The sequence below is a fragment of the Phytomonospora sp. NPDC050363 genome, assembly GCF_040655735.1.
Classification (GTDB): Bacteria; Actinomycetota; Actinomycetes; order Mycobacteriales; family Micromonosporaceae; genus Phytomonospora.
On record NZ_JBFAKK010000006.1, the window covers coordinates 226,942 to 283,782 of the forward strand.

General features: G+C 69.7%; 52 protein-coding genes (2 of these 52 cut by a window edge). 20 read left to right on the plus strand and 32 right to left on the minus strand.

Annotated elements, in window-relative coordinates; genetic code table 11:
* Positions 1-45, minus strand: the beginning of a protein-coding gene (locus AB0I28_RS18360; RefSeq protein WP_357494665.1) for a WYL domain-containing protein. The gene continues 951 nt to the left of window position 1, outside the view; 45 of the gene's 996 nt are visible here — the first part of the coding sequence; the start codon lies at positions 43-45; its stop codon lies off the left edge, out of view.
* 79 nt (positions 46-124) lie between these two features.
* On the opposite strand from AB0I28_RS18360, the gene AB0I28_RS18365 reads away from it, so the two are divergent.
* The gene (locus AB0I28_RS18365) at positions 125-1,201 is read left to right on the plus strand and encodes a DUF3866 family protein (protein WP_357494667.1); all 1,077 of its coding nucleotides are present in this window, start codon (positions 125-127) and stop codon (positions 1,199-1,201) included.
* A gap of 49 nt (positions 1,202-1,250) precedes the next feature.
* On the opposite strand, the gene AB0I28_RS18370 is transcribed toward AB0I28_RS18365, so the two are convergent.
* The 9 genes from AB0I28_RS18370 to AB0I28_RS18410 all read right to left on the minus strand — a co-directional run bounded on the left by AB0I28_RS18370 (position 1,251) and on the right by AB0I28_RS18410 (position 11,190).
* Positions 1,251-1,667 (minus strand): hypothetical protein, encoded by a 417-nt coding sequence (locus AB0I28_RS18370; protein WP_357495151.1) that lies wholly within the window; start codon positions 1,665-1,667, stop codon positions 1,251-1,253.
* Between the two features lie 96 nt (positions 1,668-1,763).
* Entirely contained in the window at positions 1,764-3,125 is a 1,362-nt protein-coding gene (gene pafA / locus AB0I28_RS18375; RefSeq protein WP_357494668.1) for a Pup--protein ligase, read from the minus strand.
* A gap of 158 nt (positions 3,126-3,283) precedes the next feature.
* On the minus strand, positions 3,284-4,132 hold the full coding sequence (prcA, locus tag AB0I28_RS18380) for a proteasome subunit alpha (RefSeq protein WP_357494670.1): 849 nt from the start codon (positions 4,130-4,132) through the stop codon (positions 3,284-3,286).
* Positions 4,133-4,176: 44 nt separating this feature from the next.
* Complete coding sequence (prcB, locus tag AB0I28_RS18385; RefSeq protein WP_357495132.1) at positions 4,177-4,986, minus strand: proteasome subunit beta; 810 nt, start codon at positions 4,984-4,986, stop codon at positions 4,177-4,179.
* A gap of 26 nt (positions 4,987-5,012) precedes the next feature.
* The gene (locus AB0I28_RS18390; RefSeq protein ID WP_357494672.1) at positions 5,013-5,681 is read right to left on the minus strand and encodes an endonuclease VII domain-containing protein; all 669 of its coding nucleotides are present in this window, start codon (positions 5,679-5,681) and stop codon (positions 5,013-5,015) included.
* Between the two features lie 568 nt (positions 5,682-6,249).
* Complete coding sequence (locus AB0I28_RS18395) at positions 6,250-6,468, minus strand: ubiquitin-like protein Pup (protein WP_357494674.1); 219 nt, start codon at positions 6,466-6,468, stop codon at positions 6,250-6,252.
* A gap of 99 nt (positions 6,469-6,567) precedes the next feature.
* Positions 6,568-8,088 (minus strand): depupylase/deamidase Dop, encoded by a 1,521-nt coding sequence (gene dop / locus AB0I28_RS18400; protein ID WP_357494676.1) that lies wholly within the window; start codon positions 8,086-8,088, stop codon positions 6,568-6,570.
* Between the two features lie 34 nt (positions 8,089-8,122).
* Positions 8,123-10,174, minus strand: a complete 2,052-nt coding sequence (locus tag AB0I28_RS18405) for a hypothetical protein (RefSeq protein ID WP_357494678.1) — start codon at positions 10,172-10,174, stop codon at positions 8,123-8,125.
* Positions 10,175-10,176: 2 nt separating this feature from the next.
* Positions 10,177-11,190 (minus strand): lysylphosphatidylglycerol synthase domain-containing protein, encoded by a 1,014-nt coding sequence (locus AB0I28_RS18410; protein WP_357494680.1) that lies wholly within the window; start codon positions 11,188-11,190, stop codon positions 10,177-10,179.
* 245 nt (positions 11,191-11,435) lie between these two features.
* Between AB0I28_RS18410 and AB0I28_RS18415 the strand changes: the two genes are divergently transcribed.
* The gene (locus AB0I28_RS18415) at positions 11,436-12,518 is read left to right on the plus strand and encodes a DegT/DnrJ/EryC1/StrS family aminotransferase (RefSeq protein ID WP_357494682.1); all 1,083 of its coding nucleotides are present in this window, start codon (positions 11,436-11,438) and stop codon (positions 12,516-12,518) included.
* A gap of 4 nt (positions 12,519-12,522) precedes the next feature.
* Complete coding sequence (locus AB0I28_RS18420) at positions 12,523-13,488, plus strand: Gfo/Idh/MocA family oxidoreductase (RefSeq protein ID WP_357494684.1); 966 nt, start codon at positions 12,523-12,525, stop codon at positions 13,486-13,488.
* A 90-nt stretch (positions 13,489-13,578) separates the two neighbouring features.
* Here the strand turns inward: AB0I28_RS18420 and AB0I28_RS18425 are convergent, their stop codons facing one another.
* The 4 genes from AB0I28_RS18425 to AB0I28_RS18440 are packed head-to-tail and all read right to left on the minus strand — an operon-like array spanning position 13,579 to position 17,359.
* On the minus strand, positions 13,579-14,769 hold the full coding sequence (locus AB0I28_RS18425; RefSeq protein WP_357494686.1) for a glycosyltransferase family 4 protein: 1,191 nt from the start codon (positions 14,767-14,769) through the stop codon (positions 13,579-13,581).
* A gap of 26 nt (positions 14,770-14,795) precedes the next feature.
* Entirely contained in the window at positions 14,796-15,251 is a 456-nt protein-coding gene (locus AB0I28_RS18430) for an acyltransferase (RefSeq protein ID WP_357494688.1), read from the minus strand.
* The gene (locus AB0I28_RS18435) at positions 15,248-16,204 is read right to left on the minus strand and encodes an NAD-dependent epimerase/dehydratase family protein (RefSeq protein WP_357494690.1); all 957 of its coding nucleotides are present in this window, start codon (positions 16,202-16,204) and stop codon (positions 15,248-15,250) included. Before AB0I28_RS18435 ends, AB0I28_RS18430 begins: the two co-directional genes overlap by 4 nt.
* Before the next feature lie 15 nt (positions 16,205-16,219).
* Positions 16,220-17,359 carry a DegT/DnrJ/EryC1/StrS family aminotransferase gene (locus tag AB0I28_RS18440; RefSeq protein ID WP_357494692.1) on the minus strand — a complete coding sequence of 380 codons (1,140 nt, stop codon included), beginning with the start codon at positions 17,357-17,359 and terminating at the stop codon, positions 16,220-16,222.
* A 147-nt stretch (positions 17,360-17,506) separates the two neighbouring features.
* Here AB0I28_RS18440 and lhgO point away from each other — a divergent pair, with 147 nt between their 5' ends.
* On the plus strand, positions 17,507-18,697 hold the full coding sequence (gene lhgO, locus AB0I28_RS18445) for an L-2-hydroxyglutarate oxidase (protein ID WP_357494694.1): 1,191 nt from the start codon (positions 17,507-17,509) through the stop codon (positions 18,695-18,697).
* Between the two features lie 25 nt (positions 18,698-18,722).
* Positions 18,723-19,370, plus strand: coding sequence for a class I SAM-dependent methyltransferase (locus AB0I28_RS18450; protein ID WP_357494696.1), 648 nt, complete (start codon positions 18,723-18,725; stop codon positions 19,368-19,370).
* 1 nt (position 19,371) lies between these two features.
* Here AB0I28_RS18450 and AB0I28_RS18455 read toward each other — a convergent pair whose 3' ends face one another.
* Together AB0I28_RS18455 and arc are read right to left on the minus strand one after the other, a co-directional pair.
* Positions 19,372-20,286, minus strand: coding sequence for an alpha/beta hydrolase (locus tag AB0I28_RS18455; RefSeq protein WP_357494698.1), 915 nt, complete (start codon positions 20,284-20,286; stop codon positions 19,372-19,374).
* A gap of 116 nt (positions 20,287-20,402) precedes the next feature.
* Positions 20,403-22,181: a proteasome ATPase gene (gene arc / locus AB0I28_RS18460; protein WP_357494699.1), complete on the minus strand. Its 1,779-nt coding sequence runs from the start codon at positions 22,179-22,181 to the stop codon at positions 20,403-20,405.
* A 161-nt stretch (positions 22,182-22,342) separates the two neighbouring features.
* On the opposite strand from arc, the gene AB0I28_RS18465 reads away from it, so the two are divergent.
* Entirely contained in the window at positions 22,343-22,630 is a 288-nt protein-coding gene (locus AB0I28_RS18465) for a ferredoxin (RefSeq protein WP_357494701.1), read from the plus strand.
* A gap of 149 nt (positions 22,631-22,779) precedes the next feature.
* Here the strand turns inward: AB0I28_RS18465 and AB0I28_RS18470 are convergent, their stop codons facing one another.
* Positions 22,780-23,673 carry a tRNA (adenine-N1)-methyltransferase gene (locus AB0I28_RS18470; RefSeq protein WP_357494702.1) on the minus strand — a complete coding sequence of 298 codons (894 nt, stop codon included), beginning with the start codon at positions 23,671-23,673 and terminating at the stop codon, positions 22,780-22,782.
* On the minus strand, positions 23,673-24,800 hold the full coding sequence (locus AB0I28_RS18475; protein WP_357495134.1) for a site-2 protease family protein: 1,128 nt from the start codon (positions 24,798-24,800) through the stop codon (positions 23,673-23,675). The genes AB0I28_RS18470 and AB0I28_RS18475 overlap by 1 nt, the downstream gene beginning before the upstream one ends.
* A 143-nt stretch (positions 24,801-24,943) precedes the next feature.
* On the opposite strand from AB0I28_RS18475, the gene AB0I28_RS18480 reads away from it, so the two are divergent.
* The 5 genes from AB0I28_RS18480 (at position 24,944) to AB0I28_RS18500 (ending at position 31,433) form a co-directional block, all read left to right on the plus strand.
* Entirely contained in the window at positions 24,944-25,813 is an 870-nt protein-coding gene (locus AB0I28_RS18480; RefSeq protein ID WP_357494704.1) for a PD-(D/E)XK nuclease family protein, read from the plus strand.
* Positions 25,814-25,879: 66 nt separating this feature from the next.
* Positions 25,880-27,136: a sensor histidine kinase gene (locus AB0I28_RS18485; RefSeq protein WP_357494706.1), complete on the plus strand. Its 1,257-nt coding sequence runs from the start codon at positions 25,880-25,882 to the stop codon at positions 27,134-27,136.
* A complete protein-coding gene (locus AB0I28_RS18490; RefSeq protein WP_357494708.1) occupies positions 27,133-27,828 on the plus strand; it encodes a response regulator transcription factor in 696 nt (231 codons plus the stop codon). The genes AB0I28_RS18485 and AB0I28_RS18490 overlap by 4 nt, the downstream gene beginning before the upstream one ends.
* 263 nt (positions 27,829-28,091) lie before the next feature.
* Positions 28,092-28,877, plus strand: coding sequence for an ABC transporter ATP-binding protein (locus tag AB0I28_RS18495; protein ID WP_357494710.1), 786 nt, complete (start codon positions 28,092-28,094; stop codon positions 28,875-28,877).
* Positions 28,878-28,880: 3 nt separating this feature from the next.
* Positions 28,881-31,433 (plus strand): FtsX-like permease family protein, encoded by a 2,553-nt coding sequence (locus AB0I28_RS18500; protein WP_357494711.1) that lies wholly within the window; start codon positions 28,881-28,883, stop codon positions 31,431-31,433.
* Between the two features lie 166 nt (positions 31,434-31,599).
* Here the strand turns inward: AB0I28_RS18500 and AB0I28_RS18505 are convergent, their stop codons facing one another.
* A complete protein-coding gene (locus AB0I28_RS18505; RefSeq protein WP_357494713.1) occupies positions 31,600-32,256 on the minus strand; it encodes an HAD family phosphatase in 657 nt (218 codons plus the stop codon).
* 137 nt (positions 32,257-32,393) lie between these two features.
* Between AB0I28_RS18505 and AB0I28_RS18510 the strand changes: the two genes are divergently transcribed.
* Positions 32,394-32,930 carry a GNAT family N-acetyltransferase gene (locus AB0I28_RS18510; RefSeq protein WP_357494715.1) on the plus strand — a complete coding sequence of 179 codons (537 nt, stop codon included), beginning with the start codon at positions 32,394-32,396 and terminating at the stop codon, positions 32,928-32,930.
* A gap of 59 nt (positions 32,931-32,989) precedes the next feature.
* Here AB0I28_RS18510 and metH read toward each other — a convergent pair whose 3' ends face one another.
* Positions 32,990-36,514, minus strand: a complete 3,525-nt coding sequence (metH, locus tag AB0I28_RS18515) for a methionine synthase (RefSeq protein WP_357495136.1) — start codon at positions 36,512-36,514, stop codon at positions 32,990-32,992.
* A gap of 57 nt (positions 36,515-36,571) precedes the next feature.
* Between metH and AB0I28_RS18520 the strand changes: the two genes are divergently transcribed.
* A complete protein-coding gene (locus AB0I28_RS18520; RefSeq protein ID WP_357494717.1) occupies positions 36,572-37,438 on the plus strand; it encodes a PAC2 family protein in 867 nt (288 codons plus the stop codon).
* Between the two features lie 152 nt (positions 37,439-37,590).
* Positions 37,591-39,252, plus strand: coding sequence for an enoyl-CoA hydratase-related protein (locus AB0I28_RS18525; protein WP_357494719.1), 1,662 nt, complete (start codon positions 37,591-37,593; stop codon positions 39,250-39,252).
* A gap of 52 nt (positions 39,253-39,304) precedes the next feature.
* Here AB0I28_RS18525 and AB0I28_RS18530 read toward each other — a convergent pair whose 3' ends face one another.
* Positions 39,305-40,213 (minus strand): MerR family transcriptional regulator, encoded by a 909-nt coding sequence (locus AB0I28_RS18530; protein WP_357494721.1) that lies wholly within the window; start codon positions 40,211-40,213, stop codon positions 39,305-39,307.
* Positions 40,214-40,357: 144 nt separating this feature from the next.
* Here AB0I28_RS18530 and AB0I28_RS18535 point away from each other — a divergent pair, with 144 nt between their 5' ends.
* Positions 40,358-40,987, plus strand: a complete 630-nt coding sequence (locus tag AB0I28_RS18535) for a maleylpyruvate isomerase family mycothiol-dependent enzyme (RefSeq protein ID WP_357494724.1) — start codon at positions 40,358-40,360, stop codon at positions 40,985-40,987.
* Positions 40,988-41,054: 67 nt separating this feature from the next.
* On the opposite strand, the gene mshC is transcribed toward AB0I28_RS18535, so the two are convergent.
* The 6 genes from mshC to AB0I28_RS18565 all read right to left on the minus strand — a co-directional run bounded on the left by mshC (position 41,055) and on the right by AB0I28_RS18565 (position 46,442).
* Entirely contained in the window at positions 41,055-42,284 is a 1,230-nt protein-coding gene (gene mshC / locus AB0I28_RS18540) for a cysteine--1-D-myo-inosityl 2-amino-2-deoxy-alpha-D-glucopyranoside ligase (protein ID WP_357494725.1), read from the minus strand.
* Between the two features lie 143 nt (positions 42,285-42,427).
* A complete protein-coding gene (locus tag AB0I28_RS18545; RefSeq protein ID WP_357494727.1) occupies positions 42,428-43,213 on the minus strand; it encodes an SCO1664 family protein in 786 nt (261 codons plus the stop codon).
* Positions 43,197-43,754 (minus strand): DUF3090 domain-containing protein, encoded by a 558-nt coding sequence (locus tag AB0I28_RS18550; protein ID WP_357494729.1) that lies wholly within the window; start codon positions 43,752-43,754, stop codon positions 43,197-43,199. The genes AB0I28_RS18545 and AB0I28_RS18550 overlap by 17 nt, the downstream gene beginning before the upstream one ends.
* A gap of 80 nt (positions 43,755-43,834) precedes the next feature.
* Positions 43,835-44,551 carry an MSMEG_4193 family putative phosphomutase gene (locus AB0I28_RS18555; RefSeq protein ID WP_357495137.1) on the minus strand — a complete coding sequence of 239 codons (717 nt, stop codon included), beginning with the start codon at positions 44,549-44,551 and terminating at the stop codon, positions 43,835-43,837.
* A 1-nt stretch (position 44,552) separates the two neighbouring features.
* A complete protein-coding gene (locus tag AB0I28_RS18560; RefSeq protein ID WP_357494731.1) occupies positions 44,553-45,386 on the minus strand; it encodes an undecaprenyl-diphosphate phosphatase in 834 nt (277 codons plus the stop codon).
* A 3-nt stretch (positions 45,387-45,389) separates the two neighbouring features.
* Positions 45,390-46,442 (minus strand): LLM class F420-dependent oxidoreductase, encoded by a 1,053-nt coding sequence (locus AB0I28_RS18565; protein WP_357494733.1) that lies wholly within the window; start codon positions 46,440-46,442, stop codon positions 45,390-45,392.
* A gap of 132 nt (positions 46,443-46,574) precedes the next feature.
* On the opposite strand from AB0I28_RS18565, the gene AB0I28_RS18570 reads away from it, so the two are divergent.
* Together AB0I28_RS18570 and AB0I28_RS18575 are read left to right on the plus strand one after the other, a co-directional pair.
* Positions 46,575-47,546, plus strand: coding sequence for an aldo/keto reductase (locus AB0I28_RS18570; protein ID WP_357494735.1), 972 nt, complete (start codon positions 46,575-46,577; stop codon positions 47,544-47,546).
* A gap of 38 nt (positions 47,547-47,584) precedes the next feature.
* Entirely contained in the window at positions 47,585-47,824 is a 240-nt protein-coding gene (locus tag AB0I28_RS18575) for a DUF5703 family protein (protein ID WP_357494737.1), read from the plus strand.
* 8 nt (positions 47,825-47,832) lie between these two features.
* On the opposite strand, the gene AB0I28_RS18580 is transcribed toward AB0I28_RS18575, so the two are convergent.
* The 4 genes from AB0I28_RS18580 to AB0I28_RS18595 all read right to left on the minus strand — a co-directional run bounded on the left by AB0I28_RS18580 (position 47,833) and on the right by AB0I28_RS18595 (position 52,111).
* Positions 47,833-48,507: a hypothetical protein gene (locus tag AB0I28_RS18580; protein ID WP_357494739.1), complete on the minus strand. Its 675-nt coding sequence runs from the start codon at positions 48,505-48,507 to the stop codon at positions 47,833-47,835.
* A gap of 85 nt (positions 48,508-48,592) precedes the next feature.
* A complete protein-coding gene (locus tag AB0I28_RS18585; protein WP_357494741.1) occupies positions 48,593-49,924 on the minus strand; it encodes a M20/M25/M40 family metallo-hydrolase in 1,332 nt (443 codons plus the stop codon).
* Between the two features lie 92 nt (positions 49,925-50,016).
* Entirely contained in the window at positions 50,017-50,847 is an 831-nt protein-coding gene (locus AB0I28_RS18590; protein ID WP_357494743.1) for a GDSL-type esterase/lipase family protein, read from the minus strand.
* Positions 50,848-51,013: 166 nt separating this feature from the next.
* A complete protein-coding gene (locus AB0I28_RS18595; RefSeq protein ID WP_357494745.1) occupies positions 51,014-52,111 on the minus strand; it encodes a Gfo/Idh/MocA family oxidoreductase in 1,098 nt (365 codons plus the stop codon).
* Positions 52,112-52,207: 96 nt separating this feature from the next.
* On the opposite strand from AB0I28_RS18595, the gene AB0I28_RS18600 reads away from it, so the two are divergent.
* The 3 genes from AB0I28_RS18600 to AB0I28_RS18610 are packed head-to-tail and all read left to right on the plus strand — an operon-like array spanning position 52,208 to position 56,286.
* Positions 52,208-53,731, plus strand: coding sequence for a molybdopterin-dependent oxidoreductase (locus tag AB0I28_RS18600; RefSeq protein WP_357494747.1), 1,524 nt, complete (start codon positions 52,208-52,210; stop codon positions 53,729-53,731).
* 33 nt (positions 53,732-53,764) lie between these two features.
* Positions 53,765-54,733, plus strand: a complete 969-nt coding sequence (locus AB0I28_RS18605; RefSeq protein WP_357494749.1) for an MBL fold metallo-hydrolase — start codon at positions 53,765-53,767, stop codon at positions 54,731-54,733.
* A 2-nt stretch (positions 54,734-54,735) separates the two neighbouring features.
* A complete protein-coding gene (locus tag AB0I28_RS18610) occupies positions 54,736-56,286 on the plus strand; it encodes an FAD-dependent monooxygenase (RefSeq protein WP_357494751.1) in 1,551 nt (516 codons plus the stop codon).
* Between the two features lie 16 nt (positions 56,287-56,302).
* On the opposite strand, the gene AB0I28_RS18615 is transcribed toward AB0I28_RS18610, so the two are convergent.
* A protein-coding gene (locus tag AB0I28_RS18615) for a lactonase family protein (RefSeq protein ID WP_357494753.1) crosses the window boundary here: on the minus strand, positions 56,303-56,841 show its 3' portion. It continues 430 nt past the right edge of the window; only the last 539 of its 969 coding nucleotides appear in the window; its start codon lies beyond the right edge, outside the window; its stop codon occupies positions 56,303-56,305.

The following is a 56,841-nucleotide window of genomic DNA, read 5'->3' on the forward strand; positions in this document are numbered from 1 at the left end:
ACAGATCACCAAATTCACCAGGCGCTCAGTTCGGGTACGCGACACCCACCGAAACTAGCAGCACGACACGCGCGGCCACCTCCGCCAGCCAGCCAACTCACCCGCCCCTGCTAACCTCCACGCCGTGGTGCGATGGCGAACCGGAACAGTTACCCGACACCGGAACACATGGAAAGGCGCCGTCGAACTCGACATCGAACTCGACCCGCGCGCCCCCGACGACCCCCCACACGTGAAGGCACTCGCCTACACCGACCTCGTCGGCACCCCCCGCCCGGGAGACCGGGTCATCCTCAACACCAACGCCCTCAAAGCAGGCCTCGGCACCGGCGGCTACGCCCACGTCATCGCCATCCCCGACAACCTCCCCGCCGACAGCGACTCCCCCGGCCACATCGTCAAAGCCCGCTACAGCCCACTCCAGACGATGCTCCTCGCCGCCGACGAAGAAGCCTCACCACACCGCGAGACCCTCGCCACCGCCGACGACATCGACGGCATGCCCGTCGTCACCGCCGACCTGCACAGCGCCCTGCCCGCCATCCTCGCCGGCATCCACCAAACCCGGCCCGGCACCCGCGTCGCCTACGTCATGAGCGACGGCGGAGCACTCCCGGCCGCGTTCTCCCGCACCCTCGACGCCCTCGCCCCCCACCTCACCGGCACCGTCACCATCGGCCAAGCCTTCGGCGGCGACCTCGAAAGCACCAACATCCACACCGGCCTACTCGCCGCCCGCCACGCCCTCCGCGCCGAGATCACCATCACCACCCAAGGCCCCGGCAACCTCGGCACCGGCACCACCTGGGGATTCTCCGGCACCAGCACCGGCGAAGCGATCAACGCCACCCACACCCTCGGCGGCCGACCCATCGGAGCGCTACGCGTCAGCGACGCCGACAAACGCTCCCGCCACGTCGGCATCTCCCACCACAGCATCACCGCCTACGGCAGGGTCGCCCTCGCCCAGGCCGACCTCGTCCTCCCCGAAGGACTGGACCCCGAACTCAAAGCGCTCATCGACACCCAACTCCCCGCCCTGACCCGCCACCGCGTCATCACCGTCGGCACCACCGGCCTCGACCAGGCGCTGCGCGACCTCCCCGTCAAACTCTCCACCATGGGCCGCGGACTCGACGCCGACCACGCCTACTTCCTCACCAACGCCGCCACCGGCCGCCACGCCGCCCACCTCCTCTAGACACACCGAAAGCGGCCGGCCCAACGGCCGACCGCCTCCAGCGAACAACTCAAGCGAACACGATCAACGCCGCCCAACCCGCCACGAAGACCACCAACGCCACCGCCAAGACCCACGTCGGAACCTTGTAATCCCCACGCCGATTCCGCTCGATCTCAGCACGGATCTTCGCCCGGCGCCTCTCCAGACGCGACAGCTTCGGCTCCTCACCGAGCACCGCCCCCGACCGGGCACCGGCCTCCGACTCAGCAGCACTCCCGACCTCGGCACCGCCCTGAGCCTGAGCCTGCGCACTCGCCTTCGCCTCAGCCCTCTTCGCCGCCGCAGCCGCCGCAGCCTCCTCAGCACGCAGATCGGCATTCAGCGCCTGAGCCTGAGCCTGTGCCTTCGCCTCAGCCCTCCTCGCCGCCGCAGCCGCCGCAGCCTCCTCAGCACGCAGATCGGCATTCAGCGCCGCCACCTCCACGTCGACCGCCCTCGTGTCAGAACCCTCGGCACCCACCGACGCCCCCGAACGCACCGGATCAGACGAACCCATCACTCACCACCGCCATCGACGCCGTCACATTCCAGCAATCAGCTTATCCACCCGCTCATCACGCGACCGGAACGGATCCTTGCACAACACCGTGCGCTGCGCCTGGTCATTCAGCTTCAAGTGCACCCAGTCGACCGTGAAATCACGACGACGCTCCTGCGCCTTCCGAATGAACTCACCCCGCAACCGCGCACGAGTCGTCTGAGGCGGACGCTCCTTCGCCTCGAAGATCTCCACATCATTCGCGATCCGATCCACCATCCCCCGACGCTCCAGCAGATAGTAGAGCCCACGACCCCGCCGGACATCGTGATAAGCCAGATCCAACTGCGCCACCCGCGGCGAGGACATCGGCATGTCACCGTTCTTCGCCCGATAACGCTCGATCAGCTTCAACTTCGCGACCCAGTCGATCTCACGCTCGACCGCCGACAGATTCTCCGCCTCCACCGCCGCCAGCACACGACCCCACAACTCCACCACACGCTTGGCCGTCTCATCACCACCACGACGCTCCACGAAGTCCGCCGCCTTCATCAGGTACTCCTGCTGAATCTGCAGCGCGCTCGCCTCACGCCCGTTGGCCAGACGGACCTTCCGGCGGCCGGTGATGTCGTGGGAGACCTCGCGGATCGCCCGGATCGGGTTCTCCAAGGTCAGGTCGCGCATCGCCACACCCGACTCGATCATCCGCAGCACCAGGTCCGCGCTGCCCACCTTCAGCAGCGTCGTCACCTCGTTCATGTTCGAGTCGCCGACGATCACGTGCAGGCGCCGGTAGCGCTCGGCGTCGGCGTGCGGCTCATCGCGGGTGTTGATGATCGGCCGAGAGCGGGTCGTCGCCGAGGACACGCCCTCCCAGATGTGCTCGGCACGCTGGGAAAGGCAGTACACCGCGCCACGCGGAGTCTGCAGCACCTTTCCGGCTCCGCAGATCAGCTGACGGGTCACCAGGAATGGGATGAGGATATCGGCCAGCCGACCGAATTCGCCGTGCCGCGACACCAGGAAATTCTCGTGACACCCATATGAATTGCCGGCCGAATCGGTATTGTTCTTGAACAGATAAATGTCCCCGGCGATGCCCTCGTCGTGCAGCCGGCGCTCGGCGTCGATGAGCAGGCCCTCCAGGATCCGCTCGCCCGCCCGGTCGTGCTTGACCAGCTCGACGACCGAATCGCACTCCGGCGTGGCGTACTCCGGGTGCGAACCCACATCAAGGTACAAACGCGCACCATTGCGCAGGAAGACGTTGCTAGACCGGCCCCAGCTCACCACCCGCCGGAACAGGTACCGCGCCACCTCATCCGGAGAGAGACGACGCTGCCCACGGAACGTACAGGTCACACCAAACTCGGTCTCCAGACCGAAAATCCGCCTGTCCATGCGACGACACTACCGGTCGAAGCCGACAAGTCCACAGTGTCGAGCCAGACTGTTTTCGGCGAGGCGACCCAGAGTGACCACGACACCGCCCGCTAACGCAGCGCGCCCGGCGCCGAGACCGGCACCGGGCAGCGTGTGAACCACGTTCTCGCAGGCCCTCAGGCCTTCTTACCGTCGCCGTCCTCATCGGACGGCAGCTCGACGTCCACAATGTCCTTGGCCACCGCGGGCGGCTGAGGGTCCGCCGGACTGTCCGACTCAGGCGTCTGCGGATCCACCGGCTCGACCACCTCGGCCCCCACCTCCGCCGAAGGCAGCAGCAGCGCCTCCAGCGCCGCACCGCGAATCCGCCGGAACGAACGCCCCGGACGGCCCCGATCCAGCACCGCGACCTCAAGCTGGTCGGCCTTCAGCTCACGCTGCGCACCACCGTCGCCGCCGATGCTCCCCAGAGCACGCACCGCGAGCCGCAGCGCCTCCTCCAGGTCGGCCTCCACCCGATGCGACTCGCGCACCTTCGTACCGATCTGCTCCGACTGGCCGCCCATCGCCACAAAGCCCGGCTCATCGTTGATGGAACCGTCATAGGTCAGGCGGTAAAGCTCATCGTCCTCCGGCGTCGCACCGACACCGGCGACGCACACCTCGACCTCGAAAGGCTTCGTGGACTCGGTGAAGATCGCACCAAGGTTCTGCGCGAACACATTCGCCAAGGGCCACGCCGTCACATCACGGCGGTCATAGGCATAACCCCGCAGATCCGCCATCCGCACACCGGCGGCCCGCAGATTCTCGAACTCGTTATAGCGGCCCACGGCCGCGAAACCGATCCGGTCATAGATCTCACTGATCTTGTGCAGCGCGGTCGACAGATTCTCCGCGACGAACAGAACACCACCGGCGAAACTCAGCACCACGACACTGCGACCGCGGGCGATCCCCTTACGGGCATACTCCGAACGGTCCCGCATGATCTGCTCGGGCGAGGTGTAGAACTGCATGGCCATGACGACGAACTCCCTTCAGGACAACGGCAAACCGACAACCCGACCTAACGCCCGGGGTACTCCGACCTCTCCCCGATCACATCGCGCGCGAGACGCTCGACCTCGGCGTCCGGGATCCGCACGGTCCCCTCGGCCGAAGCCGTCATGATGACCGGGAACAACCCCCGCGTCAGGTCCGGACCACCCGTGGCACTGTCCTCATCGGCGGCGTCGTAGAGCGACTCCACCGCCCACTTCACCGCGGTGTCGACGTCGGCGCCCGGCCGGAACCGCTTCTTCAGCGCCGAACGCGCGAAGAGCGAACCCGAACCGATCCCGTCGTAGTCGCGCTCCTCGTAGAGACCGCCGATCACGTCGTAGGAGAAGATCCGGCCCGCCTTGCCCGGCTCACGCGAGTCGAGGTCGTAACCGGCGAACAACGGCACGGCCGCCAGGCCCTGCATGGCCGCCGACAAGTTGCCGCGAACCATCGTCGCCAGCCGGTTCGCCTTCCCGTGCAAGGAGAGCGGAGTCCCCTCGATCTTCTCGAAGTGCTCCAGCTCCACCTGGAACAGGCGCACCAGCTCCAGACCGAGACCCGCCGTACCCGCGAAACCCACCAGCGAGTACACGTCGGAGGCGAAGACCTTCTCGATGTCGCGACTCGCGATCAGATTCCCCTGCGTGGCCCGCCGGTCGCCGGCCATCACCACGCCACCCTCATAGGTCATCGCCACGATCGTCGTCGCGTGCGGCGAAGCATGCGACAAATCCCCCGGCGGCAGCGGCCGCCGGCCCGGCAGAAACTCAGGCGCCGCCGCCTGAAGGAACTCGGTGAACGACGACGAACCGGTCGCGCTGAACGCCGCCGGCATCCGTCCCGGGAAGTCTGCTCCTGTGGTCACGGGCTCCCTCTTCCTGTCACTCGTCGATCCTCATTCACCTCGCGCTGAGCGGGCACGCCAAAGATACTGTGCAGCCGCCGGACGTGATGCTCACGGTGCGCCTCCATGTCCACACGCGCACGATCCCACGTCCCCTTAGGATCACGATGCGCCTCCGGCACCCGGTGCCCGGCCTCGCCGGACGACAAGTGCTCGCCGATGTACTCGATCGCGGCCTTCATGCGGAAGTAGTCCTCCTCGAACAGGCCCAGCGCGTTGTTGCACTTGAAGCACAGGATCCCGCGCACCTTGCCGGTCACATGATCGTGGTCGACGTGGTAGCGCTCGTGTTCGAGCTTGCATATCGCGCACACCCAGAATTGAGCGGCCAGCATCTCCTCGACCTGAGCCTCGGTCAGGCCGTAGCGGCGCTTGAGGTGGTAGTTGCGCATACTTCCGTGATACCGGGCACGGCTCTCCTTCGCGGCGGCGTTGAGGCAGGGCTTGCAGTAGGAGTGCAGGCCCGAGACCGCCGCCGTGGCCTTCACGAACTCGTCGTGATCCTTGACCTCATCGCACCTCCGGCAGCGCTTCCGTCCTTCGGGAAGTACCTCGGGCTTGCGGACGCCGCGTCCCTGTGACTCGAAGACCCTCTTCGCATAGCTCGCCTGACTGCGCAGGTTCATGCACGACCGGCAGTAGCTCCCGTAGCCGGACTCGCGCCTCGACGACGGCGCGAACTCCGCCAGGCGCAGCCACCGTTCGCAGTCCCGGCACATCCGCTGACCGTCTCGGTCCTCGGGCCCTCTGGCGCGGATCTCCCGGAGCACTCGTCCCTCGGCCTCCGCCTGAGCGACGGCCTTGGCGCGCGATCGGCGATTCGAGCAAGGCCTGCAATAGCTCGCCCTCCCCGACCGCTGGTACTTCGTCGGGGAGAAGTCCTCGACCGGCAACCACTCCTCGCACGCACGGCACATCCGCTGACCGACACGGTCGGCCGGCGACACCTTCCGGGGAGTCTTGCCCGCCTCCGCCCGCTTCGCCCGATAGCGCTCACGAGCCAGACTGTTCACGCATTTCCGACAAGAATTGTACCGATAACCCTTTTGATTCTTTTTGAAATTGTCGAGCGGATACCATTCCCCGCAGGTTGCACATGGCCTTCTGTCGTCCTCACCCAAGTCCATTCCCGCCCCTTTTAGTGCGCCCGGTATGTCCGACTTCATCCCTATTTAAATCGGACATACCGGGACATTACTCCCCGCCCTTTTGTACGAATGAGCGAACGAACTCTGCGCTGTTAACCTCCAGGACTTCATCAATCTCGTCCAGCAGGTCGTCGACGTCCTCGGTCAGTTCCTCGTGCCGTTCGGCGATCTCGGGGTTGACCTCCGGCGCGGCGGTCTCGTCGGTTTCGGAATCGCGGCGCGACCGCGACGACTGCGACTGACCGCCCGTGTCCTTCGTTGCCATGTCCGGCTCCTTCTGTACTGGTGTGCTAACCGTGTGGTCTCGACCGTACCGCGAAGATCCGACCTTCGGGTGCGCCGACATCGGGTCCCCGGTGTCCGGTCAACGACCGCCGGTGATGATGTCGAGCAGGTCCTTGGCCGACGCGCAGCGGTCGAACAGCGCTCCGACGTGGGCCTCGGTCCCGCGCTCGGGCTCCATCATCGGCACGCGGACGAGCGATTCGCTGCCGACGTCGAAGATGACCGAGTCCCAACTGGCCGCGACGACCTCGGTGCCGTACTTGGCCAGACAGCGGCCCCGGAAGTAGGCGCGCGTGTCGGTCGGGGGCAGCCCCATGGCGTCGACGATCTCGTCCTCGGTGAACAGGGTCTTCATGGCCCCGCGGGCGACGAGCCGGTTGTAGAGCCCCTTGCCCGCGCGCACGTCGGAGTACTGCAGGTCGACGAGCTGAAGCTTGGGGTTCTCCCAGGACAGCTGCTCACGGTCGCGGTAGCCGTTGAGCAGCCTCAGTTTGGCCACCCAGTCGAGCTCGTTGGCGCACAGCATCGGATCGCGCTCCAGCCGGTCCAAGACGCTCTCCCAGCGCGCTAGGACGTCGAGGGTGTCCTCGTCGGCGTCGGCACCGAAACGGCTCTCCACATAGGCCTTGGCGCGTTCGTAGAACTCCCACTGGACCTGCACGGCGGTCATCCGGCGGCCGTCGCGCAGCCGGACCTTGTGCTGGAGCGTCGGGTCGTGGCTGATGGCCTTGAGCTCGCTCACCGGGTCGACGATGGACAGTTCGCCGGTGAGGGCCTTGTCCTCGATCATCGCCAGGATCAGCGCGGTGGTGCCCATCTTGAGGTAGGTGGAGATCTCCGACAGGTTCGCGTCACCGATGATCACGTGCAGGCGGCGGTACTTGTCGGCGTCGGCGTGCGGCTCGTCGCGGGTGTTGATGATCGGCCGCTTGAGCGTGGTCTCCAGGCCGACCTCGACTTCGAAGAAGTCCGCCCGCTGCGAGATCTGGAACCCCGCCCGGCTGCCGTCGGCGCCGATGCCGACGCGGCCGGCTCCGGTGACGACGTTGCGCGTGACGAAGAAGGGCGTCAGGTAGGAGACGATGTCGGCGAACGGCGTCGCGCGGCTCATCGAGTAGTTCTCGTGCGCGCCGTAGCTGGCGCCCTTGTTGTCGGTGTTGTTCTTGTAGAGGTTGATCGGGGCGTTGCCCGGCACGGTCGCGGCACGCCGTGCGGCCTCGGCCATGACACGCTCGCCGGCCTTGTCCCACAAGACCAGGTCGCGAGGGTTGGTCACCTCGGGTGTGGAGTACTCGGGATGAGCGTGGTCGACGTAGAGACGGGCCCCGTTGGTCAAGATGACGTTCGCCAGACCAAGGTCCTCGTCGGCGAGCGTTTCGGCGGGGTCGTACATGGCCCCGGTGTAGGTGAAGCCCCTGGCGTCGCGGAGCGGGGATTCCTCCTCGTAGTCCCATCGGGCACGGCCGCCCTTGGCCAGCTCGGGCCGGGCTCCGTAGGCGTTGACGATTTGGGACGAGGTCACCATCGGGTTGGCCCCTGGCTGTCCCGGTACCGAGATGCCGTATTCGACCTCGGTGCCCATGATGCGGCGTACGGTCATGCTCCGAGACTAGACGCCTTGAGGCCTTCAGGTGTCAGGCGTGCGCGGGTGGTCCTTCTCCGGGCATGTCGGGAAGGTATACGACCGTCAGTCCCCCGCCGGGGTTCGTGGCCGCGAATTCGTTCAGCAGGGCCGCGGTGTTGGGGTCGTTGGTGAGCACGCGCAGGGGGACGGTGCTCTCGGTGACGACCAGTTTGTAGAGGTCGAGGCTGGCCTGTGCCTCGCCGTTGAGCGGGGTGGCGGGGTCGTGGCCGTTGAGGTTGTCGAGTTCGACGCCGTAGACCTGGCGGTAGAGGCCGCCCAGGTTGCGGTTGAGCATGGCCAGGATCAGGGTGAGGTGCTGGTTGCTGCCGCCGTTGGGCGAGAAGACGACCTGCGTGGGGATTCCGTCGGCGGTGAGTCCTCTGTCGTCGAGGTATTCGAGGGTGTTGCTGACGGAGGAGTGGATCTGGCCGCTGCCCCACACGCTGATCCAGTTGGTGTCGGTGCCCGGCTGGTGGAGCGCGCCGTTGTAGGACGGCGGGGTCCCGGTCGGGAGGGCGCCGGTGACGAAGACGGCGAAGGCGACCGCGGCGGTCGAGGCGAGCGCGCCGCGTAGGCGGGGTGTTGTGCCGCGGTGCCACCAGGTGGGGGGGCGTAGGAGGGATACGGCGGCGCCGGCGGTGATGATGAGGATGATGACGAGGGCTTGGATGACTTTTTCGTAGTAGTAGGAGCCGGTGCCGATGTAGGCGACGTTGTAGGCGCGTAGGCCGATGGCGAAGAGGAGGCCGCCGAGGCTGGTGGCGGCGAGGATTTGGAGGCGTGGGCTGCGGCGGAGGTTGGGGGTGAGGACGGCGACGGCTGCGAGTGCGAGGGAGGCGTAGAGGACGACTTTGGGCATCGCGACGATGAAGCCGGTGGCGTTGACGTGGTGGGCGCCGTCGAAGCCTCGGATGTAGGGGATGAGGACTTGCATGGAGGCGGCGAGTCCGAAGAAGGCGCCGAGGGTGATGGTGAGGATGGGGCGGGCTTTGAGGCGTGGCCAGTGGGTGGCGGCGGTGGCGAGGATGGCGATGCCGGCGAAGGCTGCGTAGAGGGTGTAGGTGTAGGTGACGGCGATGGTGAGGGCGCCGGCGAGGGCGATGTGTTCGGCGAGGTGCTTGGCGGGGCGGGCGAGCACGGCGATGAGGATGGCGAGGTAGGCGAGCCCGACGATTTGGGCGTCGAAGCCTTCCCAGACCATGGTGGTGAAGATGCCGGTGGTGATGAAGAGGGTGATGGTGCTGACGATGAGGGCGCGTTTCCAGCCGGCGGCTTGTGGTCCGGCGATCCAGCGGGCGGCCCAGGCGGTGGTGAGTGCCATGAGGCCGAAGCCGATGGTGACGTACCAGTGGTAGCGCTGGAGGGCGTCGAGGGCGGGGCCGGGGTTGTTGCCGCCGGTGATGTAGGCGTCGATGGTGGCGAGGACGTAGTGCATTCCGGGTGGGTAGGCGGGGAACATGCTGGATTCGAGGATGGGGGCGGCTGCTTCGGGGTTGAGGGCCGGGTAGCCGCCGATGTGGCGGATGGTGTCGAAGAGGTTGAACTGGCGTAGGCGGTCGCCGCTGATGCCGGCGTAGGCGGTCCAGCCGAGGCGGGTGGTGGCGAGGGTGGGGGTGGCGGCGAGGTAGGTGGTGAGGGTGGCGCCGGCGGCGAGGAGGAGGTCGGTGCCGTGCGCGCGGAGTGGCAGGTGGGGGCGGCGGCCGGTGAGGGCGCTGATGGCGATGAGGGTGGTGAGGTAGGTGCCTGTCATGGGGATGGGGTGGAGGCCCCATGGCCAGTAGGTGGTGAGGAATCCGAGGAGCATGACCGCGGCGCTGGTGAGGCCGAGTGCGGGGATGAGGCGGTCGAGGAGTCCGGTGCCGGTGCGTAGGAGGGTGGCGGTGGCGACCCAGATGACCGGGAGCATGAGTATGTCGATGCCGAGCAGGTGTGCCAGGGCGGGGAGGGTCCAGGCGGCGGCGAGGTGGGCCGCGAGGTGTGCGGCGGGGCGCCGGTGTGGTGGTGTTCGGGTGTCTTCCGGCTCCGCGGTGGTCGTTTCCGGCGACCGGGCGTCGGTCAGCATCCTCAGAGGTCCTTTGCGGCTGGCCGGTTCCGGCGCATTTCGGTGAAGGCGGAGGCGCCGGCGGCTCCGGCGGCCATGAGGTCGGCGAGGGTGAAGACGAGGCGGGAGACCACGGCGATGCCGGCGGCCGTCCCGAAGCCGACGTAGGGGGTCAGCGCGGTGGCGATGACGGCGTCGCGCACTCCGATGCCGGAGGGGACGATGATGACGAGCATGCCGCAGGTCATGGCGAGCGCGAAGGCGCCGATGCTGCGGAAGAGGCCTTCGACGCCTGGTGTGGCGGCGGCGTTGGCGAGGAGCCAGAGGTGTATGCCGAAGCAGACGTAGGCCAGTGCGCTCCAGGCGGTGGCGGTGTTGACGGTGCGCCAGGTGATGGCGTGGCCGAGGGGGGGTTTGCGCACGATTTTGAGGAAGGTCTCGACGAGTTTGGTGAGGACCTTGGGGTGTGCGCAGACCAGGGCGATGGGGATGAGCGCCAGGATGATGGGTACGAAGGGTTCGCCTTCGTCGGAGGCAGCCAGGGCGGGGATGGCGAGTGCGCCGAGGATGAGGCTGGCGGTGGTGGAGAGTCCGACGGCGATGAGGCTGGCGATGAAGGCGCGGGCGCGGGGGATGCCGGCGCGTTTGCCGAGTTCCATTTGGGCGACGTAGGACCAGACGCTGCCGGGGAGGTATTTGGCGAGGTTGCCGAGGAGGGTGATGCGGGCGGCGGTGTTGATGGTCACGGGGCTGTCGAGCTGGGTGACGATGGAGCGCCAGGCCATGATGTTGGCGGCCATGCCGGCGAAGGCGGCGGCGAAGGCGAGGAGTACCGACTGCCAGGCCAGGTCGAAGAGGTAGTCGCGGATGTCCTTCCAGCTGCGGATCACGGTGTAGGTGACCGCGGCGAGGACTGCTGCGATGAACAGGGCCCGGAGGGTGTTGATGATCCAGGGTCTGGCGATGACGGCGCGGGCCCGGGCCAGGATGGACTTGGGGGCGGCGGGTTCGCTTTCGCGCGGGTCCGTCGTTGCCATGTCTGGGGGGGTCACGGCGGTGGTGTCGGACACCGACGCTCTCTCCTTTCAGGCCTATCGTGGCACGTCTTTTTTCGTGTCGGGCCGGGAGGTCGACCTGCGTCCGAGGGGACAGGAGACCCTAGCATGCGTGCACAAGCTGGTCACGGGTTGTGCGGGGTTGGGGGTTTGGTACCGTCGGCTCCGCTTCGTGTCGGCTGGTTGGTTTTTTCTGGGGAGTGTGGCCTGTGATTCCGGTGTCTGCGGTGCGTTTGCCCGAGGGTGTCGAGGCGGGTGTCCTGGAGGTTCTTCGTTCGGGGATGCTGGCGCAGGGGCCGAAGGTCGCGGCTTTGGAGGAGGCTTTCGCGGGGTTGGCGGGGGTGGATCACGCGGTCGCGGTGAACAACGGTACGACCGCTCTGGTCGCGGCGGTGGAGGTGTTGGATCTGCGGCCGGGTGATGAGGTGGTGACGTCGCCGTTCACGTTCGTGGCGACGCTCAACGCGATTCTCGAGGCGGGTGCGACGGTGCGGTTCGCCGACATCGACGTGGTGGACTTCTGTGTCTCCCCCGGTGCTGTCGATGCGGCGGTCACTGATCGGACGCGGGTGGTGATGCCGGTGCATCTTTACGGGCAGGTCGCCGACATGGCGGCGTTGGCCGCGTTGGCCGAGCGTCATGGGCTCGCTGTGATCGAGGACGCGGCGCAGGCCGTCGGTGCGACTTTTGAGGGGCGGGGTGCGGGTTCGTTCGGGCTGGGCTGTTTCTCTCTGTACGGGACGAAGAACATCACCACGGGTGAGGGTGGGATCATCACCACCGGCGACGAGGTGCTCGCCGACCGGTTGCGGGTGCTGCGCAACCAGGGGATGCGGGCGCGCTATCAGTATGAGATGGCGGGCCACAACTATCGGTTGACCGATCTGCAGGCGGCGCTGGCGCTGCCGCAGTTGGCGGTGTACGACGAGCAGGTGAAGCGCCGCAAGGCCAACGCCGCGCGCTTGTCGGAGGGGCTGGCGGGGGTCGGGGGTCTGACGCTTCCGGTGGAGCTGCCGGGCCGGTCACACGTCTGGCACCAGTACACGGTGCTGGTGGGTGCTGAGGCTAGGGTGTCGCGTGATGAGCTGTCGGCGGCGCTCGCTGAGCGCGGGGTCGGCAGCGGGGTGTATTACCCGCGGGTGGTCTTCGACTATGACTGCTACCGGGGTCACCCGCGCGTGATCGCCGGGGACTTCCCGGTGGCGCGGCGGGCGGCGGCGGAGTGCCTGTCCCTGCCGGTGCACCCGTACCTGTCCGATGCCGATCTCGATGTGGTCATCGAGTCGGTCCGCACCGTCCTTGGAGCGTGAAGCCGTGCCTGCAGTTCGCATCGCCCTGGTCGGCGCCGGTTCGATGGGGTCCCTGCACGCGCGGGTGATCTCCCAGTCGGATCGCGCCGAGCTGGCCGTGGTCGTGGACCCGGTCAAGCAGACCGGTGAGAAGATCACCGAGCGCTTCGGCGGGACGTGGGCTCCGGGCCTCGACGCGATCGACGGTGTCGACGCCGTCGTGATCGCCGCCCCGACGCACCTGCATCACCAGCTGGCCCTGCCGGTCTTGGAGGCGGGGAAGCCGTTGCTGGTGGAGAAGCCGGTGACCTCGACGTTCGAGGAGTCGGCGGAGTTGGTGGCGCTGGCCGAGAAGGGCCGCATCCCGCTGATGTGCGGTTTCGTGGAGCGTTTCAATCCGGCGATCGTGACCGTCGCGTCGATGCTGGAGGAGCCGGTGCACCTGGCCGCGGTGCGGCACGGACCGTACGCGCCTCGTATCCGCACCGGCGTGGCGTGGGACCTGCTGATCCACGACCTCGACGCGTGCCTGCGCATGGCGGGGGCGACGCCGTCGAGCGTGTCCGGCGGCGTCGGCCGTTTCCATCCCTCCTCGGTGCCGGGCGCCGAGGACGTCGCCGACGCCGTGGTGACCTTCGACAACGGCGCAGTCGCGACCTGCTCGGCGAGCCGGCTCGGGCACCGCAAGGTGCGCACGCTGTCGGTGACCGAGCGGCAGCGGGTGATCGAGATCGACCTGCTGCGCCGCGACGTGACGATCTACCGGCACGTGTCGAACGAGCAGCCCGCCGAGATCGGGCTCGGCTACCGCCAGCAGACGATCATCGAGATCCCCGAGCTGGTGACCAACGTCGAGCCGCTGGTGGCGCAGCTCAACCGTTTCCTGGACATGCTCGACGGGAAGGTCGACATCGACGAGGAGCGGGACTCGATCCTGTCCCCGCACCGTCTGGTGGCCTCGATGCTGTCGGGTGAGCCGCTCAACGGCTGACGGATGTGCGAGTCGAGGACGCGGCGGGCCTTCACGGGCCGCCGCGTTCTTCGTGTCCGGGTCCGGCGGTGGTGGTCGACCGCGTCCGCCTCAGGCGCGTTCGGCTCCCGCGACCTGCGCTTCGAGCACGGCGAGGTGCTTGTCGAGGACGCGGTCCATGGTGAAGTGCTCCCGGACGAGGTCGCGGCCGGCCTCGGCGACCCGCCTGGCCCGCTCGGGTGAGGCGAGGACCTCGATGAGCTTGCCGGCGAGGCCCTCGGCGTCGCCGGGGGTGGTGAGGTGGATGTTGCCGCCGTCGACGAGTTCGATGCCGGGGAAGTTGTCGGCGCGGACCGGCGCCACGACGGGCACGGCCGCGGCCATGGCCTCCAGGCTGGCGGTGCCCAGGCCGATGCCCTGTTCGTGGGACTCGACGGACGCCGCGGCGAGGTAGTGCGGGATGTCGGCCTTGGGGACCACGCCCACGGGGATGATCGCGTGTCCGACGCCGAGTTCCTCCGCGCGCCGCTGGTAGGCGTCGAAGTAGGTGCGGCCGACCACGAGGAGCTTCGCCTCGGGGAACTCGCTGAGGACCTTCGGCAGCGCCTCGGTGAGGGTGACCCGGTCGCGCAGCGGGATGACGTGCCCGATCGACAGGATGACCGGCGCGTCGCCGAGCTGGTGGCGGTCGCGCACGACCCGCGCGTCGGCGTGCGCGGTGAAGTCGGGCTCGACGCCGACGGGAATATAGTCGAGGCCGGAGTGGGCGCCGGCGTAGCGGGCCTTGATGTACTCGTCCATGAGGACGTCCATGACGACCAGGCGAGGCTTGTGGAGCCTCATCGGCGGCCGCACCATCGTGGCGTCGAGGAAGCGGAATATCCCGTGGTAGGACGCCTGCGGGTTCTCCAGGCGCGTGTGAACCGACAGGAGCGTCGGGATCTTGCGGCGGCGCGCGTAGAGGCCGCTGGCCCAGGTCAGGTCGAAGAACTGGCCGTGCTGGTGGATCGCGTCGGGCCGGAAGTCGTCGAGGACGCCCTTCAGTCGGCGCCACAGGCTCGGGCGGGTCGCGAAGAGGATGTCGAAACTGACCGCCAGGCGCGTCTGCGGCAGCTGCCAGGACGGCAGGCGGACGATGCGGACGCCGTCGCGTTCTTCCTCCGCCGGGGCCCCGCCGTAGGCCGCCGCGATGACGAGGACCTCGTGGCCGCGAGCCGCGTAGCCTTTCGCCAGCGCCTCCGACAGGTGGGCGCTGCCGCCGGTGCGGGGCGGGAAGAAGTTGTTGACGACGGCGATGCGCACGTTGTGTCCTCGTTAGGGTCTTCGGCTCAGGCGGCGTCGCCGGGGGCCGCCCCGGGTACGACGGCGGGGAATCGAACGTCGGCGCCGTCGATCTCGACGGTGGCGGCCGGGCGTGCCGGTACACCGGTTACCACGGTACGGGGCGGCACGTCACGGGTCACCACGGCTCCGGCGCCGACGACGGCCTCGTCGCCGATCGTCACGCCCATCATGATGACGGCGTTGGCGCCGACGAAGACGCGGTCACCGATGGTCACCGGCGCCCGGTCGACGTCGGCGTGGGCACGGCCCGACACGCAACGCCGCGTCGTGGAGTGCGTGTAGATGTGCACACCGCAGGAGATGTCGCAGCCGGCTCCGATGGTCAGACCACCGGAGCCGTCGATGACCGTGAACGCCCCGATCCACGTCCCCTCGCCGATGGCGGGGTCGCCGATGATCCAGGCGTGCTCGTTGAAGGGGTTGGCGGGCAACCCACTCACGATTCGATGGCCGCCTTGACGAGTTCGGACATGCCTTCCTCGACGGTGATGGTCGGCTCCCAGCCCAGGAGCTCCCTGGCGCGCGTGATGTCGGCCGCGCGGCGCGAGACCAGCACGTCGCGAGGCCGGAAGATCGGCTCGACGTCGGACCCGAGGGCCTGGATGAGGATCTTCGCCAGCTGCGCCACGGAGGTGTCGACGCCGGTGCCGATGTTGACGGCGAAGTTCTCCGCCTCGCACTCCAGCGAGGCCACGACGCCCTTGGCGAGATCGTGGACGTGGACGAAGTCCATCGACTGCTCGCCCTTGCCGTCGATCGTCGGCGCCTGACCCGAGCGGATCCGCTGGATGAAGGTGTTGATCACCGAGGTGTAGTAGGCGTCGAGCTTCTGGCCGGGCCCGTAGACGTTGAAGAAGCGGTCGGCGACCCACGACAGGCCCTTGGTCCGCTGGTAGAAACCGAGCAGGTCCTCACCGGCGCGCTTGGTGATGCAGTACGGCGTCAGCGGGCGAAGCGTGTCGTCCTCGTGCATCGGCAGCCGCTCGGGGTCACCGTAGACCGACGCGGTCGAGGCGAACACCAGACGCTCCACGCCCTGGTCGGCGGCGGCGGCGAAGACGTTGTTGTTGCCGGTCATGTTGATGTCGATCGACTCGTACGGGTCGGCGACCGACTTGTTGATCGACACCGTCGCGAAGTGGATCACGTGGCTGCAACCGCGCATCGCCGAGGCCACCGCACCGCCGTAGCGCACGTCGCCCTCGACGAGCTCGACCCGGCCGTCGGCGGCGAACTCGTTGACGCGGGCGCGGTCCCCGCGGCTCATGTTGTCGAAGATCTTCACCGAGTAACCACGCTCAAGGAGCAGCGGCACCACATGCATACCGATGAATCCGGCCCCACCGGTGAAGAAGACCTTCTTGGACTGGTCGGTGACTGGAGTGCTGGTCATGGGGAGCTTCTCGTCCTAGGGGTTGGTGGCGACGGCGGACAGGACCTCACGCAGCGTAGCAGCGACGGTCTCCACCTGCGATTCTGTCAGGTTGGCGTGCATGGGGATCGCCAGGTGCCGGGCGAACAGGTCCGCCGAGACCGGGCACGGTGAGGTGGCGCCGTAGACGGGCTGGAGGTGGGAGGCATAGGTCCCGAAGGTGCACTGCACGCCCTTCTCCCGCAGGCGCATCGCCACGTCGCCGCGGTCGATGCCGGCGGCCAGCGTCACGACGTACGACTGCCACGGGTGCGTGCGGTCGTCCGGCGTCGACGGGAGGGTCAGCAGCTCACTGCCGCCGAGGAGCTCGGCGTAGGCCTCGGCGACCTTCGTGCGGGCCGCCAGGATCGCCGGGAGCCGGTCGAGCTGGACGATCATCATGGCCGCCGCCACGTCCGACATGCGGTAGTTGTAGCCGGCCTCGTCGAACTCCGGCAGCGGCAGCTTCGACAGCGCCGCGCGCGTCACCGCGCCCTCGATGCCGTAGGAGTGCAGCTTGCGGGCGTGGGTGTCGAGCTCGGGACGATCGGTGACGAACGCGCCGCCCTCGCCGGCGGTGATGCCCTTGCGACCGTGGAAGCTGAACACCGCGACGTCGCCCTGACCGCCGGCGGGCACGCCCTGGTAGGTCGCGCCGGCCGCGCAGGCGGCGTCCTGGACGAGGAAGAGCCCGTGGCGGCCGGTGATCTCGCGCAGCGGCGCGTAGTCGGCGGGCAGACCGAAGGCGTCGACGGCGATGACGCCGACGGTCTTGTCGGTCACCGCGGCCGCGACGGCCTCGGGGTCGATGGTTCCGGTGTCGGCGCGCACGTCGGCGAAGACCGGCTTCGCGCCGGCCCACATGACGGAGTGCCCGGTGGCCGGGAAGGTGTAGTCGGCGACGATGACCTCGTCGCCGGGCTTCACGCCCAGGGTCTCCATCGCCAGGTGCAGGCCACCGCCGCAGCTGTTGAGAGCCAGCGCGTGAGCGGTACCGACGACGGCGGCGAAGCGCTCCTCGAACTTGCGGCACGTGGGTCCGTTCCCGGCGAGCCAGCCCGAGGCGAACACCTCCCGGACGGCGGCCAGTTCCTCTTCCCCTACCGTCGGCTGCCCGAGCGCGATGACCTCTGTCATGAACTCCCCTGCCCGCGTGATTATGACCGCCGGGAAGTCTAGACCCCTTGGCTGTCGCCGAGGTTGATGGGTTCAGGCCGCCACGCGGACCCGGGGTTTCCTGCCGTACGGTCGTGCACGGTGTCGGCACGAGCGAAGGAGCCAGAGGTGGCGCGGTACGTCGTGGTCGGTGGAGGGATCGTTGGCCTGGCCACGGCGTGGCGGTTGCTGATCGACCGGCCGGGCAGCGACGTGACGGTCGTGGAGAAGGAGGAGCGGGTCGGCGCCCACCAGACCGGCCACAACTCCGGCGTCATCCACGCGGGCGTCTACTACAAACCGGGCAGCCTCAAGGCGCGTCTGTGCGCGGCCGGCAGCGCGTCGATGGTGGAGTTCTGCCGCGAGCACGGCATCCCCGTCGACATCTGCGGCAAGCTGATCGTGGCCACCTCCGGCGAGGAGCTGGGACGGCTGGGAGCGCTGCACGAGCGTGCGCTGGCCAACGGGCTGCCGGTGTCGCTGCTGGAGCCCGAGGAGGCCGCCGAGTACGAGCCGCACGTCGAGTGCGTGCGCGCGCTGCGAGTCGCCTCGACCGGAATCACCGACTTCGGGCGCGTCTGCGAGGTGCTGGCCGAGCTGATCGGCGAGCTCGGTGGCCATGTTCGGCTCGGTACGAAGGTCGTGTCGGTCTCGACGACGGTGGGCGGGGTCGTGGTGGGCACCGACCGTGGCGAGTTCGCCGCCGATGTGCTGGTCAACTGCGCCGGTCTGCACTCCGACCGGGTCGCGAAGCTGGCGGGTCTGCGGCCGCCGGCGCGGATCGTCCCGTTCCGGGGTGAGTATTACGAGCTGCGTGAGGACCGTCGTGACCTGGTTCGGGGCTTGATCTATCCGGTGCCCGATCCGCAGTTCCCGTTCCTCGGGGTGCATCTGACGAAGATGATCGACGGGAGTGTGCACGCGGGGCCGAACGCGGTGCTGGCGCTGGCGCGTGAGGGGTATTCGTGGGGGCGGATTCGGCCGGTGGACGTGGCCTCCGCGGCGGGGTATGGGGGTTTGTGGCGGTTGGCGCGCAAGCACTGGAGGTACGGGGCCGGGGAGGTGCGTCGGTCGTTGTCGAAGCGGCTGTTCGCGGCGAGTCTGGCGCGACTGGTGCCGGAGGTCGGCGCGGAGGACATCGTGCGGGCGGGTGCGGGTGTGCGGGCGCAGGCGATCTCGCCCGACGGGACGCTGGTCGATGATTTCTTGATCGTGGAGGCGGAGCGGCAGGTCCATGTGCTCAACGCGCCTTCGCCGGCGGCGACGAGTTCGCTGGAGATCGCGCGGGAGATCGTGGCGCGGATCCCCGCCGCGGGTTAGCAGTACGCGTGTGATGCTTGCGGGCATGAGTGATGACGAGTCGCGCGCGTCGGCGCGTGAGATGGCCGCCCGGTCGTTGGCCTCGGGTGACGACACCGGCTGGTTCGAGGCGCTGTACTCGGCGGCCGCCGAGGGCCGCGCGATCGTGCCGTGGGCGGATCTGGCGGCCAATCCCGACCTGGTGGAGCGGGTGCGCCCGGGGTCTGGTTCGGCGGTCGTGGTCGGGTGCGGGCTGGGCGACGACGCGGAGTACCTTGCCTCCCTCGGCTGGAAGGTGACCGCCTTCGACGTGTCGCCGAGCGCCGTGGAGCAGGCGAGGGCGCGGTTCGGCGGATCGTCGGTCGATTATGTGGTCGCCGACCTGCTGGCTCCGCCTGCCGGGTGGGCCTTCGACCTCGTGGTGGAGATCTACACGGTGCAGGTTCTCACCGCTGGGGCGCGGCGTGCCGCGATCGCCAACACCGCCGCGCTGGTGGCGCCGGGTGGGACGTTGCTCGTCATCGCCAGGGCCCGTGCCGATGACGAGTCTGAGGGCCTCATGCCGTGGCCGCTGACGCGCGGTGAGATGGAGTCCTTCGCCGATGGTGGTCTGAGGCCGGTGACCATCGCCGACTTCCTTGACGGCGAGGACCCGCCGGTGCGCCGCTGGCACGGCGAGTTCCGGCGGGATTGAGTCAGGCGTGGGGGTCGGTGCCTTTGGCGACGGCGCTCGCGAAGCGTGAGACTACTTCGGCGTAGGCCTCGGGTTCCTCGATGTAGGGGAAGTGTCCGGAGTTCTCGAAGGTGTGCACGCCGCCGTTGGGCGCTCCGGCGCGGTAGGCCTCGATCACGGCGGGCGCGGCGACCAGGTCGGCGCGGCCGTGGACGAGCAGTGATGGCTGCGGGGTCGGCAGCAGGCCGAACAGCGGCTTGTACATGTCGGGCAGGAGCGCCAGGTGGGTCGCGCCGCGTCCCCAGTCCTCGCCGCTGAAGCCGGAGGCGTCGTGGGCCTTGTCGTAGGCGTCGATGTGGGCCTGGGAGGCGAAGAAGAGTTCGTTGTAGCGGGCGCCGAGGGGCAGCATGGCCTCGTAGGTCTTGTCCTCGGCGGTCAGCCGCCCGGGTCGCGCCGCGAAGGCCCGGCATTTCTCGGCGGCCTCGTGCTCGCCGATCTCGTCGAGGAGGGTGGCGGCGACGGGGAGGCGGTGGCGGTCGGTGAGGTCGGAGTCGAGGGCGGGGCAGTCGAGGATGACGCCGCTGACGGCCTCGGGATGCTCGCAGGCGTAGCGGACGGCGGTGTGGCCGCCGGCGGAGTGGCCGACGATGGTCCACCGTTCGACGCCGAGGGCGCGGCGGATCTCCTCGAAGTCGGCGATCAGCGCGTCGACGCTGATCTCGGTGCCCTCGGGCAGCGGGTCGGAGCGCAGGAGGCCGCGCTGGTCGACGGCGAAGACGCGCAGGGTGGCCGCGAGGTAGCCGATCTGGAAGTGCGTGAAGGTGAAGGCCGACTGGCCGGGCCCGCCGTGGATGAACAGCAGCGGCGGCGCGGAGGCGTCGCCGCGCTCGTCGACGAACAGGCGGGTGCCGTTGACGGCTAGGAGATGCGTTGGCATGGCGAGAGAGTACGACGCGCAACGATCATCACCGTCTCGGAGTTCGCGCGCTTGCGCACAAAGCGAAAACGCCACCCCCGGAAGAGTTCTCCGGGGGTGGCGCCTCGTGCGAGCCTTTACAGGTACTGGCCGGTGTTGCTGGCCGTCTCGATCGACCGGCCCGCCTCGCTGCCCTTGCCCGACACGAGCGTGCGGATGTAGACGATCCGCTCGCCCTTCTTGCCCGAGATGCGGGCCCAGTCGTCGGGGTTGGTCGTGTTCGGCAGGTCCTCGTTCTCGCGGAACTCGTCGACGCAGGCGTCCAGCAGGTGGTGCAGGCGCAGGCCCTTGCGTTCGGTGGTGAGGAACTCCTTGATGGCCATCTTCTTGGCCCGGTCGACGATGTTCTGGATCATCGCGCCGGAGTTGAAGTCCTTGAAGTACAAGACCTCCTTGTCACCGTCGGCGTAGGTGACCTCGAGGAACCTGTTCTCCTCGGTCTCGGTGTACATCCGCTCGACCGCGGCCTGGATCATCGCGTCGACGCACGCCTCACGGGAGTTCCCGTGCTCGGCGAGGTCGTCGGGGTGCAGGGGCAGGTCGGTCAGGATGTACTTGGAGAAGATGTCGCGGGCCGACTCGGCGTCGGGCCGCTCGATCTTGATCTTCACGTCGAGACGGCCGGGTCGCAGGATGGCCGGGTCGATCATGTCCTCGCGGTTGGAGGCGCCGATGACGATGACGTTCTCGAGACCCTCGACACCGTCGATCTCCGACAGCAGCTGGGGCACGATCGTGTTCTCCACATCGGACGACACGCCCGAACCGCGGGTCCGGAAGACCGAGTCCATCTCGTCGAAGAACACGATCACCGGCTGACCCTCGCTGGCCTTCTCACGCGCACGCTGGAAGATCAGGCGGATGTGCCGCTCGGTCTCACCGACGTACTTGTTGAGCAGCTCGGGACCCTTGATGTTGAGGAAGTAGCTCTTGGCGCGCTCGCCGCCCTTCTGCTCGCCGGCGACCTGCTTGGCCAGCGAGTTGGCGACGGCCTTGGCGATCAGCGTCTTCCCGCATCCGGGCGGTCCGTAGAGCAGCACGCCCTTGGGCGGGCGCAACTGGTGCTCCAAGAACAGCTCGGCGTGCAGGAAGGGCATCTCTACGGCGTCCCTGATCTGCTCGATCTGCCGGGCGAGGCCGCCGATGTCCTCGTAGTTGACGTCGGGGACCTCTTCGAGGACGAGTTCCTCGACCTCGCTCTTGGGGATCCGCTCGTAGGCGTAGGCCGAACGGGCCTCCACCATGAGCGAGTCACCGGCGCGGATAGGCGCTCCGATGAGCGTGTCGGCCAAGTGCACGATGCGTTCCTCGTCGGCGTGCGAGACGACCAGGGCGCGGCGCGGGTTGCCGTCCTCGTCGTTGAGCACCTCCTTGAGGGTCACCACGTCGCCGGCCTCTTCGAACCCGAGAGCCGCGACCACGTTGAACGCGTCGTTGAGGAGCACTTCCTGCCCGAGACGCATCTCCTCGGGGTCGACCGACGGGGACACCGCGACGCGCATCTTGCGGCCACCGGTGAACACGTCGACCGTGCCGTCCTCCTGAGCACCCAGGAACACCCCGTAACCACTCGGGGGCTGGGCGAGGCGATCGATCTCCTCTTTGAGCGTGACGATCTGCTCGCGTGCCTCCTTGAGAGTCGACACGAGCCGTTCGTTCTGCTCGGACATCCGTTGAATCTGAGCCTGTGCCGCGGCAAGACGGTCCTCGAGCAACCGCACGTGTCGCGGCGTTTCGGTCATCTTGCGCCGGGCGAGAGCGAGCTCCTCCTGCAGGTATGCCACCTGACTGGAGAGATCTCTCGTCTCTCGTTCCCATCGCGCGGCGCGGGCCTCTGCGTCATCGCTACGTGCCACGTCCCCACCTCCCGGGGGCTGAAGGTCGACCGTTCAACCCTAACCGTTACAAGGCTCCGAGCATAGATCGCCACGCTCGGCCACGGTTACGGTTCCGTTGCCGAATCGGGCATGGCGTACGGTGCGGGACCGACTCGGCGGCTCGGAGTTAGTCTTGGGCCGTGGCTACCGAGACCGAAGCTCTGAACGTTTTCATCGACCAGGACCTGTGCACCGGTGACGGTCTGTGCGCGCAGTACGCGCCGGACGTTTTCGAGTTCGACATCGACGGTCTTGCCTACGTGAAGGGCCCCGACGGTGAGTTGCGGACCGATCCGGGCTCCCGCGTCGACGTCCCCGAGAAGTACCGGCTCGACGTCATCGACGCCGCCAAGGAGTGCCCGGGAGACTGCATTCACGTTCGGCGTGTCGCCGACGACGGTGTCGTCGCCGGCCCCGGAGCGGAGTGAGACGACTCCGAAACGGAGTGACCCGGAGGCGACGGAGAGTCGCCAATATGACAGCCCGGGCCGCGTCGGATCCACGACGAAAGGGCTTTCGCGTCCACTGAGGACGCGTTCCGGGCCGGTGCTCCACCGGCCCGGCGCCGTGATCGCGCCTACTCCGCGGCCGCGGCGGGACGGGCGCCCGGCGCTTCCCCGCGACGCTGCTGGTAGGCCTCCTGGCCCTTGCTGGGCTTGCGCTTGCGGATCGGGGCGACCGCACCGGGTGCGAGCCGGCGCGCGGTCACCAGGAACGCGGTGTGGGCGATCATGCGATGGTCGGGGCGGACGGCGAGCCCTTCGAGGTGCCAGTCGCGCACGAGCGTCTCGAACGCGCGGGGCTCGGTGAAGCAGCCCCGGGCGCGCAGTCCTTCGACGAGGTCCGACATCTGGGTCGTGGTGGCGACGTAGCCGATGAACACGCCGCCGGGGATCAGTGCCCGTTCGATCAGATCGAAGTGCTCCCAGGGGGCGAGCATGTCGAGGATGATCCGGTCGATGTCGGTGACGTCGGCCCCGGCGACGTCGCCGGTGGTGAGCGTCCAGTTCTTCGGCGGGCCGCCGAGGAAGGCCTCGACGTTGGCGCGGGCGATGTCGGCGAAATCGGGGCGCAGTTCGAAGGAGTGGAGGTGTCCTTCGTCTCCCACGGCCCGCAGGAGCGAGCAGCTGAGGGCGCCGGAGCCGGCGCCGGCCTCGAGTACCCGGGCGCCGGGGAAGATGTCGCCGATGCCGATGATCTGGGCGGCGTCCTTGGGGTAGATCACCTGGGCGCCGCGGGGCATGGAGAGCACGAAGTCCGACAGCAGCGGGCGCAGCGCGAGGTACTGGGTCATGCCCGCGGAGGTGACGACGCTGCCTTCGGGGAGGCCGATGAGGTCGTCGTGGGCGATGCCGCCGCGGTGGGTGTGGAAGGACTTCCCGCTCTCCAGGACCACCGTGTGCATGCGGCCCTTGCTGTCGGTGAGCTGGACGCGGTCTCCCTCGCGGAACGGTCCACGGCGCTGTTCCATCAGGTGTTGACTCCGTTGCGGGTATTCGTTGTTTTCGGACGGCTGCGTATCGTACGTGGATCGAGAACCTCGGCGATATCCGCCGCCGTCACGACGCCGAGGACGACGCCTTCTGCCATCACCAGGTACTCGGTGGAGGGATTGGCGCGCACGGCGGTGATGACCTCCTCCCCGTGCATCTCGGGGCTGAGGGCGGCGCGGGGGTTGAGGTCGCGGGACACGCTGTCGACCGAGATCCAGGGCCTGCGGTGTTCGGGGACGCTCCTGGCGGCGTGCGCGTGGAGCAGCGAGAGGGGCCGGTCGGCGCCGTCGACGACGAGGACTCCCTGCGCGGCGTGGTCCTCGGCGCGACGCAGCGCCTCCGACAGGGGTGTGCCGGTGGGGACCGAGGTCAGCGGGCGGATGAGCTTGCGCACGGCGAGCAGGTGGACGCGGCCGCCGAGCCGGCCGATGCGGATGGCCTGGGACGCTCCGGCCCACAGGACCATGCCGACCATGCCGGTGAACAGCAGGCTGACGATGTTGGTGCCGCGGGAGGCGAGGAACAGCGCCAGGCCCCCTGCGAGGGTGAGGACGGCGACGACGCGGCCGGTCCAGCCGGCGACGCGCGTGGCGAGGTGGCGGTCCTTCGCGGCGGCCCACACCGCGGCGCGCAGCGCGCGGCCGCCGTCGAGCGGCAGGCCGGGCAGGACGTTGAAGATCGCGACGATGATGTTGCTCACGGCGAACTGGAAGGCGAGCTCGTAGGCGATGCTCGGGCTGTCGAGGGCGATGAGCAGGCCGACGCCGACGGCGCCCAGTACGGCCGAGACGGCGGGGCCGGCGAGCGCGACGAGGGCCTCGATGCCGGGGCGGGGCGCCTCCTCTTCCATCTCGGTGTATCCGCCGAGCATTTCGAGTGTGATGCCTTTGACGCGGATGCCGAACTTGAGGCTGGTGAGGGCGTGGCCGAGTTCGTGGAGGAACACCGAGAGGCAGAGGCTGATGACGAAGGTGAAGGAGACCGCGTAGACGAGGGGTCCGGTGAGTTCGGGCAGTGCCTCGCGGACGATGTCGGAGTAGATGACCGTGACCAGGACGGCGAGGATGATCCAGGAGGGGCTGAGGTAGACCGGGATGCCGAACACCCGGCCGAGGCGAAGGCCTCGTCTGCGGAGCCCGCGGGGACCGTTGCTGGGTGCGCTGTCGTCCATCACGACGATGCTACGGGCCGTGGTGGGGTGGTGAGGCGTGCGGTGCTTTGTCGGTGGTGAAACCTACGATGGGGCTCATGCCTTCCCCGCTGCCGCTGCTGCCCGTGTCGCTGTCGCCTTCGCGGGCGGCGGACTTCAAGACCTGTCCGCTGCTCTATCGCTTCCGCAGCGTCGACCGGTTGCCGGAGGATCCGTCGCCGGAGATGGCGCGGGGGACGCTGGTGCACGCGGTGCTGGAGCGTTTGTACGACCTGTCGGCGGTGGACCGGACGGCCGCGGCGGCGGTGTCGATGGTGGGTCCGGAGTGGGAGCGGCTGCGGGGGGAGGACGAGCGGATCGCGGGTCTGTTCGTCGAGGGCGAGGCGGGGCTGGACGTGTGGCTGGATTCGGTGCGCGACCTGGTGGAGGGCTATTTCTCCGTTGAGGATCCGACGCGTCTCGAACCGGCTGAGCGGGAGTGTCTGGTGGAGACGACCCTGGATGACGGTCTGGTGCTGCGGGGTTACGTGGATCGTCTGGACGTGTCGCCGGCCGGGGACATCCGGATCGTCGACTACAAGACGGGCCGGGCGCCGGCGGAGAGTTTCGAGGCGAAGGCGCTGTTCCAGTTGCGGTTCTACGCGCTGGTGCTGTGGCGTACGCGCGGGGTGGTGCCCCGGATGCTGCGGTTGGTGTATTTGAAGGACCGTCTGGTGCTCGACCACTCCCCCGACGAGGCGGAGCTGGTGCGTTTCGAGGGCTCGGTGAAGGCGTTGTGGGCGGCCATCGGTGAGGCGGTGGCGAGCGGTGAGTTCGCGCCGAAGCCGAGTCGTCTGTGCGGGTGGTGCGCGTATCAGGACAAGTGCCCGGCCTTCGGTGGGACGCCGCCGCCGATGCCGGTGGCGGAGGTCGCGGCCATTCCCGCTCAGGGCGGACACCCGGAGCGAGGGGACGGCCACTCATCCTGACGGAGGACCCTAAGATCGGTCTGGGTCAGGACTCGGGTCGCCTGTTGAGCGGTTAGCGTCTGGTCTGTGACTGAACAGCGACGCCCGGATGGACGGTGGTGGGGCCGGGAGGGCCGTGTCCACCTGTGGTTCCGTGCGCGTCCGCTGGTCTTCGACGCGCTGGCGGCGTTGTTCTGGCTGGCGCTGTCGATGGTGAGCTTCGTCATCGCCTCGCAGACCCAGCCGGAGTACGGCGGTCTGGGGTGGCGTGCGCTGCCGTGGCTGGTGCCGGGAACGGTGGCGATGGCCATCAGGCGGCGTTGGTTCAAGGCCGCGGTGGGCATCCAGTTGGTGATCCTGCTGCTTCCTTTCGCCGTCGACGAGGCGTGGTGGGGCATTTCGGGGTGGAGCATGTTCGTGCTCACCTATACCGCCGCGGCCGACCATCGCTGGCGCTTGGCGCTGGCCTCCATCGGTCTGATGTGGGGCGTCGACTCGGTGGCGACCTACTTCTATCCCGGTCATCTGATCGGGGACTCCCGTACGACGTTGTACGTGTCCAGCTATCTCCTGGGGATCACGGCGTTGTTCATCGGGCGTCTGGTGCACAGCAGGCGGACGCTGGTGGAGGCGTTGCGCACTCGTGCGCGCATCGCCGAGGAGAACCAGCAGGCCCATGCCGCGCAGGCCGTGTCCGATGAGCGGCAGCGCATCGCGCGGGAGCTTCACGATGTCGTCGCCCATCACGTGTCGGTGATGGGTGTCATGGCCACTGGCGCGCGGCGGGTTCTCGCCAATGATCCGCGCCGGGCGGAGGAGGCGCTGGCGACGATCGAGGACACCGGCCGCACCGCTCTGCGGGAGATGCGGCGGCTTCTGGACGTGTTGCGCACCAGTGACCACGACGACGCGGAACTGACTCCTCAGCCCGGCCTCGCGGCCGTGCAGACGCTCGTCGACCAGGTCCGCGACGCCGGCCTGCCGGTGCGTCTGCTCGTCGAGGGCGGGCCCGAGGTGCCGCTCGACCCGGGCGTGGCGCTGTCGGTGTACCGGATCGTGCAGGAGGCGTTGACCAACACGCTCAAGCACGGTGGGCGGGCCCGCGCGGAGGTGCGCATCAAGTACACCGGTGAGCAGTTGCTGGTGGAGATCTTCGACGACGGGCGGGGGCCGAAGCTGACGCCGAGGGCGCCCGGCGAGCGCGTCGGGCATGGGCTGGTGGGGATGCGCGAGCGGATCACGCTGTACGGAGGGACGCTGCGGACCGGGCCCCGGCCGGGCGGGGGTTTCCGCGTGTACGCGAAAATCCCGATCGACACCCCAGCAGACGGGAGCAGCACGTGACAGACACCGCAGGTTCGGTGGCCGCCGAGCGGCCGATCCGGGTTCTACTCGCCGACGACCAGCCTTTGCTTCGCACGGGTTTTCGGATGGTGCTCGGCGCCGAGGCCGACATCGACATCGTGGGTGAGGCCGGGGACGGGTCGGAGGCGGTCGAGCTGTCGCGGCGGTTGCTGCCCGACGTGGTGCTGATGGACATCCGGATGCCTCGCATGGACGGGGTGGCGGCGACGAAGCTGATCGTGGACGCGCAGCTTCCGGTGCACATCCTCATCCTGACGACCTTCGACCTCGACGAGTACGTCGTGGGCGCGCTGCGGGCGGGTGCGGGGGGCTTCCTGTCGAAGGATGTGCCGGCCGACGAGCTGATCACCGCGATCCGGACCGTGGCGCGTGGTGAGGCGGTCGTGGCGCCGCGGATCCTGCGTCGCCTCCTTGAGCGTTTCGCCGATCGGCTGCCCGATCCGAGTGAGCGGCCGCCGGTGGCGCTGGACTCGCTGACCGAACGCGAGCGGGAGGTGCTCGTCAACGTCGCGCGTGGGCTGTCGAACTCCGAAATCGCGAAAGAGCTGACGGTCAGTGAGACCACTGTTAAAACTCATGTGGGGCACGTGCTGACCAAACTGGGTCTCCGTGACCGTGTTCAGGCCGTCGTTTTGGCCTACGAGTCGGGGTTGGTCAAACCTCGCCAGTAGGGCCCGCGGCCTGCGAGAACTCAACAGCGGGCCGAGGGCGTCTCCTCCCCGGGGATGATCCGGGGCTCGTCCCGGGGGCTGGTTCTCAGGGTGACCCTGGGTCGGGGGTAGGGGTTTCGTACGCCGCCGGGCGGAGCGAAAGACCGTTCCAGGGCACGACGGATCGGGCCGATCGAGGCCATAGCGTCGTTGACGACACACCACTACATCAAGAAGCGCCCGCCGAGGGCGCACAGTCAAACCTCTCGGGGAGGGATGGGAACGTGGCATCTACGACCGTGGCCGACGCGGGCATCGCGGCGCGCGCCTCAGGCGTTTGGAAGGTTTACGGAACCGGCGAGGCGCAGGTCATCGCGCTGCGGGACGTGAGCGTCGACCTGGCTCGCGGCCGCTTCACCGCCATCATGGGTCCGTCCGGTTCGGGCAAGTCGACCCTCATGCACTGCCTGGCCGGTCTCGACACCGTCAACCGCGGCGAGACCTTCATCGGGGACCTGCGCGTGACGGGCATGTCCGACCGCCAGCTCACCCAGATGCGCCGCGACAATGTCGGCTTCATCTTCCAGCAGTTCAACCTCCTGCCGACCTTGACGGCCGAGGAGAACATCACGCTCCCGCTGTCGATCGCCGGGAAGAAGCCCGACAAGGCCTGGTTCGATCAGGTCATCGACACCGTGGGCCTGCGCGACCGGCTGACGCACAAGCCGACCGAGCTGTCGGGCGGGCAGCAGCAGCGGGTGGCGTGCGCGCGTGCGCTGGTGTCGCGTCCCGAGGTGATCTTCGCCGACGAGCCCACCGGTAACCTCGACTCCAAGTCGGGTGCCGAGGTGCTGAACTTCCTGCGCGACTCCGTCGACCGTTTCGGTCAGACGATCGTCATGGTCACCCACGACGCCAACGCCGCCTCCTACGCCGACCGGGTGCTGTTCCTCGCCGACGGCCAGGTCGTCGACGAGCTGATCGACCCCACGGCCGAGCAGGTCCTCGACGAGCTCAAGCGGCTCGAGGAGATCGTGAACTCGCGGCAGACGCAGGCGGAGGGGCACTGAGCCATGCTGCGGGCCACCTTCAAGAGCCTCCTGTCGCGTAAGGCGCGGCTACTGCTGTCGGGGATCGCGATCATCCTGGGCGTGGCGTTCATCACCGGTTCGCTGGTGATGCGCGCTTCCTTCGGTTCCTCGATCGAGTCCATGTTCACGACCGCCTTCGAGAGCGTCGACGTCCAGGTCACCTCCGAGAACTCCAACCCGGTGACCGGCCAGCCCGACCCGATCCCGGAGTCGGTGGTCTCGCAGGTGCAGTCCGTCGAGGGTGTGTCCGGCGCGACCGGGCTCGTCAGCGACGCGGCCAACACGGTCGTGGTGATCGACAAGAACGGCAAGGCGATCCCCGCTTTCGGGGCGCCGACGATCGCGTCGAACTGGACGGGCGTCGAAGACCCCTTGGAGATCCGTGAGGGCGCCGGCCCGACGGCCGACGGGGAGATCGCGATCAGCGCCAGTCTCGCCGACTCCACCGGTTACGCCGTCGGCGACCAGTTCCCGGTGATCTCGACGGTCACCTCGGAGCAGACGGCGTACAAGGTCGTCGGCGTCGTCGGCTACACCGGCGGCCGCGACACCCTGGGCGGCGAGAAGACCATGTGGTTCACCACCACCGACGCCCAGAACCTGGTGATGGGCAAGACCGGCGCCTTCACCAACATCGACGTGAAGGCCGCCTCGGGCGTCTCCGACAACGATCTGCGCGACCGGATCGGCGCGGAACTGGGTTCGTCCTACAAGGTCCAGACGGGCGACGACCTCGCCAAGGAGATCTCCGGTCAGTTCGACGAGCTCCTGGGGGCGTTCAACAACATCCTCCTCGTCTTCGGCGGCGTCGCGGTTCTCGTCTCGATCTTCCTGATCATCAACACCTTCTCCATCATCGTCGCCCAGCGCACGCGTGAACTCGCGCTGTTCCGGGCGATGGGCGCCGGTCGCGGCCAGGTCATCAACTCGGTGCTCCTGGAGGCGGCGATCATCGGTGTCCTCGCGGGCATCGTCGGCCTCGCCCTCGGTGTACTGGTCGGCTGGGGCGGCACGGCCGCGCTGGGCGGCTTGTTCGGGGGAATGGACGCCACCCTGGCGATCCCACCGTCGGCCATCATCTCGGCGCTGGTCATCGGCGTGGTCGTGACCATGCTGGCGGCGGTGTTCCCGGCGATCCGCGCCTCGCGGATCCCGCCGATCGCGGCACTGCGCGACGCGGCCAACGCCGAGCGCTCGGTGCTGCCCTTCGGCATCGCCGGCGGCATCTTCCTGGTCCTCGGCGGCGGCATGCTCACCTTGGCGCTCACCGGCAACGCCGGCGACAACCGGCTCGCGATGATGGGCGGCGCGCTCTTCGCGCTGTTCATCGGAGCGGTGGTCTTCACGCCGGTCATCGCACGCCCGCTGGTGTCGGTCATCGGCCGTCTGATGTCCTGGTCGATGCCGGGCAAGCTCGGGCGCCGCAACTCCGGCCGCAACCCCAGGCGCACCGCGATCACCGCGGCCGCGCTGATGATCGGTGTCACCCTGGTGACCGCGATCGGCGTGCTGAGCGCCTCGGCGCAGGCGAGCATCGACAAGTACTTCGAGAACTCCGTCAAGGCCGACCTGATGATCGGCGCGGCGGCGCCCGCCGGTCCCCCGCCGACGTTCAAGCCCGAACTGCTGGGCGAGATGAAGTCGGTCCCGGGCGTCAACATCGTGGTCGGCGCGTGGGTCGACTTCGGCGCCAAGCGCGGCACCGAAGACGTCCTGGTGCAGGCCACCGATGACCTGGCCGGGATGAACTACATGTTCGCCGCCAAGCCAGTCGAGGGCAACACGACGACCCTCGGGCCGAACGACCTGGTCATCAACAAGATGGCGGCCGAGCAGTTCGGCCTGAAACTGGGCGACACCGTCCCCCTGAAGTTCTCCGCGGCCGAGTCGGCCAAGGACTTCACGGTCACCGGGATCACCGAGGTCAGCACCGACGGCAGCGCCACCTGGACGGTCGCGTCCAGCAACGCCGAGCAGTTCACCACCTCGAACCCGATGCAGGCCTACGTCGAACTCGACGAGGGCGCCGACACCCAGCAGGTCACCGACCAGATCAACACGCTCCTGGCCGACAACCCGCTGGTCACCGTCAACGACGTCTCGGCGCTGTCGGACCAGATCAAGGCGATCTTCGACATCATCTCGACGGTCTTCCAGGTCCTGCTGATCGTGGCCATGGGCATCGCGGTCATCGGCGTGGTCAACACGCTGACGCTGTCGGTGCTGGAACGGACCCGTGAGCTGGGGCTGCTCCGCGCGGTGGGCATGAAGAAGGGCCAGGTCACCGGCATGGTGGCGGTCGAGTCGGTGGTCATCTCCGTGTTCGGCGCGATCCTCGGTCTCGCCGTCGGCGCCGGCCTGGGCATCGCCGCCCAGCAGGCGCTGAAGGACCAGTTCATCGACGTCCTGGCGCTGCCGTGGACCACGATGGCGTTCTACCTGGTCGCGGCAGTCGTGATCGGTGTCCTCGCGGCGCTGATCCCGGCCTACCGGGCCAACAAGCTCAACGTGCTTCGGGCCATCTCCTACGAGTAGACCCGGGCGGGAGGAAACGGCACGCACCCACTCTGCGTAGCGGGTGCGTGCCGTTTGCGCTCAGCGGACGCGGAGCGTAATATCTAATCCACAAAGGACGGTGCTCGACAACCGTCCTTTGTCCATGTCCGGGGCTCGTCCGCGCGAAAGACGCGCAGAGGGCGGCTCAGCCGCCCAGGCCGCGCAGGAGTTCGACGTCGGCGTCCATGAGCGAGCCGATGACCACCACGCCGGCCGGCGCGTCGAGCGCGACCTCGCTCGGCACCGCCAGGACACGGCAGCCGGCCGCGTAGGCCGAGGCCATGCCCGTCGGGGAGTCCTCGATCGCCACGCAGTCGCGCGGGTCGACCCCGAGCAGTTCGGCGGCCCTGGCGTACGGCTCGGCATCGGGCTTGGAGTTGACGACCTCGTCGCCGCACACGCTGACGTCGAAGTTCTCCCGCCCGAGCGTGTTGTCGAGCAGGACGTCGGTCAGCTCGCGTGCGGTGGCGGTCACCAGGGCCGTGCGGAAACCGGCGGCGCGCACCGCGTGCAGAAGCTCCTGGGCTCCCGGCTGCCACGGCGCGCCGGCCTTCAAAAGCTCGGCCATGCGGGTCTCCAGCCACACGACGTTGGCGCGCACGCCGTCAAGGGGAAGGCCGAGGTCGGAGTGGAACATGGCCATCGACACCGACATGTTCGTCCCGACCATCGCCTCCCGCGTGGGCGTGGAAAGGGTCTTGCCGTGATGGGCGGCGAGCTGGTCGAGCGCGATCGACCAGACCTTCTCGCTGTCGGTGAGGGTGCCGTCCATGTCGAACAGGACTGCGGCGGGGAAGGTCACGCTGTGGCTCCTGGGAGATCGGGGTGGGCCTTGCGCGTTCAACCGTATGTGATCGCCGCCGGGGCGGGCCGGTGGACCTGCGTGGGCTTGGGCACAGGTTCGTGGCGTCCCATGCCCGGAGCTGACATTCTGTCCGGATGTCACGTGATGGATCGACCCCCGGCCTCACCGTCGAGCAGATCCCCGAGCTCGGGCGCGAGCGCTTCGACGAGATCACCGGCGGCGCGCAGGACCCCTTCGAGACCGACTTCCTGGGCCTCGTGTGGGCCGACAAGGACCTGCACTTCGTGGTGCGCTCCGAGGGGCGCCTGGCGGCGCACGCGGGACTGGTCGTGCTGCCCATGACCGTCGGCCGCGAGCGGTTCGACGTCGCCGGTCTCGGCACGGTCATCGTCTCCGAGAAGATGCGCGGCCACGGTCTGGCGCGCATGGCCGTCGCCGCGGCCGTCGACCACGCCCGCGACGTGCTCGGCGTGCCCTTCGGCCTGCTCTTCTGCCTCGACTCACGCGTCGGGCTCTACCGACGCCTCGGCTGGCGCCTCGTCGAGGGCGACGTCACCGTCGGCCAGCCCGGTGGCGAGGTCGTGATGGGGATCCGGACCATGTGGATCCCGCTGCGCGACGGCATCGAGTGGCCCGAGGGCCCGGTGCGGTTGCGCGCCCTGCCCATGTAGACGCCCGGCGGACGTGGAAACGCCCTCGAGGGCCCGTGGCCTTCGAGGGCGTTGTCGTCCTACTTGGCGTTGAAGTAGCTGGCGTCCGGGTGGTGCACGACCAGCGCGTCGGTGGCCTGCTCGGGGACGAGCTGGTACTCCTCGCTGATCTCCACGCCGATCCGCTCGGCCCCCAGCATCGCCACCGTCACCGCGCGGTCCTCCAGCTCCGGGCAGGCCGGGTAGCCGAAGGAGTAGCGGCAGCCGCGGTAGTCGGTGCGGAAAAGGCCGTCGACCTCCACCGGGTCGGAGTCGGCGAGCGTGCGGCCGCCGGGGAGGACCAGTTCGGACCTCATGCGCTTGTGCCAGTACTCGGCGAGCGCCTCGGTGAGCTGCACGGAGACGCCGTGGACCTCCAGGTAGTCGCGGTAGGCGTTCTCGGCGAAGAGTTTGGCGGTGTAGTCGCTGGCGGGTTGGCCGATGGTGACCAGTTGCATGCCGAGGACGTCGTACTCCCCTCCCCTGTCGCGGGCCTCTTCGCCGGTGCGGAAGAAGTCGGCGATGCAGAGGCGCTTGCCGTGGCGCTGGCGGGGGAAGGTGAAGCGTGCGCGTTCGGCGTTGGCGTTCTCGTCGAGGACGACGAGGGTGTTGCCCTCGCTGTAGCAGGGGAAGTAGCCGTAGGTGACGGCCGCTTCGAGGACTTTGTCGCTGGCGAGGCGGTCGAGCCAGTAGCGCAGGCGGGGGCGGCCCTCGGTCTCGACGAGTTCCTCGTAGCTGGGGCCCTCTTTGCCGCGGGCGGGTTTGAGGCCCCACTGGCCGAGGAAGGTGGCGCGTTCGTCGAGGAGCGCCGAGTAGTCGGCCAGGGGGATGCCCTTGACGACCCGGGTGCCGTAGAAGGGCGGGGTCGGGATGTCGACGCCGTAGGTGATGTCGGCGCGCACGGAGGTGTCGTCGAGGTCGGGGGCCTCGGCGACGGCGACGCTCTTGTGGCGGGCGCGGCGGGCTCGGCGCTGGTCGAGGACGGCTTGGCGTTCGGCGTCGACGACGGGTGCTCCGCCGCGGCGGGCCGTCATGACCCTGTCCATGAGGGATAGGCCCTCGAAGGCGTCGCGGGCGTAGTGGACCTCGCCCTCTTCGAAGAGGTCGCGGAGGTCGTCTTCGACGTAGGCGCGGGTGAGGGCGGCGCCGCCGAGGAGGACGGGCCAGCGGGTGGCCATGCCTCGCTGGAGGAGTTCGGCGAGGTTGTCCTTCATGATGACCGTCGACTTGACGAGGAGCCCGGACATGCCGATCGCGTCGGCCGAGTGCTGCTCGGCGGCGTCGATGATGGCGTTTATGGGCTGCTTGATGCCGAGGTTGACGACGGTGTAGCCGTTGTTCGACAGGATGATGTCGACGAGGTTCTTGCCGATGTCGTGGACGTCGCCCTTGACGGTGGCCAGGACGATCGTGCCCTTGCCTGCGCCGTCGGCCTTCTCCATGTGCGGTTCGAGGTGGGCGACGGCGGCTTTCATGACCTCGGCGGACTGGAGGACGAAGGGCAGCTGCATCTGGCCGGAGCCGAAGAGGTCGCCGACGGTCTTCATGCCCGACAGGAGGGTGTCGTTGATGATGGCGATGGCGTCGCGGGTCTGGAGGGCCTCGTCGAGGTCGTCTTCGAGGCCGATGCGCTCGCCGTCGATGATGCGGCGTTCGAGGCGCTCGTCGAGGGGCAGGCCGGCGAGTTCCTGCGCGCGGGTGGCGCGGGCGGCGGCGACCGAGGCGCCTTCGAACAGTTCGATGAAGCGCTGGACGGGGTCGTAGCCCTCGCGGCGGCGGTCGTAGACGAGGTCGAGGGCGACCTCGCGTTGTTCTTCGGGGATGCGCGCCATCGGGAGGATCTTCGAGGAGTGCACGATGGCGCTGGTCAGGCCGGCCTGGACGCATTCGTGCAGGAAGACCGAGTTGAGGACCTGGCGGGCGGCGGGGTTGAGGCCGAAGGAGATGTTGGAGATGCCGAGGGTGAAGTTGACGCCGGGGTAGCGGGCGGCGATCTCCTTGATGGCGTCGATGGTCTCGATGCCGTCGCGGCGGGTCTCCTCCTGTCCGGTGGCGATGGGGAAGGTGAGGGCGTCGATGAAGATGTCGGCGACGCCGAGGCCCCAGCGGCCGGTGAGGTCGTCGATGAGGCGGGTGGCGACGCGGACCTTCCAGTCCTTGTCGCGGGCCTGGCCCTCCTCGTCGATGAGGAGCGCGACGACGGAGGCGCCGTGCTCGGCGATGATCGGCATGACCCGGGCGTAGCGGGAGTCGGGGCCGTCGCCGTCTTCGAAGTTGACGGAGTTGACGACGCAGCGGCCGCCGAGGGACTCGAGGCCGGCTTCGATGACCGGGACCTCGGTGGAGTCGAGCATGATCGGCAGGGTGCTGGCGGTGGCGAAGCGGGAGGCGAGTTGTCGCATGTCGGCGCTGCCGTCGCGGCCGACGTAGTCGACGCACAGGTCGAGGAGGTGGGCGCCGGAGCGGGCCTGCTCGCGGGCGATGCCGACGCACTTCTGCCAGTCGGCGTCGAGCATCGCGTCGCGGAAGGCCTTGGAGCCGTTGGCGTTGGTGCGCTCGCCGACCATGAGGATGGAGGCGTCCTGTTTGAACGGGACGTGGTGGTAGGAGGAGGAGGTGCCCGGTTCGATGATGGGAGTGCGGGCGGGCGCGACGGTTCCGGCGAGGCGTTCGACGACGGCGCTGATGTGCGCGGGCGTCGAGCCGCAGCAGCCGCCGATGAGGCCGACCCCGTAGTTGCCGACGAAGTCCTCCAAGGCGTCGGCGAGCTGGAGCGGGGTGAGGGGGAAGTGCGCGCCTTGCGGGGTCAGTTCGGGCAGGCCGGCGTTGGGCATGACCGACAGCGGGATGCGGGCGTGCTGGGAGAGGTAGCGGAGGTGCTCGCTCATCTCGGCGGGGCCGGTGGCGCAGTTGAGGCCGATGAGGTCGATGCCCAGCGGCTGGAGCGCGGTGAGGGCGGCGCCGATCTCGCTGCCGACGAGCATGGTGCCGGTCGTCTCGACGGTGACGTGGCAGATGATCGGGACGCGGCGGCCGGCCTTGGCCATGGCGCGCTTGGCGCCGATGATCGCCGACTTGGCCTGGAGGAGGTCGTAGCAGGTCTCGACGAGGATGGCGTCGGCTCCGCCGGCGATGAGGCCTTCGGCGGTCTGCTGGTAGGTGTCGCGCAGGAGCGCGTACGGGATGTGTCCGAGGGTCGGCAGTTTGGAGCCGGGGCCGAGGGAGCCGAGGACGTAGCGCGGCTTGTCGGGCGTTGAGTACCCGTGGGCGACCTCTTTGGCCAGGCGGGCGCCGGCCTCGCCGAACTCGAAGGCGCGGTGGGCGAGGTCGTAGTCGGACAGGCCGCTGTGGTTGGAGTTGAAGGTGTTCGTCTCGACGCAGTCGGAGCCGGCGGCGAAGTACGCGTCGTGGACTCCGCGGACGACGTCGGGGCGGGAGAAGTTGAGGATGTCGGAGAGGCCCTCGTGGCCCTGGTAGTCCTCGTCGACGCTCAGCTCGACCGCGTGAAGCATCGTGCCCATGGCGCCGTCGGCGATCAGGACACGTTCTTTAATGGCGGTGAGCAGCGAAATGTTCGACACCCGACAAGGTTAGCCACCGAAACGGACGCGTACCCTGGCCGGGTGACAGAGTTCGACGGTCTTCCCACATTGCGGTCCCCTGTGCTCATCGCCGCCTTCGAGGGGTGGAACGACGCGACGGGTGCCTCCGTGGAGACGATCGAGCACCTCGCCGAGCAGTGGGGAGCGCAGCGGATCGGGCATCTCGACCCCGATCCGTACTACGACTTCCAGGTCAATCGCCCTACGCTGACCCGCGACGGCGACGGCAAGCGGCAGATCGAGTGGCCCACGAGCCACTTCACCTCCTGTTCGCCGGACGGCACCGAGCGTGACGTCGTCTTGCTGCATGGGATCGAACCGAACATGCGCTGGGGCTCGTTCTGCGAGGACATTCTTGAGCTATGTCACAGTCTCGAGGTGGATCAGGTGATCCTCTTGGGGGCTCTGCTGTCCGACGTGGCCTACACGCGGCCGCTGCCGGTGTCCGGAACAGCCGCCGACTCGGCGATGGCCGAGCGGCTGAAGCTGACGCCTTCGGCTTATGAGGGGCCGACGGGGATCGTGGGGGTCCTGCAGGAGGCGATCGCGCACGCGGGCCTGCCCGTGGTGTCGTTCTGGGTGCACATCCCGCACTATGCGGCGGCCTCGCCGTGCCCGAAGGCGACTCTGGCGCTGGCCAGCCGGCTTGAGGAGATCCTCGACATCCCGGTGCCCACCGGTGGTCTCGTCGAGGACACCGCCGACTGGGAGAACTCGATCGCCGAGCTGGCCGGGTCCGATGCCGAGATCGCCGAGTACATCGAGTCGCTGGAGCAGCAGGACGACCAGCCGTCGCCGCAGCCCAACGGTGACGAGATCGCCCGCGACTTCGAGCGCTACCTGCGCCGCCGCGGTGGTCAAAGCGGGAGCGAGCCCAGCGGCGAGTAGGGCCGGAAGAACGGCCCGCGCGGCCTTCAGTCGCACAACGAGTCCGTCTCATGACGCCCGGTCGACCCGACAATTCCTGACCACACCCGGTCTCGGTCGTTTCATGGTCACTCGCTAGGCTCGCCCGGGTCTACCCCCTCCCGGAGGCGATCTTGCACATCCTGCTGCTTGTTTCCGCGTTCAACGGTTTGAGTCAGAGAGCCTGGACCGCGCTGTGCGCGGAGGGCCACCAGGTCGACATCGCGCTCGCCGACATCGGAGCGGAGGCGATCGCCGAGACGGTCGCCGACCTCGGGCCCGACCTGATCATCTGCCCCTTCCTGAAGCACCGTGTGCCGGAGAAGGTGTGGAGCTCGTGGCCGACGGTGATCATTCACCCCGGGCCCGTCGGCGACCGCGGGCCGTCCTCGCTGGACTACGCGATCACCGACCACGAGCGGTTGTGGGGGGTCACCGCGCTCCAGGCGGTCGAGGAGATGGACGCCGGACCGATCTGGGCGACGCGGACCTTCGCGATGCCCGAGCGCCCGGGCTCGAAGTCGGCGCTGTACAACGGGCCCGTCGCCGACGCGGCCATGGAGTGCATCGCCGAGGTCGTGGAGAAGGCCCTCGACCCCGGGTTCCTGCCCACCCCGCAGGAAGAGGCCGAGCGGGCCGTCCCGCACGCGACGACCCGGCCGCTGCTGCGCCGCGACGAGCGCCTGTTCGACTGGTCGCAGCCCGCCGCCGAGATCGTCAACCGGATCGCCGCCTCCGACTCGACACCGGGCGTGCGCACCGAGCTGGGCGGCATGACCGTGCACGTCTACGACGCCCACCTCGGCGGTGCCGTCGACGCCGGCGCGCAGCCGGGCTCGATCGTCGGCAAGTACGAGGACGCCGTCGCCGTGGCCGCCGGCGACCGCCGCGCGGTGTGGATCGGCCGCGCCAAGCACCCCCGCAAAGAAGGCGGCAGCGGCGTGAAACTGTCGGCCGCGGCGATCCTCGGGCACGTCGGCGCGCCGCACGTCGAGGCCCCGCCGTCGCTGCGCGAGGTCGACTACGAGCGCATCGGGCCCGTCGGGGTCCTGACCGTCCGCAGCCACAACGGCGCCATGGGCACCGTCCAGTGCCGCCGGATCCTCGACGCCCTCGACTACGCCCTCGACCAGGACACCTCGGTCCTGGTGTTCAAAGGGACCCCGGAGTTCTTCTCCAACGGCATCGACCTCAACGCCATCGAGGCCGCCGAAGACCCCGCCCGCGAGGCCTGGGACAACATCAACGCCATCAACGACGTCTGCACGGCTTTGGTCACCGACACCGGGCAGCTCACGATCGCCGCGTACACCGCCAGCGCGGGAGCGGGCGGCGCGATGCTCGGCCTCGCCGCCGACGTCGCCCTGGCCCGCGACGGGATCGTGCTGAACCCGTACTACGACATCGGGCTGTTCGGGTCGGAGCTGCACACCTACACGCTCCCCCGCCGCGTCGGCGTCGAAGTCGCCGGTCAGCTCCTCGACGACAAGCAGCCCGTCGACGCCGCCGGAGCCCTGCACCTCGGCCTCGTCGACGGTGTCGGCCCGCGCGATCCCGCCGCCTTCGACGAGTGGCTCATCGAGCAGGCCGAGCTGTACGCCTCGCCGGAGAACTGGCGCCAGACCTACGAGGCCAAGCTGCGCTTCCTGACCAACTCCCGGCCCCCGGCCTACTACGCCGCGCGCGAGCTTGCCGAGATGGCGCAGGACATCTTCGACGACCGCTCCGGCTTCACCGCCGCCCGGCGGGCCTTCGTCGGCAAGCAGCCCCTCCAGGCCGCGCACGCCGCGCGCTGAACGACCGCGAGGGCCGGTCCCCACGGGCGGGAACCGGCCCTTTTCCATGTGCCTAAGCGCGCAGGGCCTCGATGACCCACTCGAACGCGGGAACCGCCGGTTTGAACGGCGGCCACTCGTTCAGCACGCCCAGCAGCTCCCAGTAGCGCTCGACCTTGCGGCTGGTGAAGGTCGCCAGCGAGTCGGCCAGCCGCTCCCGCGCTTCGGCGTCGTAGTCGCCGTCGAGCAGTTCGGCCAGGAGCGCCGCGCCTTCCGGCGAGTCGGGCGCGATGCCCGCCTCGACGGCCGCGCCGACCTTCTCGACGACCGTCGCCGGCTCGAAGGGCACCGGCTCGGCCGGGCCGCCCATCGCGCCGGTGACGGCCATCTGCCGCGTGCGCATGCGGAAGTCCTCGTCGGTGATCAGCTCGGCCAGCTCGACCCACGCGTCGACCTGGGCCGGGGTCGGCTCGTCGGGCAGGGTGGTCGGAAGCGAGCGCATGGACGCGGCGATCCCCGCGCCCGGTGCGCCGTCCTCGATGCCGGCGAAGGTCTCGCTGACGAAGTCGTCGATCAGCCGCTGCCGTTCGGCGGCCGACAGTCGGGCGAGTTGGTGCATGAGTCTCATCTCCTCGGTCGTGGTGTCACGGTGAGCGACCGTCGACAGGACCGCGCGCCGCGTCCGCAGGACGCGGATCTCGGCGTCGAGTGCCCGCACGTGCGACGCGGCCACCTCGGACAGCGTCGAGCGGCCGGCCAGGACCTCGCGCACCATGGGCAGGTCGAGGCCGAGTTCGCGCAGCGTGCGGACCAGTTCGAGCCGCGCCACGGCGGCGCTGTCGTAGAGGCGGTATCCGCCGGCCGACCGGGTGGTCGGCGGCAGGACGCCCTCGTCGGACCAGAACCGCACGGTCCGCACCGGGACGCCCGACGTGCGGGCGAGTTCGCCGATGGTGAACAGGCGGTTCGGGTCGTCGCTCATGGGAGGAGCCTCCGGCTTCCAGTGGGTGGAGGGTCAAAGCGATTATCCGGTGATGGTGACGCGGAGCACGCTCGCTGGGCGATCATTCCCGTGATGGGCGGGAGTCTTACTCGGCGGACGCCCTTCGAGGACTGGAGATTCGACATGGCAGGTACGACACCGTGGCCGCTGGTGCACGCCGAGCGGGCGGCTCTCGCGGCCGATCTGGCCGGTTTGAGCGGCGAGGGGTGGGCGACGCCGTCGCTGTGCGCGGGTTTGAGCGTGCGGGAGGTGCTGGCGCACCTGACGGCAGGGGCGAGCCTGAGCCCGCTGAGATGGTTCGCCGGGGTCGTCCGGTGCCGCTTCGACTTCGATCGGCAGGTGGCGATGCGTCTCGCCGAGCAGCTCGGCGCCTCGCCGGGCGAGACGCTGGAGCGGTTCCGGAATGTCGTGGGCAGCCGCACGAAGCCGCCGCTGCCGGTGATGGCCATGCTCGGTGAGGTGGTCGTGCACGGGGAGGACATCCGGCGTCCGCTGGGGATCGGGCGGGAGCATCCGTCCGAGACCGTCACGGCGGTCGCGGAGTACTACGCGGGCACCGACCAGGTGGTCTTGGCGAAAGGCCGCATCGGGGGGCTGAGGCTGGAGGCCGTCGATGGACCGTTCAGAGCCGGGGACGAGGGCGGCGCGGTGGTGTCCGGGCGGACGATCGCGCTGGTGATGGCGATGACCGGGCGGATGGCGTACTGCGAGGAGCTGGGCGGCGACGGCGTTGGGGTGTTGCGGGACAGGTGACGCGGCTTCGGGCACCGGTTCGGGTCGTTGATCTCCACGACGCCGAACCGGTTCGCGAAACGGCGCGTCAGTCGCGCAGCGGAACGCCCAGCAGACCGTCCACAGCCGTGGCGACCAGGTCGGGCGCCCCGGTGTCGTCGCCTTCGGAGGCGGCCCAGCGGTCGATGGCGGCCAGCGCGCCGGGGGTGTCGAGATCGTCGGCGAGACGCTCGCGCAGCTCGCGGACGAGGGCGGCGCCGTCGGGTGCGCTCTCGCGGTGGACTCCCGCGCGCCAGGCGTGCACGCGGCGCTCGGCCTCGGTCAGCACGGCGCCGGTCCACTCCCGGTCGGTGCGGTAGTGGCCCGACAGGAGCCCGAGGCGCACCGCGGAGGGATCGACGCCGTCGGCGCGCAGGCGGGAGACGAAGACCAGGTTGCCCTTGCTCTTCGACATCTTCTCGCCGTTCCAGCCGATCATCGCGCCGTGGACGTAGTGCGAGGCGAAGGGCCGCACGCCGGTGGCGACCTCGGCGTGGGCGGCGGAGAACTCGTGGTGCGGGAAGATCAGGTCGGTGCCGCCGCCCTGGACGTCGATCTGCTCGCCGAGGTAGTTGAGGGCGATCGCGGTGCACTCGATGTGCCAGCCGGGCCGGCCCTCGCCCAGCGGCGAGGCCCACGACGGCTCGCCGTCGCGTTTCCCGCGCCACAGGAGCGCGTCGAGCGGGTCGTGCTTTCCTTCGCGCTTGGGGTCTCCGCCGCGCTCGGCGAAGTAGGCGAGCATGGTCTCGCGGTCGTAGTTCGACTCGTAGCCGAAGTCGGGCGAGGCGGTGACCGGGAAGTAGTGGTCGCCGGTGCCGTCGCCGATGTTGTACCCGGCGCCCGACTCGACGAGCCCGGCGATCAGCTTGGTGATCTCGGGCATCGACTCGACCGCGCCGACGTAGTGGTCGGGCGGGAGGATGCGCAGTGCCTCCATGTCCTCGCGGAACAGCGCGGTCTCGCGCATGGCGAGCACGACCCAGTCCTCGCCGTCGCGTTCGGCGCGCTCAAGGAGCGGTTCGTCGACGTCGGTGACGTTCTGGGCGTAGCGGACGGTGCGCCCGTTGTCGCGCCAGAGCCGGTTGATGAGGTCGAAGACCAGCATCGTCGCGGCGTGCCCGAGGTGGGTGGCGTCGTACGGGGTGATGCCGCAGACGTACATGCGCGCGGTCTCGCCCGGGTCGCTGGGCCGGATCGCGGCCGAAGCGGTGTCGTACAGCGCCGGCGGGACCGGTTCGCCGGGCACCTGCGGGAGTTGCGGAGCCTGCCAGGATTCCATCCCCAGAGACTAACCGCGATCGACGTGAAGGATCTTGCCGTGTGAGCCGATCGTGACGTCCGGAACGGGTCCGCCGATGCAGGGCTCGTCTGGTGGGTGCGAGGCGGAGTTCGCCGGGTTTCCGGTCGGCCCTGGGACACGGCCTAGATCGGCGGCCAGGGCAGGGCGGCCCGGTCGGCGGGCAGCTCGGGGAAACGTCCGTCGGCGAGGAGCTTGGCCGCGCGCGCGAATGTGGCGGCCGTCTCCTCGTCGGTGAGGTACCGGGCGAAGCCCTCGGGGTCGGCTGTGGTGAAGCGCTCGACGGCCTCGGTCACCTCGGGGGTCAGGGGCTCGCCCGCCCAGCCCCACAGCACGGTGCGCAGTTTCGGCTCGGTGTGGAAGGACAGGCCGTGGTCGACGCCGAACACGCCGCCGCCGCCGTCGTGGAGGACGTGGGCGCCTTTGCGGTCGGCGTTGTTGAGGACCACGTCGAGCGCGGCGAGCATCGCGACGGCGGGATCGCCGGAGTGGGCGAGGTGGTAGGCCTCCCCGTCGGGACCGCGGGCGGCGGCGACGGCGTGCCAGCCCTCGGGTACCTCGGCGGCGGGCACGAAACCGACGAGGGGCTCCCCGTCCTCCTCGATCCACAACTGACAGGCCCCCTGGCCCATCGGGCCGTCACGGAGGATCGTGGGCGGCACGAGAGGCACCCCGAACGCGCGGGCGACCTCGAAGGCGGCGACCTCGCGGCCGGCGAGGGTCCCGGTGGGGAAGTCCCACAGCGGCTTCTCGCCCTTGACCGGCTTGTAGACGCAGCGGGCGGTGCGCCCGTCGTGCTCGATCACCGCGCGGAGGGTCGCGTTGGACGCCTCCACGAGCAGTCCCTCGATCTCCAGCACCCCGTGGGTGAGCAGTTCGAGGTCGGCGGTGTCCTCAGACGATGTCTTCATCCTCGTCCTGCCGACGCCGGTATCCGTTGCTGCGCGGGCACAGGTGCCCTTCCACGTCGATCGGTCCGCCGCACCAGGGGCACGGCGGACGGCCGGCGGCGACGACGCTTCGCGCGCGCGTGGCGAAGGCCTTGGCCACGGCCGGGGCGATCTGGACGCGGAGGCGGTCGAGGTCCTCGCTGTCGGGCTCGGTCTCCTCGTCGTCGGAGAGCTCGATCATCTCCACGACCACCAACTCGGTGTCGGAGTCCCAGCCCAGGCCGATGGCGCCGACCCGGAACTCCTCCTCGATGGGCGTCTCGAGTGGACCGTGGTCGACCGGCGCGCTGCCGGACACGTCGGCGCCGAAACGGCGGGAGGCCTCGGAGAGCAGCTCGTCGATGCGTTCGGCGAGCAGGCGCACCTGCCCCTTCTCCAGCACGACGCTCGTGACTCTGCCGTTGCCGCGTGCCTGGAGGAAGAAGGTGCGTTCCCCCGGCTCCCCCACCGTTCCGACGACGAAACGTTCGGGGGGCACGAATTCGAACAGCTGGCCCGTCATGGCTTAGAGACTATCCAGCGCCGGGGCGGACGTCTCGAAGGGCGGTGATGCCGGGTGATCTCCGGGGTCTGATAGCCGTCTCAGCGCCCGCCGCCGACCGCGCCGGCGGTGCCTTCGGATCCGTCGGCGGGCTCGGGATCGTCGCTGCTCTGCTTGGCGGCGACCAGGTCGCTCAGGTCGCTGCCGGTGTCGTTGAGGCGCAGCACGTAGGGGCGCTCGGCGGTGTAGCGGATGGCGGTGATCGAGGCGGTGCCCGCCGAGATGCGCTGGAACAGGTCGAAGTGGAGACCGAGCGCGTCGGCGACGACGGCCTTGACGATGTCGCCGTGGGTGCAGGCCAGCCAGAGCGCGTCGCGGCCGTACTCGGCGGCGATCCGGGCGTCGTGCCCACGGACGGCGGCGACGGCGCGGGCGGCGGTGTGCGCGGCGGCGTCGCCGTTGGGGAAGACGGCGGCCGAGGGGTGCTCCTGGACGGTCTTCCACAGCGGCTCGTGGACGAGTTCGCTGAGCTTTCGGCCCTCCCAGTCGCCGTAGCGGTACTCGGCGAGCGCCTCGTCGATCTCGACGGTGAGGCCGCGGTCCCCCAGTGCGGTGTGGATGGTCTCCTGGCAGCGTGGGAGGGGGCTGCTGACGGCCGCGACGAGCGGCAGTCCGGCGAGTCGTTTGGCGGCCTCGGCGACTTGCGCGAGGCCGGTCTCGTCGAGGGCGACGCCGGGCATGTGCCCGGCGAGGATCCCGGCGGTGTTGGCGGTGGTCCGTCCGTGTCGCAGCAACAGCACTGTCGGCATGAGGGCCAGACTACGTCGGCTCGAGGACTCCGGTGACGAGCAGTGTGATGAGCAACAGTCCGAGGCCGACGCGGTAGTAGACGAAGATCATGATGCTGTGCTTCGAGACGAACTTCAGCAGCCAGGCGATGGCGACGTAGGCGACGGCGAAGCAGAAGACCAGGCCGACGATGATCGGGGCCGGTCCGACGCCGCCTTCGAGGGCCTCGGGGAGCTGGTAGAAGCCGGCGGCGGTCACGGCGGGCAGGGCGAGGTAGAACGACAGCTTGGTCGCGGTGACGCGGTCGAGGTCGCGGAGGAGGCCGACGGAGATCGTCGAGCCGGAGCGTGAGATGCCGGGGATCAGGGCGAGGCACTGCGCGAAGCCGATCCAGAGCGTGTCGCGGAGGGTGAGGTCCTTCTCCGTGCGCTGGTGGGTGGCGGCGTGGTCGGCGAAGGCCATGACGCCGCTCCAGGCGATCAGGGAGAACGCGACGACCCACAGGCTGCGGAAGGGGCCGGTGATGAGGTCCTCGCCGAAGAAGCCGACGATGCCGATCGGGATGGATCCGGCGATGACGTACCAGGTGAAGCGGTAGTCGAAGTCCTGGCGGCGGGCGGGGTTGAAGAGGCCCCGGAACCAGGCGGTGACCATCCGGACGAGGTCTTTCCAGAAGTACACGTAGACCGCGGCGATCGCGCCCATCTGGACGACGGCCGTGTAGGCGGTGACGGCCTTGTCGTCGATGGGGATGCCCATCAGGCCCTCGGCGATCGTCAGGTGCCCCGTCGACGACACGGGGAGGAACTCTGTCAGGCCCTCGATGATCCCGAGGACGATGGCCTGCCAGATCGTGATCTCCACTCGTTACTCTCCCACTCCGGCTTTGGCGGCTGCTTCGGCGACGACGCGCAGGGTCGCGGCGCGCTCCTCGGGTGTCGCGGCGAACGGGGTGACCGCCAGGGTCGTCACGCCGGCTTCGGCGTAGGCGGTGAGGCGGTCGGCGATGCGGTCGGGGCCGCCGATGAGCGAGACCCGGTCGATGAACTCGTGCGGGATGGCGGCCATGGCCTCGCGGTGCTTCTTGGCCAGGTACAGCTCCTGTACCCGGTCGGCGGCCTCGCCGAAGCCCATGCGGTGGGCGAGGTTGTTGTAGAAGTTCTGCTTTCGGCTGCCCATGCCGCCGAGGTAGAGGGCGGTGTAGGCGCGGACCGGGTCGGCGGCCGCCGCGACGTCGTCGCCGACGACCACGGGGACGGTGGGGACGACGTCGAAGCCGCTCAGGTCGCGGCCGGTCTTGGCGGCGCCCGCCTTGACGTGGGCGAGCTGCTCGGCGGCGTGCTCGGGTGCGAAGAACACCGCGAGCCAGCCGTCGGCGACCTCGCCGGCGAGTTCGAGGTTCTTGGGGCCGATCACGGCGAGGTAGATGGGCAGGTCGGCGCGTTGCGGCCGCATGGCCAGCTGGAGCGCCTTGCCGGGGCCGCCGGGGAGCGGCAGGGTGATGTGCTCGCCGTCGATGGCGACCTTCTCGCGGGCGAGCGTGGCGCGGACGACCTGGACGTACTCGCGGGTGCGGCCGAGCGGCTTGGCGAAGGGGACGCCGTACCAGCCTTCGGAGACCTGGGGTCCGGAGACGCCGAGCCCGAGGCGGAAGCGTCCGCCGGAGAGGGTGTCGAGCGAGGCGGCGGTCATCGCGGTCATGGTGGCCGCGCGGGCGGGGATCTGCATGACTCCGGCGCCGAGGTCGATGGTGTCGGTCTGCGCGGCGAGCCAGGTGAGCATGGTGACCGTGTCGGATCCGTAGGCCTCGGCGGCCCAGACGACCGAATAGCCGAGACTTTCGGCCTCTTTGGTCAACGCGAGGTGGGCGGCCGGCTCGGCGGCGCTCCCCCAATACCCGAGGCTGAGACCGAGTCGCACGTCAGACCCCTCCCGATCGACTTTTTCGGCGGATTTCCCCGCCGGGCACAACCGCATCAGCGTAGCGGCCGGGTTTTCGGATGCGGCGGGGCGTGCGGCGCGGCTGGACGACTGCCGGTACCGTCGCTGGTCATGGAGCACAGACCGCTAGGGCGCAGCGGGATGGAGGTGTCCCGACTGGCGCTCGGCACGATGGCGTGGGGTGTGGACACCGACGCCGACGACGCCGCCGCCCAGTTGAAGGCCTTCGTCGACGCCGGGGGCACCCTCGTGGACACCGCCGACGTGTACGCCGACGGTGAGGCCGAGCAGATCCTCGGCGGTCTGCTGGGGACGGTGCTGCCGCGCGGTGACGTGATGATCGCCACGAAGGCCGGCGTGCGCACCGGGACCGATCGCCGGCGGGACACGTCGCGGGCGCATCTCCTGCGGGCGCTCGACGAGTCGCTGGCGCGGTTGGGCACCGATCACGTGGACTTGTGGCAGCTGCATCTCTACGATCCCGACACGCCGCTGGAGGAGACTCTGTCGGCGCTGGACTACGCGGTGTCGAGCGGTCGCGCGCGGTATGTCGGCGTCTCGAACTTCTCGGGCTGGCAGACCGCCCGCGCGGCCGTCTGGCAGCAGGCGTGGCCGGGGCGCGCGCCGATCACCGCGACGCAGGTGGAGTACTCGCTGGTGCAGCGCGGTGTGGAGCGCGAGGTCATTCCGGCCTGCGCGTCGCTGGGCATGGGGATGCTGACCTGGTCGCCGCTGGGACGGGGGGTGCTGACCGGGAAGTACCGCTTCGGGCGTCCGTCGGACTCGCGGGCGGCCTCGGTGCACTTCGCGCGCTTCGTGGGCGCCTATCTCGACGACCGGTGCGCCGGGATCGTCGAGGCGGTCGCCACGGCCGCCGACGGGCTCGGCGTGTCGCCGCTGGAGGTGGCGCTGGCGTGGGTCCGCGACCGTCCCGGGGTGACGTCGGCGATCCTCGGCGCGCGGACGGTCGGGCAGCTCATGGGCGCGATGGCGGCCGAGAAGGTCACGCTTCCGGCCGAGATCCGCTTCGCTCTCGACGACGTCTCCGGGCCGCAGATCGGCTATCCCGAACGCCAGGCGTGAACCTGGCGTTCACCGGGACTCGGGTGCATTATGTCCAGATGGACGACAATCAAGCGAGCGCCGACGAGTCTTCCATTGACCCGTACGAGTACGCGCCCCTGCGCATCGGCGGAGAAGTCGATCAGCTGACCGCGCAGGCCCGACTGTCCGTGGCCGCCGAGTACGGCGGCTGGGAGCTGGCCACGGTCCGCCGCTACCCGGGCGGCGAACGGAAGGTCACCTTGCGCAGACGCCGTCCCCGTACGGGCGGCGCGGTGCTGCCCGGCCTGTCCTACTGACGCCCGCGTCAGTCCTGGTCGTCGTCGGCCCTCGGGTCGCCGTGGACGGAGCGCTCGTCGAGGCGCCCGATGACGGGCTGTTCGGTGCCCATCATGAAGGCGGTGTCCTCCGCGCCGGCGTCGACGGCGTCGAGGTCGACGGGTCCGGTGATCTCGTTGACGACCACGAGGCCGTCCAGCGGTGTGAGCTCCTCGATCTCCAGGGAGGCCAGCGTCCCGCCGCCCGCGTGGAGCAGTTCGAGGACGGCGTCGCCGACCCCTTCGAGGGGTGAGCCGTCGTCGTCGGGGTCGGGTACCGCTTCGCGGGCGGCCTCGGCGATGCGCAACAGGGCCGCCTGGCTGGGAACGAGGTAGTCGCGGCGGTGCCGGACGGAGATGACCGTCGGGGTGCCGTCGGACTCGATGAGGTCGTCGTCGCCGACGTATCCCGGCCAGCCGCCCTCGCCGTCGACCGCGGGCAGCGGCCGGGGGTCCCACGGGGTCGCCTCGCCGAAGGCCTCGTCGATGAGCTTGTCGTAGGCGAGGCTGGCGTCGTTGAGGGCCACGTAGGCGCGCCAGACGGCGGCGTCGCCGACGCGGCCCTCCGCCGCGGTGATCTCCGCCAGATGGGCCCTGGCCGCCTCGACGACTACTTCGAGGGCGGCGGCTGCCTCCTGCGCGGGGGAGGCGGCTTGGTCAGGCATGAGCACGCTCTTTCTTCAGTTCCGGTGGACGGTGTGAAGCGGTTCGGGGGCGTGTCGAGGGGCTCAGGCGGAGATGGTGGAGCGGTCAGCTGCGGGACAGGAAGCGGTCGAGGACGCGCACGCCGAACTTGAGGCCCTCGACGGGGACACGCTCGTCGATGCCGTGGAACAGCGAGGCGAAGTCGAGGTCGGCGGGCAGCTTCAGCGGCGCGAAGCCGAAACCGCGGATGCCGAGGCGGTTGAAGGCCTTGGCGTCGGTGCCGCCGGAGAGCATGTAGGGCACCGGACGGGCGCCGGGGTCCTCGGCGCGCAGCGCGTCGGCCATCGCGTCGACGAGGGGACCGTCGAAGGACGTCTCCAGGGCCGGCTGGCGGTGGATGTAGTCGACCTGGACGTCGGGGCCGACGATCTCGCGGAGCTGGCGCTCGAACTCCTTCGAGCGGCCCGGGAGGGTGCGGCAGTCGATGGTCGCCTGTGCCCGGCCGGGGATGACGTTGTCCTTGTAGCCGGCGTCGAGGCGCGTCGGGTTGGCCGTGTCGCGGATCGTGGCGCCGATGATGCGCGCGATCGGGCCGAGCTTGGCGATGGTCGCCTCGGGGTTCTCAAGGTCGAGCTCCACTTCGAGGATGTCGGAGACCTCCTCGAGAAACGCGCGGACGGTCGGGGTGATCACGACGGGGAACTTGTGCCGACCGACGCGCGCGACGGCCTCGGCGAGCTGCGTGACGGCGTTGTCGTCGTGGATCATCGAGCCGTGGCCCGGGCGTCCGCTGACGGTCAGGCGCAGCCAGTCGAGGCCCTTCTCGGCGGTCTCGATGAGGTACAGGCGCAGGTCGTTGCTCATCGACACGGAGAATCCGCCGACCTCGCCGACGGCCTCGGTGACGCCGTCGAGCAGGTCGGCGTGGTTGTCGACGATGTGGTGGGCGCCGTAGGTGCTGCCGGCCTCCTCGTCGGCCAGGAAGGCCAGGACCAGGTCGCGCGGGGGTACGCGGCCCTCCCGCTTCCACTGGCGCACGAGGGCCAGGACCATCGCGTCGAAGTCTTTCATGTCGATGGCGCCGCGGCCCCACAGGTAGCCGTCCTTCTCCTCGCCGGAGAAGGGGTGCACCGACCACTCGCTCGGATCGGCGGGCACCACGTCGAGGTGGCCGTGCACGAGCAGCGCGTTGCGGCTGGGGTCGGAGCCCTCGTAGCGGGCGATCACGCTCGCCCGGCCCGGCGCCGACTCGGTGATGAAGGGTTCGAGGCCCACCTCGGCGAGCTTCTCGGCGACGTACTCCGCGGCGGTCCGCTCACCGGCCGAGGTGTCGTTGTCGCCGGTGTTGGTCGTGTCGATCCGCAGCAGGTCCCGGCAGATGTCGACGACCTCGTCGACGGCGAGAGGGTGCGGGGGATGGGTTTCGGCTGCGGTCATGTCCCTTTCTTACCAGGGTGCGCTCGCGGTGGTGACACCCGCGTCTCGGCGCAGGCGTGCGAGGTCACGCCGGCGCGGCCCCTCCCCCGGTCTCAGCGAGGGTCGAAGGCCGCGGCGAAGGTGACCTCCGCCAGCCGCCGCTGTCCTGCGACGTTGGGGTGGAAGTAGTCCCAGCGCGACACCTCGTCGGCGGTGAACTCGGTGTTGAACACGGCGTTGCCGTCGAAGCGGCAGTTCTCGCCGTACTCGGCGCACAGTTCGCCGAGCGCGGTGTTGTAGTCGAGCACCCGCTGCCGGACGTTCATCCGGCGCTGCTCGACGCCCGGCTCGGTCGAGGCGGGGTCGCCGAGCATCGTGCGGCAGATGCCGGCGTTCTTCCAGGTCTCGCGGGCGGGCGCGCTGTCCTTGTTCACCAGCCACAGGCGGTACAGGTCGGGGATGCTGGCGATGAAGACCTTCGTCTCGGGCAGGCCCCGCTTGATCGCCGAGAGGGCGGCGGACACGTTGGTGCGGTACTGCCGGGGACTGGTCATGCCGGCCTCGCTGTCGGCGCAGGCGTCGTTGGCTCCGATGAGGACGGTCACGTACTCGGCGCGCTGCTCGACGGTGTGGGCCGCCTGCGCGGCCAGGTCGGCTGAGGTCGCACCCGTCTCGGCGTTGTTGTGGCGGTTGTCCTCGATGGCCGGGTTGAGGGCCGAGAGGCGGCGGTAGTGGCCCTCGACGCGATCGCTGTCGCCGGTGCTCCACGAGCGGGCGGTGCAGTCGAAGTACCAGCCGCAGGAGTTGAAGCCCCTGCTGATGGAGTCGCCGAGGCCGGCGATCGAGGCCGGGAACGGCACCGGTTCCTCGGCCGCGGCGGGAGTCGTGCCCAAGAGGAGGAGTACTGCCGAGAGAGCGGCGAGCAGACCGTGACGTCGCACCATGTTGACCTCCCGAGAGGGATGCCCGTGCGCCGACGGACCCCACGACCAAGCGAGCCTGACAGGAGATTAGCCACATGTCGGACATCTGGTCTCAACTTCGTCGTTTCCCGAGCCCCGGCACGCGTGCGAAGAGGCGCGGTGGCTGCCCACCGCGCCTCTTGAGTCCTCAGCCGCCGATGAGTTTCCCGACCGGTGAGGGCTTCTCGCATCCCGTGCGCAGCACGCTCTCGCGGCCGGCCGCCGCCGACTCGTCGATGGCGAGCATCGTGTCGAGCACGTGCGCGGCGAAGTCGAGTGAGGCCCGGTGCCCGACGCCCGCCGCGATCGCGTCGGCGAGTTCGGCGAGGCCGATGCCGCGCTGGAATCCGAGGTAGCCGCTGGTGTGGGCGAGGGTGGTCCATTCGTCCTCGCCGCGGCGGCGGACGCGGGGGTTGCCGCCGAAGCCGTTGGGGTCGGGCAGGGTGATGGTGCCCTCGACGCCGTAGACCTCCAGGTGGGGAAGTTCGTGGGCGGGGACGTCGAAGGAGGTCACGAGTGTCGCCAGGCCGCCGTCGGCGAAGTTGAGGGAGACGCTGTAGTGGGTGGCGACCTCGACGGGGATCTCCTGTCCGGCCTTGACGCCTGAGCCGATGGTGCGGGTGGGGACGCTGCGCTGGGACTGGGCGGTGACCGACTCGACGGCGCCGAAGATCGCCACGAGGGCGGTGATCGGGTAGACGCCGATGTCGAGGAGGGGGCCGCCGCCGGGGGCGTAGAAGAACTCCGGATCCGGGTGCCAGGCTTCGGGTCCGGGAGTGGTGAAGAAGGCCGTCGCGGCGACGGGGCGGCCGATGGCGCCGCCGACGATGGCCTGGATGGAGGTCTGGAGTCCGGCGCCGAGGAAGGTGTCGGGGGCGCAGCCGACGCGGACGCCGGCGCGGGCGGCCTCGTCGCGGATGTGGTCGACGTCGGCGCGGTCGAGGGCGAGGGGCTTCTCCGACCAGACGTGTTTGCCGGCGGCGATCGCCGCGCGGGTGACGGTGGCGTGCACGGCGGGGATGGTGAGGTTGACGACGGCGTCGATGCCGGGGTCGGCGAGGAGTTCGTCGACGCCGGTGGCGAGGGGGATGGCGTGCTCACGTGCGGTGGCGGCGGCTCGTTCGGGGTCGATGTCCGCGCAGGCCGCGACGGTGATCCCGGGGAGGCGGGCCAGTGTGGACAGGTACTGGCCGCTGATGTTGCCGCAGCCGATGAGTCCTACGCGAAAAGGGGTTGGCTCGGTCATGAGTGGCAATGATGACCTTCGCCGGTGGGCGGCGCAAATACTTACGGTCCGCTAACACGGGGGGCGGTGGGAGCCGCAGGGGCAGATGATGGACGCATGCGAGTGAGACCTTGGGCCGCGGCCCTGTCCGGGATCGTCTCCGCCGCCGTCGCCCTCGGGGTGGGTGAGCTGGTGGCGGCGTTGACCGGTGCCGCCGACGCACCGCTGGTGGCCGTCGGCGACCGGGTGATCAAGGCGACGCCGGAGCCGGTGAAGCAGTGGGCGATCTCGGTGTTCGGGACGGGCGACAAGCTGGCTCTGCAGATCGGCACCGTCGTCATTCTGGCGGTCGTCGCGGCGGGCGTGGGGATCGCGGCCACCCGGAGGCTGGTCTACGCGGTCGCCGCGGTGGTCGTGTTCACGGGTCTCGGGGTGGCTGCCGCGGTGACGCGTCCGGGGGCGGGGGCGCTGTCGGCCGTTCCGTCGTTGGTGGCCGGTGCGGCCGCACTGGGCGCGGGCTGGTTCCTGTTGCGTCACGCGCCGCGCGTCGAGGGCGATGATGAGGCCGTCGACATGCGCGTCTACGGGCGGCGGCGGTTCCTGGTGACCTCGGTGGCCGCCGTGGGAGGGGCGGGCGTCGCGCTCGCGGTCGGCCGCAACGTCGGTCTGAGCACCGCCGCCGAGGAGGCTCGCGCGACGGTACGGCTGCCGGTGCCGGCGAGTCCGGCTCCGCCTCGCCCGGCGGGCGCGGACCTCAAGCTGCCGGGCCTGAGCGCCTTCGAGACCCCGAACGCCGACTTCTACCGCATCGACACAGCGCTGGTGACCCCCAACGTCCTTCCGTCCGGGTACCGGCTGCGGATCCACGGGCGCTGCGCCAACCCGATCGAGCTGACCTTCGACGAGCTCCTGGCGCGCCCGATGATCGAACGCGACATCACCCTCTCCTGCGTGTCGAACGAGGTCGGCGGCGGACTGGTCGGCACCGCGCGGTGGCTCGGGGTGCCGCTCGCCGACCTGCTGGCCGAGGTCCGGCCCGACCAGGGCGCCGACCAGCTCGTCGGCCGCTCCGCCGACGGGTTCACCGCCGGCGCGCCGACCGACCTGTGCCGCGACGGCCGTGACGCGATGCTGGCCGTCGGCATGAACGGCGAGGCGCTGCCGCTCATCCACGGTTTCCCGGTGCGGATGCTCGTGCCCGGCCTCTACGGGTACGTCTCGGCCACGAAGTGGCTCACCGAGCTGGAACTGAGCTCCTTCGACGACTTCGACGCCTACTGGATCCCGCGCGGCTGGTCGACTCCGACGCCGGTCAAGACGGCCTCGCGGATCGACACTCCGCGCAAGTCCGCCAAGGCCGGGACGGTCGCCGTCGCCGGTGTGGCCTGGGCCCAGCACCGGGGCATCACGGCGGTGGAGGTCCGCGTCGACGACGGTCCCTGGGCGGCGGCCCGGCTGTCCGATGTGGTCTCCGGGGACACCTGGCGGCAGTGGGTCTACGACTGGCAGGCCTCGCCGGGCGAGCACCGGCTGACCGTGCGCGCCACCGACGGCGCCGGAGTCGTGCAGACTGAACAGCGGACGCCGGTCGCGCCCGACGGGGCCAGCGGCTGGCACACGGTGAAGGTCACCGTGACCTGACTCCGGCGCGGTTCGCCGCGCCCGGGAGGCGACATGGGCGAAGCCGCCGTGCCGTTCGCGTCCTCGGCGGATCTCGCCGAGAAGGACGAGACCTTCGAGGTCCTGGCCGACGGGGTGTACGCGCTGACCGCGGAGGGCGACCCGAACGTGGGCGCCGTGGAGGGCGAGGACTTCGTGGTGTGCTTCGAGGCGCGGGCGACCCCGCTGATGGCCTCGAAGTGGCTGGAGCGCCTGCGGGAGCACACTGACAAGCCGGTGCGCTTCCTGGTGCTGTCGCACTACCACGCGGTCCGCACGCTGGGCGCCTCGGCGTTCGGCGCGGAGACCGTGATCGCGCACGAGCAGACCAGGCGCCTGATCATCGAGCGCGGCCTGGCCGACTGGGAGTCGGAGGCCGGGCGGATGCCGCGCCTGTTCAACGGGGCGGACACGATCCCGGGCCTGACGTGGCCGACGGTGACCTTCAGCGAGGAGCTGACCATCGAGCTCGGTGGCGGCAGGGGCCGGCTGGTTCTGGGCCACCACGGGCGCGGTCACACCGCGGGCGACATCGTCGCGTGGCTGCCCGAGCAGCGGATCCTGTTCGCCGGCGACCTCGTCGAGGCGCGGGCGGCGCTCTACACCGGCGACGCGTTCCACCGGCACTGGGCGGGACCGACCCTGTCGGCGGTGGAGGCGCTCGGCGCCGAGATCCTGATCGGCGGGCGCGGAGACGTCGCGCACGGCGCCGACGCGGTCGGCGCTGCCATCGACCAGACACGCAGTTTCCTGCACGTGCTGATGCGAGAGGTCGACGAGGCCGCCACCCACGGCGGCGGGCTGAAGGAGGCCTACGAGGCCGCCCACGCCGCGTTGGAGCCCCGCTACGGGGACTGGCCGATCTTCGAGCACTGCCTGCCGTTCAACGTCTCCCGCTACTGGGACGAGCGCTCGGGCCTCGACTGGCCGCGTGTATGGACGGCCGAGCGCGACCGTGAGGTGTGGGCGGAGCTGAAGGGCTGAACGTGGAGACGCCGGTGGTGATCGTCGGCGGTGGGCCGGTCGGCCTGACCGCGGCGTTGCTGCTGGCGCGCTTCGGCGTGCCGTCTGTGGTGTGCGAGGCCGCGGCCGAGCGGGATCCGGTCGGCTCCCGCTCGATCTGCACCCAGCGCGACGTCCTGGACATCCTGCACCGGGTGGGCTGCGGCCAACAGCTCGCCGCCGAGGGCGTCACCTGGACGCACGGCCGGACGTACCACCGCGACGTCGAGCTGTTCCGGATCACCTTCCCCGCCGGGGGTGAGGCGGGTTTCCCGCCGTTCGTGAACATCCCCCAGGCACGTGTGGAGAGTGTCCTGGAGGCCGCGGTGGCCGCCGAACCGTTGATCGGGCTGCGCTACGGGACCGCAGTGACCGGCCTGGCGCAAGACCGGGACGGGGTCGTCGTCTCCACGGTCGCCGGCGAGCTGCGGGCAACCCACGTCATCGGCGCCGACGGCTGCCACAGCGTCGTCCGCGAGGCGCTCGGGCTGCCCTTCGAGGGCGAGTCCTTCGCCGACCGCTTCCTCATCGCCGACATCCGCGCCGAGCTCCCCTTCGGGCCGCAGCGGCGCTTCCACTTCGATCCGGTATGGAACCCCGGACGGCAGGTCCTGCTGCATCCGCAGCCGGACTCGGTGTGGCGGATCGACTGGCAGGTGCCGGCCGGTTTCGACCTGGCCGAGGCGCGCGCGAGCGGCGAGGTCGACGCCCGGATCCGGCGCATCACGGGCGAGACGCCATACGAGATCGTGTGGCTGTCGGCGTACCGCTTCGCACAGCGCACCGCTGCGTCCTATGTGGAGGGCCGGGTGCTGCTGGCCGGCGACGCGGCGCACGTGATGACGCCCTTCGGCGCGCGCGGCCTCAACTCCGGCATCGCCGACGCCGAGAACGCCGCCTGGAAGATCGCCTTCGACCGGCTCGGCTGGGCCGGACCCGCCCTCCTCGGCAGCTACCACGACGAACGGCACGCCGCCGCCGTGGAGAACCTGCGCGTCACCGGCCGCACGATGCGCTTCCTCGTCCCGCCCGACGAGGCCGCCATGGCCCGCAGACGGGAGGTCCTGGCACGTGCCGCCGATGATCCGGCGGCCCGCGCCGAGGTCGACTCCGGGAAACTCTACGAGCCGTACTGGTACCTCGACTCGCCCCTGACCACCGCCTGGGAGGTGCACGGTTTCCCCACCGAGCCCGGCCTCACGCGACCGGTCGTCCCCGGCGTGCTGTGCCCCGACGCGCTGATGCCCGGCGGGAGGCTGCGCGAGCGCTTCGGCCCGGGCTTCACCCTCATCGGCACCGACCGGGTGCCGCCGGCGGTGGACACGCCGGTCCCGGTGGTCCGGCTGCGCCTGGACGACGCCGAACCGCTCGGGCCCCGGCCCGGGCGCGTGTGGGTGGTGCGGCCCGACGGCCACCTCGCCGCCGTCCTCGACGACGCCGACTCCGAAAGCCTCGGCGCGGCGATCCGGCGGGCGCGGGGGTTCCAGGGCTCGCCCGGTGGATCACTGCGGGCTGCGACGGGCTCGCACCCTTAAGACAAGCACCGTCCCCCTAAGACAGCGGAAGCACGCTGGTCGCCGAGGGGAACTCCAGCGACTCGCCCTCGGCGACGGGCACGCCGTCCGCGAAGGCGAACACCGCGACGTTCCCGCTGGTCTGGTTGGCCACGTAGAGGCGCTCGCCGTCCGGGCTCAGCGCGGCGTCGCGCGGCCAGTTCCCGCCGCAGCCCACGGTCGTGCGCAGCTCGAAGGGCGAGGTCTCGACGACCGCGATCGAGTCGTGCCCCCGGTTGGTGACATAGACCCAGCGACCGTCGGGCGAGGTCAGCACCGCGGCGGGGAAGTTCTCCACCTCGACGTTCTCCGGCAGCACCCGCAGGCGGCCCTCCGCGCTGAGCGTGCCCGTCCGGGCGTCCCAGCCGCAGCGGGTCAGCGAGTCGTCGAGCTCCCCGACGATGTAGGCGGTGTGCCCGTCGGGCGAGAAGGCGAGGTGGCGCGGCCCGGTGCCCGGCACACAGTCGAAGGCCCCGTGGCGGCTTAGCTCACCGTCGGCGAAGGAGTAGACGACGACCTTGTCGATGCCGAGGTCGA

What these genes read in the sequence shown, in the direction of transcription:
- pafA (WP_357494668.1), bottom strand. Translation starts at nt 3,125, where the DNA reads ATGGACAGGCGGATTTTCGGTCTGGAGACCGAGTTTGGTGTGACCTGT.
- prcA (WP_357494670.1), bottom strand. Translation starts at nt 4,132, where the DNA reads ATGGCCATGCAGTTCTACACCTCGCCCGAGCAGATCATGCGGGACCGT.
- prcB (WP_357495132.1), bottom strand. Translation starts at nt 4,986, where the DNA reads ATGCCGGCGGCGTTCAGCGCGACCGGTTCGTCGTCGTTCACCGAGTTC.
- AB0I28_RS18390 (WP_357494672.1), bottom strand. Translation starts at nt 5,681, where the DNA reads ATGAACCTGCGCAGTCAGGCGAGCTATGCGAAGAGGGTCTTCGAGTCA.
- AB0I28_RS18395 (WP_357494674.1), bottom strand. Translation starts at nt 6,468, where the DNA reads ATGGCAACGAAGGACACGGGCGGTCAGTCGCAGTCGTCGCGGTCGCGC.
- dop (WP_357494676.1), bottom strand. Translation starts at nt 8,088, where the DNA reads ATGACCGTACGCCGCATCATGGGCACCGAGGTCGAATACGGCATCTCG.
- AB0I28_RS18405 (WP_357494678.1), bottom strand. Translation starts at nt 10,174, where the DNA reads ATGCTGACCGACGCCCGGTCGCCGGAAACGACCACCGCGGAGCCGGAA.
- AB0I28_RS18410 (WP_357494680.1), bottom strand. Translation starts at nt 11,190, where the DNA reads ATGGCAACGACGGACCCGCGCGAAAGCGAACCCGCCGCCCCCAAGTCC.
- AB0I28_RS18435 (WP_357494690.1), bottom strand. Translation starts at nt 16,204, where the DNA reads ATGACCAGCACTCCAGTCACCGACCAGTCCAAGAAGGTCTTCTTCACC.
- AB0I28_RS18440 (WP_357494692.1), bottom strand. Translation starts at nt 17,359, where the DNA reads ATGACAGAGGTCATCGCGCTCGGGCAGCCGACGGTAGGGGAAGAGGAA.
- AB0I28_RS18450 (WP_357494696.1), top strand. Translation starts at nt 18,723, where the DNA reads ATGAGTGATGACGAGTCGCGCGCGTCGGCGCGTGAGATGGCCGCCCGG.
- AB0I28_RS18455 (WP_357494698.1), bottom strand. Translation starts at nt 20,286, where the DNA reads ATGCCAACGCATCTCCTAGCCGTCAACGGCACCCGCCTGTTCGTCGAC.
- AB0I28_RS18470 (WP_357494702.1), bottom strand. Translation starts at nt 23,673, where the DNA reads ATGGAACAGCGCCGTGGACCGTTCCGCGAGGGAGACCGCGTCCAGCTC.
- AB0I28_RS18480 (WP_357494704.1), top strand. Translation starts at nt 24,944, where the DNA reads ATGCCTTCCCCGCTGCCGCTGCTGCCCGTGTCGCTGTCGCCTTCGCGG.
- AB0I28_RS18500 (WP_357494711.1), top strand. Translation starts at nt 28,881, where the DNA reads ATGCTGCGGGCCACCTTCAAGAGCCTCCTGTCGCGTAAGGCGCGGCTA.
- AB0I28_RS18510 (WP_357494715.1), top strand. Translation starts at nt 32,394, where the DNA reads ATGTCACGTGATGGATCGACCCCCGGCCTCACCGTCGAGCAGATCCCC.
- AB0I28_RS18530 (WP_357494721.1), bottom strand. Translation starts at nt 40,213, where the DNA reads ATGAGCGACGACCCGAACCGCCTGTTCACCATCGGCGAACTCGCCCGC.
- AB0I28_RS18535 (WP_357494724.1), top strand. Translation starts at nt 40,358, where the DNA reads ATGGCAGGTACGACACCGTGGCCGCTGGTGCACGCCGAGCGGGCGGCT.
- mshC (WP_357494725.1), bottom strand. Translation starts at nt 42,284, where the DNA reads ATGGAATCCTGGCAGGCTCCGCAACTCCCGCAGGTGCCCGGCGAACCG.
- AB0I28_RS18545 (WP_357494727.1), bottom strand. Translation starts at nt 43,213, where the DNA reads ATGAAGACATCGTCTGAGGACACCGCCGACCTCGAACTGCTCACCCAC.
- AB0I28_RS18550 (WP_357494729.1), bottom strand. Translation starts at nt 43,754, where the DNA reads ATGACGGGCCAGCTGTTCGAATTCGTGCCCCCCGAACGTTTCGTCGTC.
- AB0I28_RS18570 (WP_357494735.1), top strand. Translation starts at nt 46,575, where the DNA reads ATGGAGCACAGACCGCTAGGGCGCAGCGGGATGGAGGTGTCCCGACTG.
- AB0I28_RS18575 (WP_357494737.1), top strand. Translation starts at nt 47,585, where the DNA reads ATGGACGACAATCAAGCGAGCGCCGACGAGTCTTCCATTGACCCGTAC.
- AB0I28_RS18580 (WP_357494739.1), bottom strand. Translation starts at nt 48,507, where the DNA reads ATGCCTGACCAAGCCGCCTCCCCCGCGCAGGAGGCAGCCGCCGCCCTC.
- AB0I28_RS18585 (WP_357494741.1), bottom strand. Translation starts at nt 49,924, where the DNA reads ATGACCGCAGCCGAAACCCATCCCCCGCACCCTCTCGCCGTCGACGAG.
- AB0I28_RS18590 (WP_357494743.1), bottom strand. Translation starts at nt 50,847, where the DNA reads ATGGTGCGACGTCACGGTCTGCTCGCCGCTCTCTCGGCAGTACTCCTC.
- AB0I28_RS18595 (WP_357494745.1), bottom strand. Translation starts at nt 52,111, where the DNA reads ATGACCGAGCCAACCCCTTTTCGCGTAGGACTCATCGGCTGCGGCAAC.
- AB0I28_RS18600 (WP_357494747.1), top strand. Translation starts at nt 52,208, where the DNA reads ATGCGAGTGAGACCTTGGGCCGCGGCCCTGTCCGGGATCGTCTCCGCC.
- AB0I28_RS18605 (WP_357494749.1), top strand. Translation starts at nt 53,765, where the DNA reads ATGGGCGAAGCCGCCGTGCCGTTCGCGTCCTCGGCGGATCTCGCCGAG.